We start from the raw sequence: 52,946 nt of genomic DNA, 5'->3' as shown, positions 1-52,946 counted from the left end.
GATCGCTGCCCCCTCTTGATCGGTGGTTGTCCGCCGACTCAGCTCATCTCTGAGAGCGGGAATCCAGCAGAGTCGCTGTTCGGACGGACTAGGGTGCGGGCTTGTTGGTTGAGTTGGTTCACGGTGTCGTTGTCGTAGGCGATGAGCAGCCCGGAGGTGGGGTCACCGGTGGCGGTGACGTGGCGATACCAGTCGGCCACAGCCCGTGCCGTGGTGTCGTTTGGGTCCTTTCCGATGATGAGCCGCTGATGCTGTTGGTAGGCGTCGATCGCCTGGTCGACGGACCCGTCTCGAAGGTAGGTGAGGGCGACACGTTCCCACGGCTCGTGTTGGCGGACGTTGTCGGTCAGTTCGGCCGTCGGGAGCCGGTTCTGTTCGACATCGACGAATCCTTCGGGTTCTTCGACCCGTCCGGTGTCGCGTCCGGGTAGGAGCGGTACGACGTCGGATGTGTTGAGGAACGCCTCTGCGAGGGATTCGATCTGGCTTCGGGTGCCTCCCTCCGGCAAGGCCGCCGCTACCTGCTTGACCACTTCGGCCCGCCCGAAGGTGGAAGCCCGCTTCGTGAGACCCTCCGCCGACGCCAACCGTTCGAACAGCACCTCCGCATCGGCCGGTGCGACCTCCCGGCCGGAACCCATGAGGTGGCCGATCCGGTGGGGGGTGAGACCCACCTGGGCGGCCCGCTGTTTCCATTCGGTTTCGAGGTCGGCGAGGGGATGGTCTGTCTTTGGGGTGCGGGTGGCCAACACGGCTACTTGCCTGGCCGCCGCGGTGTCCGGGAGGCCTTGGTTCTCCCGCCACTCCTCGAGTTGGTGACGTCTCCTGGAGAAGGCTTCGATCTGGGGGCGGGTAAACCCGGCGATGTCGGCCATCCCGTTGTGGACCGGCTGCCACCGCACCCCCAAGCGTTCGGTCAGTTCCTTGCGGAGGACGGCTTCGTGTAGGTAGCCGGCGGCCAGCTGACGCCGATATAGCAACCTGCCGTCGATGGTGCGCCATATCCCGTCGGTGCCTTTGACTTTGTTGGCGACCACCACGTGGGTGTGCAACTGTGGGTCGTCGGCGCGGGAGGTGAACTCGGTGAACGACGCCGCCACATACCCTGACGTGGCGATCGGCCAGGTCTGGACCCGAAACCTGGGTGTCCCGTTCCCGTTGAGGATCGGGTTGCCCTGGTCGTCGATGAGCGGAGTCTTGGTGGCGCCTCGGGTGGCCGACGCGACCGACTCCAAATACCCCAAGGCCGCCCCTGTGGCCTCCTCGAACGCCTCCAACACCTGCTGTCGGGTGTTCTCGTCGCCGAGAGCCCAGAGCAGTGACACGGACTTGTCCGCCGAGAACGTCACATCCCACGCCGCGACCCCATCCTTGCGCAGACTGCGTCCCAGCCGCTCGCCGGTTGCGGGATGTTGACCATCAAACAGGCGCACCAAACGCTCCGCCGACACCGCACCCTCCAGGCCCAACTCGGCGGCGCCGCTCCCTCGCCAGATGCCGGTGGCGGTGCCACCGCGCAGGTAGTAGTCCTCCCCGGGGGAGATCTCCCCCAGCTTGCGCAGGTAATAGTCCTTGGCGGCCTTGGCCAAACTCAACACAACACACCTCCGGGAGCAACTGGTTGCAAATGCGTGTGTCGCCAAGGACGATCGTTCTGGAGACGGTCTATCTTGGTGGGGGCGTCGCGGTCGATCAGGTCTTGGTGTCCACGGATGGTGGCTGTTTCGGATCGGGTGATCTCGCCTTCAACGGCCGCTGAGGATCCGTACCGGTCGTGAAGCTTTGGTCCAGTTGGTTCCTGGTTCGTATCCGGAATCGTCGCCGACTCTGCTTCGATGCGTGGGTTCCAGAGATCCGTCCAGACGAACGTCAGGCCTGCGGTGACGTTCCGACCTTTGCGGTGCTCGACGCTGCGGACAGGGTCCATGACGGCCAGTAGACGAGACAACCCTCTCACCAGAGTGTCAGAAACCCTTTCGGCAGAGTTTCAGAAACCCTCCAACCGCCCCGCCGACAGCCACAGAACGATCCGGTGTGCACCGATTTCGAACATCTCTAGAAAGTCCGCTGATCAGGGCAAACCACCGAAATGGCATCCGAATGACAGGCCTGTTGACACCCAAATGGCAACGAAATAACAGGGTCCCATCGCACACTCGGGCCATGAACAACCTCGATCCGCTGCTCGCAGAAGCCGAAAGGAGGAAGCGGTGGACAAGCTGCTCTTGACACCGGAGGAAGCGGCCACGGTGCTGTCGATCGGCCGCTCGAAAGTGTACGAGTTGATCGGCGACGGTCGGTTGGCATCCGTCCGGATCGACACGAGCAGGCGCGTCCCTGCTCGCGCGTTGGCTGAGTTCGTAGATCGACTGCAAGAGCAGCATGAAACCTCGCGGGCTGGGTAGGTTCGATCCGTGGACCTCCTTTTGTCTCGCCCGAGTAGCCAGCATCGACATCGTTGGGGGTCGTGCTGTCAGAGATGGGTTGTATGTTTCCTGACGGGACGTCACAAGGAGGCGCTATGAGTATCCATCAACGCAGCACCCGAAAAGGCAAGGTCTATGAGGTGCGCTTGCGCGGCCCTGACGGACGCGAGGTGTCACGAACGTTACGGACCAAGTGAGAGGCCGTTGAGTACGAGGCCGCTCAGCGTACGGCGAAGGCGAGGGGAGCTTGGGTCGATCCGCGAGGTGCGAACGTCACGTTGGCCGAGCTCTCCATGGAGTGGTTGCAGAGCAACCCGGCCAAGCGGCAATCCACCCTCGCACGCGACGAGAGTGCTCTTCGGGTGCATGTACTGCCCGCACTGGGGCAGCGAAAGATTGGATCGTTGACGCCCGGTGACATCCGCGCGTTGGTGACCGACTGGTCGCTCAGGATGGCACCCCGGACCGTTCGTCGCATGTACGGAACTGTACGGGCGGTCCTCAATTACGGGGTCGAAACCGATCTGATCTTGCGGTCACCGTGCAGGGGGATCCGGCTTCCAGCAGTCGAGCCTGCAACGGCGAGGATCGTGGAGCCCGGAGACCTCATTCGCCTGGCGGATTCGATGCCGGCGGAATTCGCGCCGATGGTGTGGCTGGGGGCGGTGTTAGGGCTTCGATGGGGTGAGGTCGCCGGGCTGCGGGTTGGGCGCATCGACCTGTTGCGCAGGACAGTGACTGTGGCCGAACAGGTGACGCGGGGCATGGGCGGCGTGGGCTTCGTGAGTCCGCCGAAGTCCGCTGCTGGGCACCGAACTCTGACCATCCCAGTGGCGTTGGCAAACCTTCTGAGCATCCATCTTGCGCATCGTGGACTGACGGGTGCCGAGCCTGACGCCTTCTTGTTTGCCAATGCGGACGGCGGACCGCTGGACTATTCCAATTGGAGGCGGCGGGTGTGGCTGCCAGCCGTGGAGAGTGCCGACTTGACGGGCCTCGGGTTCCACGACTTGAGGCGGACCAATGCGACGGCGATGGCCCTCGACGGAGTGGATGTCAAGACGGCGCAGGCCCGGCTCGGGCACTCCGATCCACGGTTGACCCTGGCCATCTACGCCCAGGCGACAGCGGAGGGAGACCGGTCGGCTGCGGAGAAGCTGGGGGCGAGGTTGATGCCGTCGACCACCGATTCTGGGAGCGCGGTGGCCGGGCCAGAAGGTTCATGACAGTTCGCCGGCATCTCTGACCGTGTGCCGATGCTGATCGAGAAAGCCGCTGGGGTCTCCGCTCATGAGCAATGAGTTGTCGTCGAGGAATGTCGAGGAATGTCAAGGAATGTCAAGGAACGGTCGCGGGATAAACGCGGGATGAAAAGAATCGGGTACTGGCCAGAACCCTGGTGACAGAGCCCTGACCAGCACCTTTCTGGTCGGGACGGCCGGATTCGAACCGGCGACCTCAGCGTCCCGAACGCTGCGCGCTGCCAAACTGCGCCACGTCCCGAAGGCCCGGGATGATACCAGCCCGTGGGAGGGCCGGATCAGACTCGTTGAACACGCAACCGATCGATGCGCCTGCCCTCCATGTGGAGCACGGTGAAGCGCAGGCCGGCGATGACGATCGAGTCGCCTTCGCGGGGGATGTCGCCTGAAACGAACAGATAGAGGCCTCCCACCGTTCCATAGGGCCCCTCGGGGAGGTCGGCTCCGGTCTGCTCTGCGAGGTCTTCGACGGTGACGCGCCCGTCGGTAATCCAGCCGTTGTCGCCAAGGCTCACGGTGACGGGCACTCCAGGGTCGAACTCGTCTTGGAGCTCACCCACGAGCTCTGAGACGAGGTCCTTGATCGTCAGGATCCCTTCGACGCTGCCGTGTTCGTCGAGGACCGCTGCAAATCCGGACCGTTTGTGGCGCAAGAGTTGAAGTGCTTCGAGGACCGACGCGCTCTCCGGTATGTAGAGGGGTTCGCGCAGGAGTTCGATGAGCTGTTCCGGTGTGGGATCTCCCGGCGCCCGCAAGAGATCCTTGACGTTGAGGACTCCCAGCATGTGATCGAGATCTCCCTCGCGCTCGACGACCGGGTAGCGGGAGTGGCCGGTCTCGATGACGGCCTGACGAATGGTCTCGGCCGTGAGTGAAGCTCCGAGTGTGACGATGTCGACTCGCGGGGTCATCACCTCTCGCACGGGCCGGTCGGTTACTTCAAAGAGTGAATCGATGATCTCTCGTTCTGCGGGTTCGATCTCGCCGGAGCGTTCTCCGAGCACGGCGAGCGCCCGAATGTCTTCTTCGGTGACCATCGCCGCACGATTGTCCTGGGTGACCTTGAAGACACGAAGGATCCCCCTGCTGATCGCAACGAACACGGCGGTGATCGGATCGAGGATTCGGGTGAGGCGAAAGAGAACTCCGGCAACGGCGAGCGCGTATTGGTCGGGTCGGCGGGTGGCGAGGGTTTTGGGCGTGATTTCACCAACGATGAGGATGATCGCTGTGACGACGACCGTGGCCAGCCATGGCCCCCATGTCGCTCCCACGAGGGCGATGGCGAGTGCCGTTGCCACCGACGCAGCGAGGATGTTCACAAAGTTGTTGGCGACGAGCAGCGTGCCGATCGTGCCTTCCAGGTCGGCAAGGAGTTCCTCGAGGTGTCTGCCCTTTCTTCCTTGCTCCGCGAACTGATGGGCACGTTCTCGCGGAACGCGCACGATCGCCGTTTCGGAGCCTGACAAGAAGCCGGAGGAAGCGATGCAGAGACCGAGAACCACGAGGAGGACTACCTGGAGGGGGGTCATCATGCACCGGTATTCGGGGAGATCACTCCCCTGCCGCAACCGGGGCGAGGAGTGCCCTCAGGTGTTGGGTGGTGAACGGTTTGACCAGCCAGGCGTCCGCGCCCGACCGGCCGGCCAGGAACGTGTCGGCCTCTCTGTCCAGCAGCAGCACTATGGTCGTGTCTTCGATTTCTCCGGAGAGGATGGCACTTCGCAGTGACCTCGTTATTGCCATGCCGCCCATGCTGCCCACTTGAAGGTCAACGATGACGATGTCGGGAGCGGATCTCGCGCAGGCGGCGACCGCCGACCGAGGATCGGATTCCTCGATCAGTTCGAGATCGGAACTGCTTACCGCTGCAGCAATCTCATTTCGAACCCATGGAGCGTCGGCGATGGCCAGCACTTTCATCGTCAGAACCTTAGTCGGTTGTCGCAAGGCCACCGTCCGTAGAAGCGGTCCTGGTCCCGAATCAAGAGCGCGAAAAACCTCCTTGATTTGGCAGATGCTTCCTGGCCGCACCCTTGCCGAGGTACTAGGTTCAGTACGCTCAACGACCATGGAGGGATTTCGTGCTCGCACCTTCTCGTGATGTTTGGCAGCCCCGCGCGCTGTGCTGTGGCAACCATTCGCATTTGTTCTTTCCGCCGAGTGCCTTCGAACGCAAGGATGAACGAGAACGTCGAGAAGCACGAGCGAGAGCGATCTGCAAGGTCTGTCCCGTGAGAGAAGAGTGTCTGCGTGCGGCATTGGACATCAAGGAGCCGTACGGGATATGGGGAGGCCTCACCGAGGGTGAGCGCCGCGAGTTCGTGCTCCGTTCGGTCTGACAGGTCCGACCGCCGAATCTCAATAGCTGCGAAGGTTCCCGCTGCGCCTGGTCGTCGCGGCGGCATCGAGCCATTCGAGGAGGGGCACCGCGTATTTGCGTGAAATCCCGAGATGGTCTCTGAAGTCGGCGACGGTGAAAGGATTGGGAAGATCGCTCAAGCTCGATCTGATCGTCTCGATGTGTGCCGGCAGGAAAACGAGATCTTCGGATACCTGGATGAGGTCTCCTCTTCGTAGGAGCGCATGAAGCAGTTCCTGATCGATCCCGAGGTCTTGAACTCGTGGCACGGTCAGGCCGGCTCTTTCCAGAGTGGCGATCACCGCTGTGCGAGCGGCGTTCTCCGCGGGTCCCAAGGCAGGTGAGAATGTGGTTGCAGCGACGACCGGGCCTTCATCTCGCACGTCGGGGGAACGAGTGATGAGCGCGTCGAGGATCGATACCGAGACCCCGATACGGCCGGCAAGGTCGGCTTTGGGCAACCCGGGCCGGAGCGGGTTCTCATCATGAAAGGTCTGTACCTCGTGTGAGATTCGGCCGATCAGGTCGCGTGCGGTGTCGTTGGAGATCGCCAGTCCGCCGGCCAGCAGGCCGGTGGGTGTGCCGCCTCCGGTGTGGCGTGCGATTTGCTCGATCTCGTCGGAGCCCCGCACCTGCAACAGGGCGGTGGCCATCTCTGCCGGGGAACGATCGAGGACGGTGGACAAAGCGGGCCCGGCCACTGACGCGCCTCGGCCTCGGCCGGCGGGTTCTGGATCGAGGACCCGCCCACCGGCGACGACCTGTCTGCGTCCGACCTCTCGGATGATGAATCGATCCCCCATCTTGACTGCAACGGGTTCATCTATCGACAGGAGTGCATACGACGAGCCCAGGATCCCGCTGCCGGCGAGGGGTCGGACGCGAACGGGTCTCGCTCCGCTGCCAAGATGCAGATGGAACGCTCCCTTGGCCGTGAGGGGTTCTTCGACATAGCGGGCAGTGTCGATCGAGGCGAGAAAGCGCCTTGTCGTCGACCATGCATCGGGGGCACCGAGCATGGCGCCGCGTGAGACGTCGTGATGATCGATGCCGGCGAGGTTGGCTGCAGTCCTGGTGTGAGGCTGGACGGTGGTGTGGCTGCGTTCGTGGCTCTGCAGTGAGCGAATGCGAGCGCCGATTCGGTCCGGCCAGAGCATGACTTTGTCGTCGACGGAGAGGGGGCCGTCGAGCAGGGTACCGGTGACCACGGTGCCGGAACCGGCAATGGTGAACGCACGATCGATCCACATGCGCGCTCGCCCTGCATCATGAAAGTCTTCCATTGCCGCCCCGACCACGTCGACCAAGGCGGCTTCGAGCGCGTCGATCCCAAATCCCGTGGGCGAGTCGACGGCGACGATCGTCGATCCCTCGAGAGTCGTCCCTTCGAGGCGATCTTCGACTTCCAGGCCGGCGAGTGTCACGAGATCCGGGTCGACACCTTCGGTCTTGGTGATCGCGATGACGCCGTAGCGGATGCCGAGGAGGTCCAGAACTGCCAGGTGTTCCTCGGACTGTGGCATCCAGCCTTCATCGGCGGCAACGACGAAAAGGGCGACGTCGATGGCCTCGATACCCGAAAGCATGTTCTTGATGAAACGCTGGTGGCCGGGAACATCCACGAAGGAGACTTCTGTCCCATTGGGAAGTGTGGTCCAGGCGAAGCCGAGATCGATCGTGAGGCCCCGCTGTTTCTCTTCTTTCCAGCGGTCCGGGTCTCGGCCCGTGAGCGCCTGGATGAGGGTCGACTTGCCGTGATCGACGTGTCCGGCGGTTCCTATGACCGGCATGCGGATTCCAGGGCCGCGGCGAGGCGTTCGTCGTCCTTGGGGGAGACTGCTCGGAGGTCGAGTATGAGTCTTCCCGCGTCTCGCCGCGTGATGATCGGTGGAGTGGCACGAAGGAGCCTTGGCCAGAGGACGGACGCACCTGGCTCGCCGATCTTGATGAGTGGAGAGGGAACTTCTGCACCGGGAACGGAGCCGGCGCCCGGCACCGATGCTCCGGGGACGACGTCTGCCTTGACGCGCGATGCGTCGAGCACGGCTTTGCTTCGACGCTCCAGAGACTCGTAGGAAGCCGATGCCATTGCCCAGAACGGGATCTCCGAACCTCTCCCATCGGCGTACATCTCGAGCGTCACCGTCAGCGCCGCGATCGTCGGACCGGGAATGCGCAGAGCGCGCGCCATCGGGTGGTGTGCCAGTTCGGAGATCAGGTGCGCCGTCCCGGTGATGATTCCGGCCTGGGGCCCTCCGAGGAGCTTGTCACCTGAGAACGTCACCAGATCCGCTCCCGCATCGAGGACCTGTCGAATGCCCGGTTCGTCACGGAGCCAGCGGGGTGGCGGACCATCGAGCCACGGGGCGCTCTCGTCGAGCAGGCCACTACCGACGTCATAGACCAGAGGGACGTTTCTCCGGTGCGCCAGAGCGACAAGATCGTCGAGGGGTGCCGAGTCGGCGAAACCGACGACCCGGTAGTTGGACGGATGAACCTTCAGGATCATCCCGGCGCCGTCATCGAGAGCCTGCTCATAATCTGCAAGACGAGTTCGATTCGTCGTTCCGATCTCGAACATGCGTGCTCCAGAAGCCATCATGAGTTCGGGGAGTCGATACGACCCACCGATCTCGATCAGCTCGCCTCGTGAGATGGCCACCGGATGGCGACGGCCCAAAGCACCAAGAGCCAGGAGCAGCGCGCCGGCATTGTTATTGACGACGAGAGCGGCTTGCGCTCCGACAAGTGCACAAACAAGGGCGTGCACGTATCCGGCTCTGCCTCCCCGTTTCGCCTTGTCCAGGTCGAATTCGAGGTTCCCGTAGGAGGTTGCCACCGCCCGGGCGGCGTCGGCGGCCGCGGGATGGAGCGGCGCCCTCCCAAGGTTCGTGTGCAGGAGGACTCCCGTTGCATTCAGTACGGGACGGTGGCGAAGGGAGCGGAGCGTCTGGAGTGCGGCACGGGCCTTCTGGCGCGGGTCGGCGGTCCCGCCTGCGGCCGTGATCTCCCGCGCCTCGTCGATGGCGGCTCGGACGGCGTCCACGACGAGAAGCCGGGGAAGTCCCTCGGCTTCGAGAGATCGAACGAGCGTGTCGACGGAGGGAAGATCGCGCAGCGCCATTGGGAAAGGGTACTCACGTTCTCGTGACGTTTGACCGGGTTTATCCCCGCGAGACGTCACGAGAACGGGTGCCTAATCTTGATACATGGACCTTCCCTATGCCGATCAACCGATTCGGGAAGCATCGACGGTCTGTGTGCTCCGTCCGGGCACCCGGGGGTTGGAAGTTCTGATGGTGCGGAGAGCAGCCTCCTCTGCGTTCGTCGGTGGTGCCTACGTGTTTCCGGGAGGTGCCGTCGATGCGGCGGACCGCAGCGAAACGGCGCGTCGGATCTTCGGCGATGGTGCGCTCTCGCCGTGGCTGTCGGCCGGCGTCAGGGAGACTGCAGAGGAGGCCGGCGTGGTCATCCCGGCGGGTCCCGGACAGCCCACCGTCCCGAAAGGTGCCAAAGGATCACGTCTTCTCGGAATGCTCGACGATGACGGCTATGTATTCGACGCGAGACGGTTCGCCTACCTGTCGAACTGGGTGACGCCGAAGGGAGAGCCCCGTCGGTTCGATACCCGGTTCTTCGTGACCGACGCGCCGGCCGGTCTCGAGGCCGTGCCGGACGCGGCGGAAGTGACCGAGGCGGTCTGGGTGACCCCCCGTGACGCCCTCACCTATTCCAGGGAGCGTGGGTGGACCCTCGTTCCCCCGACGGTGGCAACCCTGAGGCTGCTGAGCACTTTCGAGGATCCGGGGGCGGTGCTGGCCTTTGCCCAAGGTCAGGCTGTCGTGCCGCGGATCGAACCTCGCATCGTGGTGCGCGAGGGGTTCTTCCGGCTTCTCATGCCGGGCGACTCCGGATACGAGGAGGCAGGTGAATGAACGTCCGGCGTGTTCTCGCTCCGAATCCCGGCCCCTACACGGGCGAAGGCACCAACACCTACGTGGTCGGCTCTGGGGCCGATGTGCTCGTGATCGATCCCGGCCCTATCGATGGGCAGCATCGTTCGGCGATCCTCGAGGCGCTCGGAGACCGTACACCGGTGATGGTGTTGGTTACCCACACGCACTCCGACCACGCGCCGCTCGCCAACTCGCTTGCGAGGCACTTGGACGTACCGGCCGCGGGCTTCGGACCAGGTCCCGGATTCAAGCCGGACCGTACACTGTCCGATAACGACGTCGTTCCGTTCGGGAGTACCGAGTTGCGTGTCGTGGCCACACCCGGACACAGCGGGGACCATCTGTGTTACCTGGTCGGTGAGGAGCTCTTCACCGGGGATCACATCATGGGCGGATCTTCGGTGTTCGTCGAAGACGTAGGCGCCTACATGACATCGCTACGTAGGTTGCAGGAACTGTCACTGCGCACGTTGTATCCGGGACACGGCCCACCGATGCATGACCCCCAGGTGGTCATTGCAGACTATCTGTCGCATCGTCTGGAGCGAGAGGGCCAGATCCTCGCGGCGGTGCAATCGGGAGCAACATCTGTCGCGGCCATTGTGGAAGACATCTACGCGCAGGTCGACCCGCAGCTCCACGCTCTTGCGGCGGTTGCGGTGCGGGCTCATCTTGCCAAACTCGACGAGGATCGGAGGGTGCGGTTCGATGCCGAGGCGGATGCGGTGAGACCACGATGAGGCACCGACTCCGAATTGCAGCGGCTGTGATCCTCGTCGTGGCGCTCGCGGCACCGGCGCTCGCCGAAGTCAACCAGGAAGATCTCGATAGAGCCGCTCGCCAACTCGACCAATTGAGGCGAGAGGCCGATGTGCTCGCCGTCCAGTACGGGGACGCATGGGCAAAGTCCTCGGAGTTGGAGGATCAGGTCGCATCCTTGGAGCAGATGGTGGCGAGTTCACGAGTCGAAGTGAACCTCGCGACACGCAAGGTCCAGGATCGGGCAGTGCAGATGTACATGAATGCACGCGGATCGGACATGTTCGCGCTGATGGTGTTGGACGGCGGTGTGAGTCCCGAATACGGATACCTCGAGGAGGCTGCATCGGCAGATCAGCGTCTCGTCAATGATCTGGGCATCCTCAAGGGCGTGTACGAACGCCGGCTCTCCGATCTCGAGGTCGCTCGTCAAGACCAGGTCGCGATCACCCAGGACATGCAGGCGCTCGCTGCCGATCTCTCCGAGAAGATCGCCGATGCCCAGAGGACATACGAGGCATTGAAGGCCCGGCGCGCCGAAGAGGAAGCCCGGCGAGCGGCCGAGGAGGCCGCCCGGCAGGCTGAAGCGGCGAGGAGGGCCGCCGAGGAGGCTGCCCGCCGAGCTGCCACGACGACGACAGTTACCACAACGACCACGACGACCGGCGCCACGACGACGACCACGACATCCGGCGTTACGACGACGACCACGACGACCACCACAGTCCCGCCATCCGGTGTCACTCAGGCGTGTCCGATCGACGGTTTCACGGCGTTCAGCGATACGTGGGGTGCCGCCCGCTCGGGAGGCCGGACTCATAAGGGAGTGGACATGATGGCCGAACGATGGACACCCATCGTGGCGATCGAGTCCGGTTCGATCTATCAACTCAAGGAGGGAGGTCTTGGGGGAATCACGATCTGGCTGCACTCGGACTCGGGCGACTCCTATTACTACGCCCACCTTCAGGCCTGGGCGGATGGACTCCGCGTCGGGCAGATCGTCGCGACGGGCGAGCTCATCGGCTATGTCGGTTCCTCCGGAAACGCTCCCGACTGGTTGCCGCACCTCCACTTCGAGTTTCATCCTGATCACGGCGACGCAGTCGACCCGTACCCGTTGGTGAAGGGCCTGTGCGGATAAGAGAAGGTGGATAAGAAAAAGAGGGCCGGCATTGCCGGCCCTCATGCTCCCAGCGCTCGTGCGGTGCGCCTCCCAGCGGTTCAGGCACGTTCTGTCTCAAGTATCGACCATCGATCCTCGCGACCTGGGGTCTGTTGTGACTTCCCTCGCAGTGACTAGTCCTTTGTTTCGCCCCAGCAGGCGTCAGTCTGTGGGGTCTTGGAGTTCCTCGAGAATGCGGGCGATTCGACCGGTGCAGGTTTCATCCCCGGCCGGTGGCAAGGCCTCGGCGAGCCGCATTGCGGCATCGCGAAACGCTTCCGCCGTGGGCGACCCGGGGTGGGCGCGAACGGTCGGTGAACCGGCATCGCCATCGGCGACGACCAGCGGGTCGAGGGGTATCTGCCCGATGAGTGGCACACCGAGGTCATCTGCCAGGCTCTGGCCGCCACCTTGGCCGAACAGGTCATAGGTGGTTCCGTGTTCGCAGGTGAAGCCTGCCATGTTCTCGATCACGCCGAGCAGCGGGAGGAACGACCGCCGGGCCATGTTGGCTGCGCGCGCTGCAACCTTCTGGGCGGCGATCTGTGGGGTTGTGACGACGACGAGCTCCGCCTGGGGGAGCATGCGCGAGAGTGCCATCTGCACGTCCCCCGTGCCCGGTGGAAGGTCGATGATGAGGTAGTCGAGGTCGTCCGACCAGGCGACCTGGTTGAGGAACTGCTCGAGCGCCTTCGAGAGCATGAGCCCTCTCCACATGAGGGCCGTGTCTTCGGCCTCGACGATCAGTCCGGTGGAGACCACCTGAATGCCCGAGACGTCCACCGGAACGATGAGGCGGTCTTCTCCCGCCGAAAGCCGAGTTTGCGTTCCGACGAGTCTCGGAATCGAGAATCCCCAGATGTCGGCATCGAGAAGGCCGACACGGTGGCCGAGATCGGCGAGAGCGAAACTCAGATTGACGCTGATCGAGGACTTCCCGACGCCCCCTTTGCCGCTGCCGACCGCCACCACTCTGGTCAGCGGGCTCACGTGTGTTGGCTGAGCATTGTCGCGGGCTCGCTGCCGGGCAACGGCCATGAGTTGGGCACGCTGCTCGGCGTCCATCGTGCGGGTCTCCACCTTGACGTCCGTCACCCCTTCGAGCGCGGAGACCTTCCTGATCACGTCCTGTTCGATTCGATCGCGTAACGGGCATGTGGCGACGGTCAGGGCAACACCGATGGTGACGGACCCGTCGGGTGCGGTATCGACGGACCGCACCATCCCCAGGTCGACGATGTTACCGCCGAGCTCTGGGTCGAGCACGCCACGCAGCGCGGTCAGAATACGGTCCTCGGTCACGGGGACATCGTAGATACGAGTGTCCACTACATCGATGTTGCCATCTGCCGACATCAGCTAGGGTGTCGCCCATCGAAGGCGGAGGAGCGGTCGGATGCAGTCTCTCGAGAGCGAGTCCACGAGGCGGGCAGTGACCTTGACGGATGCGGCGATTGCGAAGGTGCACGAGCTCGTGCGGGCCGAGGACGATCCTTCCCTCCTGTTGCGTATCGGAGTTCGTCCAGGCGGCTGTTCCGGTTCCTCGTACGAGTTGTACTTCGACACGCAGGTTTCACCAGGAGACATCGTTGAGAACTTTCGCGAGGGTGTGAGGGTCGTGATAGATCCCGAATCGCTCGAGCACGTTCGCGGCTCAACCCTCGACTACGGCAGCGACCCGATGTACACGGGATTCGCGATCGACAACCCAAATGTGGCCGGCGCCTGCGGCTGCAGCAGCAGTACCGACTGAGCCGCCCGTCTCGATCGGCTCGTCGTCGGATCGGGATTCCTTTCGAGATGCATGACGGTGGGTACTCCGTGCCTCCTACCCGGTCTCCGCGCTTTGCCTCTGCGCGGTCGACAGAGATACGGACGTCGGACCGAAGAATCGCGAAATGCGGAGTGCGCCTCCGACGGTTGCCGACTGAACCATGCCTACCATCATCCCGATGAAACGAAAGCTCCTGGTGCCCCTGCTTGCCGGTGCAGGGCTCGTCTATCTGTTCCCTGCAGCGCTGAAGTTCGCGTTTCGGCCGCCGCAGCGTCCGATTCCGCAGACTCCGAAGGATCTCGACCTGCCCGAAGAGGAGGTGTGGCTCGACGGTCCCGGGGGCAAGCGGCTGCACGCATGGTTCATCCGGGCTCAGGGTGTCGCTCCGGCCGTTGTCGTGCTCCACGGATGGGGAGGCAATGCGGGATTGATGCTTCCGTTCGCTCCGCCGCTGCACCGGGCGGGCTTCCACACGCTGTTCATGGATGCACGGAATCACGGTCTGAGCGATCACGACGATCACACATCCATGCCGAGGTTTGCCGAAGACCTCGACGTTGCCGTCGATTGGCTCCTCGCCCGCGACGATGTCAGCTCGGTGGGCGTCGTCGGTCACTCGGTGGGCGCCGGCGCCTCGATCCTTGCTGCTTCTCGGAGGGACGATCTCGGTGCAGTGGTCTCGCTCTCCGCGTTCGCACATCCCGGAGAGCTCATGGGAGCTTCGAAGCCGTTCGATGTGCTACCCCGGCCTCTGGCCAACTTCGCCCTGCATACCACCGAGCGCATCATCGGCTACGACTTCGATGAGATCGCCCCTCGCAACCGCATCGGCCGTGTGCAGGCACCATTGCTTCTCGTGCACGGCGACGCCGACGAGATCGTCCCGATTGCCAACCTGTATGAACTTGCCGAGCGAATGCCGACACGGCGTGTGCTGATCGTCCCGGGTGCGGGTCACAGCGACCTCGCGTCGTTCGGATCTCAGATCGGCGAGGTCATCGGGTTCCTCTCGGAGCACCTTCACTGAGTCTCGTCGATGCCGGCGCGAAACGGTACGAGCGGCATTGACGAGACTGGGGGGAGGTAGCCTTGATCCCACAACGCAACGAGGAGCAGTCATGGCGAAACGAGTACTCGAAACACCCAGTGCACCGGCAGCAATGGGACCATATTCGGTGGCCGTGGAGGCAGGGGGCCTGGTGTTCATCTCCGGACAGGTTGCGATCGATCCGGCGACCGGGGAACGCGCTCCCGACGATGTTGCCGCCCAGACCGGACAGATCATGGCGAATGTCGGTGCGATCCTCGGCGATATCGGTCTCGGGTTCTCCGATGTTGTGAAGACGACGATCTTTCTGGCCAATATGGCCGACTTTCCGATCGTGAACGAGGTGTATGGCAAGCGGTTCGAGGGCGATCCGCCGGCGAGGGCGACCGTGGAAGTCGCTGCGTTGCCCGGCGGTTTTCTCGTCGAGATCGAAGTTGTGGCGAGTCGGTGAAGGAGACGGATGTGAACGAGATTCTCGACACGCTCGGGTTGTCCGAGGTCAACTCGGGTGTCTATGCGAGCGGCTGGAAACAGGCCCACGGCAAGACCATGGAGTCGGTCAACCCGGCAACCGGTGAGGTGATTGCGAAGGTGGTTCGTGCCTCGGCCGAAGACTATGAGGCCGTCATCCAGGATTCCCTTGAGACGTTCAAGCGTTGGCGGATGCTCCCTGCGCCGGAGCGGGGAAGGTATGTGCGCAGGGTCGGCGACGCGCTACGGGAGAAGAAGAGCGCTCTGGGTGCGCTGGTCACCATGGAAATGGGCAAGATCCTCTCCGAAGGCGAGGGAGAGATTCAGGAGATGATCGACATTGCCGACTTCGCGGTTGGCCTCTCCCGCCAGTTGTACGGCGTCACGATGGCGTCGGAGCGGCCGAGACACCGCATGTACGAACAGTGGCATCCGCTCGGACCGATCGGCATCATCTCTTCGTTCAACTTCCCGACCGCCGTGTGGTCGTGGAACGCGCTGATCGCTGCCGTCTGCGGTGACACGAATGTCTGGAAACCTTCCAGTTCGACGCCGCTGGCAGCGATTGCCGTAACGAACATCACCCATTCGGTGATGGAGGGAAGCGGGTTCGAGGGGGTTTTCAACTTGGCGTTCGGTAGTGGAGCCGACGTCGGTGACCTCATGGTCAAGGACGCCCGCGTGCCGCTCGTGTCGGCGACTGGTTCATGCGACATGGGGTACAAGGTGGGTGTCGGCGTCGCCCGGCGTCTGGGGAGGTCGCTGCTCGAGCTTGGTGGCAACAACGCCATGATCGTGATGGACGATGCAGATCTGGGCCTTGTGACGCGTGCCGCCCTGTTCGCTGCGGTCGGCACTGCCGGGCAGCGGTGCACTTCGCTTCGCAGGCTCATCGTGCACGAAACAGTCGTCGACGAAGTTGCCAGGCGCATGGTCGATGCGTACCGCCAGGTTTCGGTCGGTGATCCGCTCGATCCAGGGATCTTGATGGGTCCGCTCGTCAACGAGGCGGCGGTGTTCAACATGCTCACGGCGATCGATCTCGCCAAGCAGCAGGGCGGTGAATTGCTCTGCGGCGGTGATCGGCTCGAAGATCTCGGTGCGAACTTCATCGAGCCAACGATCATGAAGATGCCCAAAGATGCCCCGATCCTTCAAGAGGAGACATTCGCGCCGTTGCTGTACATCATCGCGGTGTCCTCTGTAGAGGAAGCGATCGAGATCCAGAATGGTGTTCGCCAAGGGCTGTCGTCGGCGATTTTCACCGACTCGGTGAGGAACGCGGAGAAGTTCCTCTCTCACGAGGGTTCCGACTGCGGAATCGCCAACGTCAACATCGGAACCTCGGGTGCCGAGATCGGCGGGGCATTCGGCGGTGAGAAGGAGACCGGCGGAGGCAGAGAGGCCGGATCGGACGCGTGGAAGGCCTACATGCGCCGCCAGACCACGACGATCAACTGGAGCGGTGAGATGCCCCTGGCCCAGGGCGTCGAGTTCGGATAAACCTCCCGTTCTCGTGACGGTTGACGGGGATTATTCCCTTGAAGCGTCACGAGAACGAGAGAGTGGGGATGCTTGTATGACTTTCTCGATCGTTGCTCATGACCCGGCAGCCCAGGAGTGGGGTGTGGCCGTCGCGTCGAAGTTCCTGGCCGTCGGATCGGTTGTGCCGTGGGCTCGCGCAGGAGCCGGGGCTGTCGCAACCCAGTCGTACGCGAACGTGACGTACGGGCCGGACGGGCTGCAGGCGATGGAAGCCGGCGAGTCGGCCGAGGCGACGATCCAGAGGTTGACGAACGCCGACGACAAGTGTGAACTTCGTCAGGTCGGCATGGTCGACGCCTTGGGGCAGCCGGCCTCGTTCACGGGCACAGACTGTTTCGACTGGGCGGGAGGCCGTACAGGTGACGGGTACGCCTGCCAGGGCAACATCCTCGCGGGACCCCACGTCGTCGATCGGATGGTGGAGGCGTTCGAGGCAGGAGCCGGCGAGCTCGCAACGCGTCTGCTCGCCGCCCTGGCCGCCGGTGACGCCGCCGGGGGAGATCGGCGGGGCCGCCAGTCGGCTGCGCTGCTCGTCGTGCGCCAAGGCGGCGGATACCTGGCCGGCAGCGACGTGGCCGTCGATCTGCGCGTCGACGACCACACCGATCCCGTGGCCGAGCTGCACCGGCTGATGGAGATCCACCGGCTACTCCTGCCGAGGCCCGAGGATCTCGAGTTCGTCCCGATCCATGCCGAGTTGGCACGTGTGCTGCGAGACGCGCTCTCGGAACGCGGATACGACTGCGGGAGTGGTTCGGGCTACGACATGGGTCTGCGTCAGGCCCTGTTCGCGTGGGTCGGAGCAGAGAACCTCGAGGCCCGATGGTCTGACGGGCCGGAGATCGAGCAGAAGGTGCTGGGGTTACTCTCGAGTCGCTGAGGGTTTCTTTCAGCACGAGGCGCGGGGTCGGCGTAGGGTGGAGCGATGGACGTGTTCTTCGGACGCAGAGAGCACTTCGAAGCGCTGAAGCAAGCCGAACACGTGGCTCGTGACGGTGGTGTTGCGCTGCTCTCGATCCTGGGGGAGGCGGGCAGCGGTCGCACCCGTCTCCTCGATGAATTCGAACGCCGCCTCGCGCAGGACGAGGTTCCTGTTCGGCGAGCGGCCGCTTTCAAGGCGACCGAGATCGAACCCGGCAGTATCGGTGAGGCACTCGGCCTCGGTGGGGAGTTCGAAGGCGCCCTTCTCATCGACGACGCCCAGTGGGCCGATGCGACGTCGCTTGCACTGCTCAGAGCAAGGATGGCGCGAGCCTCCTCGGGGCTGATCATCGTCCTCGCCCATTCGGAGATCTCCGGGTATCGACGGTTTGCCTATGCGAATCTCATGGAAGCCGCGAGCAGATTGGGGCAGTCCTGGGAACTCACCCTCGACCGGCTGGATCTGGGCGACGTGAAGGGATTGTTCGGTGGGAGCGACGCAGACCGGCTTGCCGCACACCTGATCAGCTCATCGAGCGGACTCGCAGGGAATGTAGTGGAGACACTCGAGGCATGGGAGGTGGCCGGCGCCGTCCGGTGGGGGGATGGCACGCTGGTAGCCACCGGGACCCCGATCCCCGCGCAGATCGGGGTCCTGGGACGAGCCGCCCATCTCGAAGGTCCGGAACGAAAGCTTGCAGAGCTGCTGGCTGTCGCTCGCCGGCCCGTTGCGGTCGCCGTCGCAGCGGCGGCCCTCTTCCTCCCCGAGGATGATGTTCTCGATATCGGTGAGCGCCTCGTCGCTGCAGGATTGGCCACGGAATCGGCGGAGGGTTTCCTCCCAGGCAGAGGTCGGCTCGGGGAGTATCTGGGCTCTGTGCGGACAGCCGCACTGTATGGCGCTCTTGCCGATGCCGGCGTTCGTACGGGAATCGCAGAGCGGGATCCCGGTCTCGTCGGCGGCTATTACCTCGATGCTGCCCGGTGGGGAGACGCACTTCCCCTGCTGGCCCGCGCAGGCCTGGAGCGAGCGGATCGGCAGCATCTCGCGGAGGCGTATCCGTTGCTCGATGGTGCGCTTCGTGCATACGAGGCATCCGGCACGGAAGACCCCGAACTGGAGGGAAAACTCCGCCTGGCGCGAGCTACCTGCTACCGGCTTGCCGGTTGGTCGGAACTGGCGGCGGAGGACCTCACGGTGGCCGCAGACCGGTTGTCTGGTGTCGACCGCGTCCACGCGCTCGGCCACGCAGGGCAGGTTGCGGACGACCGGCAGCTTCCCCAAGAGGCCGAGCGTCTGGTGGCGGAAGGGCTTCTGGAAGCCATCCTCGCCGGTGAGTTCGGAATGCTCGGATCTCTTTTGACGCTGCACGCGAGAACCCTCGCCCGACTCGGATTCGCTCAGGAGGCCGATGCAGAACTCGACAAAGGGTTGAAGATTCTCTCTTCCCACGGGACGGCACAGCAGCAGCAGCGAGGGCGCTACAACGAGGCGTGGGTGGCCTTCGACCAAGGGAGAGCGCGCGACGCAGAGATCGGTTTCGCGAGACTCGTCGACGAGGCCAGATGCACCGGTGGACCGGCTTTGATGGCGGACAGGGAAGCGTGGTGGTCTCGAGCACTGTTCATGGCCGGGCGCCCAGACCGGGCTCTCGCTGTGAGGCGCCGGTCGATCCGGCATGCCGACGTAAGTGCCGGCCCCGTCTTCCTGGCGCACATGGCGCTTGCCGAGGGCGCGATTCGTTTCGGTGCATGGGACACGGCACTCGAAGCTGCCGACAAAACGCTGGCATTGGTTCTCCAGCAGCTACCTGCCTGGGAGAACAGCGCCCGATACCTGCGGGCCAGAGCCCTGTTCGGTGTGGGCCGGACGGCAGAGGCGAAAGAAGAGGCGCAGGCGGCACTCGAAAGCTGTCCGAAGGGTGTCGATGGGCGCAGATGGCGTCTGCGGATTCGAGTTGTGCAGCTCGCCATCGGTGTGGCGAGTGGAGACGCATGGAATGCCGATGAAGCGTTCGATCTCACCGACGAATTGCTGCAGTCGGAGTGGTATCTCGCTGCGGCGCGGCTGCTCATCGTTCGATCGAAAGCCGAACGGGACCCGTCTCTGGCAGCCGAGGCGATGGCACTCGCGGATCAACTCGGAGTGGCGGGGGTCGCCGCAGAAGCCGCTGAAGCGGGGCGCTTGTGGAACAAGCCGGGAGCTGCAGCGGTGATCACATCGGTCAAGGCGATGGCAGCGCACATCCCCGAAGAGTGGCGGGAGGCATGGCAGGCGCTTCCGGAGATTGCAGCAGCGCTCGCAGCTCCCGAAGTCGGGGACGAGGCGTACCACGAGGCATCCGAGCGACTCTCGGTGGAGTTGGAGCAGGCACTCCAAGACGCAGGCCTCGGTGTCGAAGGCAGGCTGGTCAGCCCGGCACAACGGCGTGCGAGAGGTTTGAAGCGGCGCAAACGCCCCTTCCGATGGACTTCGATTCGCGTTGCCGCCGCCGTGGTCGCCGTGACGGCGATCGGTCTCGGTGGCGGGTTCCTCGCCAGGGTCGTCAATCCGCCGCCAACGACGACGACGGTCGCCCCTGTCGTGATCGCCCCAACGACCACGACGACGACTCGTCCACCGGAGATTTGGGAGACCGAACTCGGACCTCCGGCCAAGAACACAGTCGTCGGCCAGTGGACGTTCGCGGGCGATCTGGACGATCAGGAACGGCTCGCGCACAATACCGGCGCATCGAGACGGACAGGTGTGCGTTCGGCCGACGGCTACTACTGGAAATACACCGCCGGCGGCAGGATCGAATCGTCGCCCGCCGTGTTCGGCGAGAGCGTGATCTTCGGGAGCGAGGACGGCAGTCTCTACGGCATCGCGATGCCCTCCGGGGTTCCGCCGTTGTGGATCGAGGACTCCGCCGGAGATGGAATCATCGGTCCGCCCACTCTGGCATTCCTGACGAGTATGAGCGGACTCGATCCGACCAGTGGGATGCGGGTCTACTACGGGAGCAAGGACGGTGTGCTTCGGATTCGCAGCGATGCCCGCAAGCGGACTGCGCAGGTATGGCAGTTTCCGACGGAAGGTGTCGTAGACGGAGAGATTGTCAGCGCGCCGCTCGTGCTCGGTGACACCGTCTACTTCGGGACGAATCGGGGTGTCCTGTACGCAGCCGATACGGCAGATCCATTCGACGAGCGCTGGCATGTCGACCTCGCCAGTCCGATCAGGGCGGCGTCTGCCGCGGCCGATGGCATCCTGTACGTTCCCACGGAGGGAGGGATCTTGTGGGCTGTCGATGCGTTGACGGGCGAGGCCAGAAAGTGCTTCGATACCGGAGACACGATCGTTTCTCCGCCGGTGATCGCAGGTGACACGGTGTTCATTCCCGCGCGGGATGCCCAGAATCTGTATGCGGTCCAGGTCGGATCGTGCAACCCGGAAGCCGGCATCCTGCTCAGCATCACGGTTACGTCGCCACCCGCGTACGCGGACGGTGTCCTGTACATCGCCAACGACAATTTCATCCAGGCGTGGGATGCGGTGTCGCGCCGGCAGCTCTGGCAGTTCCCGAGCACAAGCACGGTCTCACCTCTCGAAGGAAGAGTCGGATGGCCGATCGTCGGCGATGGTGTGCTCTACTTCACGACCGACGAGCCGTATCTCTACGCGGTCGATCTCGAGACGCACGAAGAGCTCTGGAGGTACTTGTTGGATGGGCGGGTTGTCAGCCGGCCTGCGATCCTGGACGGTGCAATCATCGTTGGCGATCTGAGCGGCACGATCGTGGCGATCGGCTGTTCGAACCCGCCGGAGTGTCGTTGACCGTTCTTGTGACGCTTGGTGGGGATTATTCCCCTGAAGCGTCACGAGAACGGTCAACCGAACCGGTAGCCGACCGACCGCACCGTGGAGATCCAGCGGGCACGCTGCTCGCCCAGTTTCGCCCGGAGCCGTCGCACGTGGACATCGACGGTGCGTGCCCCGCCAAAGTAGTCATACCCCCACACTCGCGAGAGAAGCTGTTCACGACTCCACACCCTCCCCGGATGCTGGACGAAGAAGCGGAGCAGCTCGTACTCCATGTAGGCCATGTCGAGGGGGACTCCGTCGAGGCGCGCCTGATACGTGGCCGTGTTCATCTCGAGATCCTTGAAGCGCAGCACCTCGGTCTCGTCGGCCCCGTCGGCCAGTCTTCGCAGCCGTAGTCGCAGCTCCACGGGATCCGGCGGGTTGAACATGAAGTCCATGAGGAACCCTGCGGTCTCCAACGTCGCGGCGGCGGCACGATCGGCCACGGCGACCGCCGGCAGTCCCGACCGCTCGTAGATTCGTCGTGCCGAGGCGAGGTGGCCCTCCGGGTCATCACCCAATTCGACGAGGAGCACGCCGGCCTCGTCCCAGTCGTCGCTTGGGTCGTGCGCCGGGCGCCACGTGACGCCCGCGACGAGGAGAGCCTCGGTGAGGCCCTTGGACGGCTTGGGGGGGATGACGGCAATCAGCATCAGAGAATCGGGAGGTACTCCTCGAGCTCGAACTGTGAGACGTGACGTTGGTAGCGGTCCCACTCTTTGCGCTTGTTCTTGAGGAACCAACCGAACATGTGCTCGCCGAGCGCCTCGGCCACCAGCTCGGAGTCCTCCATCAGGTCAAGGGCTTCCGACAGGTTCGACGGGAGTGTCCCTATGTCCGCGGCCGCACGCTCGGCCTTGGTCAGGTCGTATACGTTCCGGGGCATCTCTGGGGAGAGCTCGTATGCGTTCTCGATTCCTGTCAGACCGGCTGCCAGCAACACCGAGAAGGCCATGTACGGGTTGCATGCGGCGTCCGGTGCCCGGTATTCGACACGCGTCGACGCCTGTTTGCCCGCCTTGACCGACGGCACCCTCACCAACGCGGACTGGTTGTTGCGGGCCCACGTCAGGTAGAGGGGGGCGTCGAATCCGGATACGAGGCGCTTGTACGAGTTGACCCATTGGTTGGTCACCCCGGTGATCTCCGGGCCGTGCTTGATGAGCCCGGCGATGAAGCTCTGGGCAACCTTCGAAAGGCCCAGGTCGGATCCGGCCTCGTAGAACGCGTTGCGGTCTCCCTCGAAGAGCGACAGGTGCACGTGCATTCCGTTGCCGTCGTGGTTGGCCAAGGGCTTGGGCATGAACGTCGCGTAGATGCCGTGCTCGATGGCGACCTCCTTGACGGCGAGCCGATACGTCATCACGTTGTCCGCCATCGTGAGCGCGTCGGTGTAGCGCAGGTCGATCTCGTGCTGACTGGGAGCGACCTCGTGGTGCGACGATTCGACGGGGATGCCGAGTTGCTCGAGCGCGTTGATCGTCGTGCGCCGGTACTCCTGGGCCACATCGAGCGGCGTCAGGTCGAAATAGCCGCCCCGGTCGAGCACTTGCGGGTTCGGACCCGAGTCTTTGAAATAGAACCACTCCAATTCGGGTCCGACGAAGAACGTGAATCCCAGGTCGGCCGCCCGACGAAGGTTACGTTTCAAGACCCAGCGTGGGTCGCCATCGAAGGGCTCACCGCTCGGAGTGAGGATATCGCAGAACATCCGTGCGACCTGCTGTTCGGGCCGCCACGGGATGATTTGAAACGTGGAAGGATCGGGCTTGGCAATCATGTCGGCTTCTTGAACGCGCGCGTATCCGTCGATGGCCGACCCGTCGAAGGTCATTCCCTCGGAGAAGGCGACCTCCAGTTCGGCGGGATTGATCGCGACCGACTTCAGGAATCCCTGTACATCCGTGAACCACAGGCGGATGAAACGGATCCCTCGTTCCTCGACGGTTCGGAGCACGTATTCGGCTTGTCTCTCCATTGGGGCTCCTTTCTCTACAGAAGGTAGCGGAGCCGGGGCCGGGCATCGACTCGAAACGAGAGATGAAACACGGCGTTCACATTCCGGCAACTGACGCGAAACGCTCCTCGGGTATAAACCACATGTCTTCCAGGAGGAGCATTCTTGTCGTACGCGCCCAGCGAGTTGATCCGATACATCGAAGAAGAAGGATTCGAGTTCGTCGACCTTCGTTTCTGTGACCTGCCAGGCCAGGTGCAGCACTTCACGATTCCGGCCGGGACGTTGACCGAAGCCGGCTTCGAAGAGGGATTCGGGTTCGACGGGTCCTCGATCCGCGGTTTTCGGGAGATCCAGGAATCGGACATGTTGCTGCTTCCCGATGCTTCGACGGCGACGCCCGATCCGTTCATGGCGCACAAGACGCTGTTGATCTACTGCTTCGTGCATGATCCGACCACCGGTGAGCCGTACGATCGCGACCCTCGCTATATCGCCAAGAAGGCCGAGGCCTATCTGCAGGGTACGGGGATCGCCGAGACGTCTTACTGGGGTCCGGAAGCCGAGTTCTACATCTTCGACTCCGTCCGGTTCGATCAGAATCAGCATTCCGCGTTCTACGAGGTCAACTCGGTGGAGGGGGCCTGGAACAGCGGGGCAGATGAAGCAGGTGGCAACCTCGGCTACAAACCCGGCTACAAGGAGGGTTACTTCCCGGTGCCGCCGACGGATCATTTCCAGGATCTCCGTTCGGAGATGACCGCCCTGCTCGAAGACGCCGGCATCGAGGTCGAGGTCCATCACCACGAGGTCGGCACCGCCGGCCAGGCCGAGATCGATATCCGCTACGAGACGCTTCTGAAGCAGGCGGACCACGTGACGCTGTTCAAGTACCTCGTCAAGAACACTGCATGGAGAGCAGGCAAGACGGTGACGTTCATGCCGAAACCGATCTTCGAGGACAACGGTTCCGGGATGCACACCCACCAGTCGCTGTGGACCGACGGCAAGCCGCTGTTCTACGACGAAAGCGGTTACGCAGGCCTGTCCGACATGGCTCGCTGGTACATCGGAGGCCTCTTGAAGCATGCGGACGCCGTGCTCGCGTTTGCCGCACCGACAACGAACTCCTACCGGCGACTCGTGCCCGGTTTTGAAGCACCGGTGAACCTGGTGTACAGCCAGAGGAACCGGTCGGCGGCCGTGCGCATCCCGTTGTATTCACAGAAGCCGGCTGCGAAGCGCCTGGAGTTTCGCTGTCCAGATCCGTCGGCGAACCCGTACCTGGCCTTCTCGGCGATGCTCATGGCCGGTCTCGACGGGATTCAGAATCGGATCGAACCGCCACCGCCCGTCGACAAGGACATCTACGACCTGCCGCCGGAGGAACTGTCGAACCTGCCGTCGGTGCCGGGGAGCCTCGAGGAGGCGCTCGACGCGCTGGAAGCCGACCACGACTTCCTGCTCAAAGGTGAGGTGTTCACCCAGGATCTCATCGATACGTGGATCGCCTACAAGCGCTCCAGCGAGGTCGATGTGATGCGTTTGCGGCCGCACCCGTACGAGTTCCACCTCTACTACGACATCTGAGAGTCTCGGGAGTTTCCCCCTCGGTGGGCGGAGCGACCATATCTCTCCCCAGGGAGCGCAGCGACCACTTCTTTCCCCAACGGTCGCTCCGCTTCCCGGGGGGGAGTACCACGAAGCCGGAACGGGTACCACTGTGAGCCGGCAGGAGGGTGTTGCTTGCTCAACGTCCCGTCAGGAGGGAACCTGTCCCCTTCTTTCTTGGCTGCCACGGCGCTTTCGCTCTCATGACACGGAGCCGGTGCCGGGACCGCTCTAACCCGTTGGGGTCGCCGCCGCAGCGAGGCTGTCATAGACGGCATTGAACTCGGCGACCGCCGTGTTGAACTCCTCGATCGCAGCTGCGCGTTTTTGACCCGTGTCCGAGGACTGGAGTCCGTCGAGGGCCGCGATGGTGGCCTTCAGGATCTTGGCAGCGGCAGTCGAGAGGTCGGCGTGCAAGCTCGCGAGATCCGAATAGCCGGCAGGAAGGGTCGTCGCCGCGATGCTGTCGGAGAAGACGGTGGCTTCATCGACAGCTTTCTGGAAGGCGGCCTTGGTCTCCGAATACGTGGCACCGGTATCGGCCTTGTGGTCCCAGCGATCGTTTGCTGCCAGGAGGTCGGTCGAGAGCGCGTCCAGATCGGCTTTCTTCTCCGCCATCTTGTCGAGGTAGGCCTGCACGTCGTCGGGGATCGTCGTGCTCGTGGTGGAGCTGCCGGGTCCTGCCTCCGTTGTCGAGGTCGTCGTCCGCGCGGAGGTCGTCGTCGTCGTGCCCACAGGCTGGGGTGAGGGAAGGCTGCTGACGAAGAAGTATGTGAAACCAACCATGCCGATGATGATCAGAGGAAGGATCCAGCGTCCAGGCTTCGGGTCGGGGTTGCTCATCGCGGTCCAACGTTAGCGGACCGGAAGCAAGTTCTGGAAGCAAACCCCTTGTTTGAGTCTCCGCGGCGGCGTACGTTCGCCTTACCCCCGGACGAAGGAGACGCTGTGGATCTACATATCGACGAGGACGACACACTCGACGAGCAACTCGAGAGTATCCCGTGGTCTGAACTCGTGACCCAACAACGTCCGTTCCCGCGATGGGTCGCCTATGTGGCCGCCGGCGTGCTTGCCATGGCCGCGCTGGGCGTGGTCGTGGCCCGGGCACTTCCCGGTGGACCACCGGCATCTTCCGAAGCTGTCCCGAGCGTGATATCGACGACATCACCTGTTGTGTCGACCGTCGTTCCGACCGTCGTGTCGACCACGGCACCGCTGTATTCGGAGGCCGACCTGATGGCACTGGTACCCGGATCTCAGGAGCAGCTCGCGGCAGTTCGGGCGGAGTGGTTCGTGCGGGACTACTTCGGGAGTGGTGGCCGTCCGGGTGAGGCACTCGGTGTTGTGGCGGCGCTTCCCGACGGAGCCGAGATACCCACGGGCGGGGGAACCGGGGTGTCGTATGTCGAGTGGGCGCGCAGTGCCGAGATCAGGACCGTTGGTCCGGATCTCTTCAGGGCAACGGTGGTGTTTGGGATGCTTGCCGGGCCTGACACGCAGTCGCTGACCAGACTGCCGGTGCGTGCGGTCGGTGTGGTGATCGAAGTGACGGACGGTAAGGCATCGGTAGTGGATCTGCCATCTCCCGCCGTTGTGCCGGCCGATGCCGGGGTTGCTCTGTGGCCAGAGGGGGAGGAAGATCCCCCAAGATCTTTGCTGGCGGTGGTCGAGGATGAGGCCGACGGCTGGGGGAGTGATCCGAAGGTGATCTCCGCGGTCCGAGCGGCGGGCGGCTGGCGCATCGTCGTGACGGTTGCCGACGCGGCAGGGAACCGCTGGCCGCTCTCACTGTGGGTGGACGGCTCGACCGTGCTCGATGCTCCGCCGTGGGACGTGGACGGGTGATGCATCTGATGCGATGACGTGCAACATCATGTGTGTCATGCCCTGAACGACGATCGATCTCGACAGCTCCCTGCCGGCAGAAATGAAGAAGCGGCGGGCCGCGGAAGGCAAGACCCTCAGCAGGCTCGTGTCCGAACTGTCGGTGCGAGCGATCTTCGGACCCGAGGCCGATCCATCCGAATTGTCGTGGACGAGTCAAGACATGGGCGCCCGGTTCGATCTCGAGGACAAGGACCGGCTCTATCAGGCGTTCGAAGAGACGTGAGCCTGACCGTCGACACCAACCTGCTTGTCTGCGCATCGGACACGGGGAGTGCATTGCATGGTCGTGCCAGAGAGCTGCCGGCGGATCTCGCCAAAGGCACCGATCTGGTCTATCTGTTCTGGCCGGTGACGACGGAGTACCTTCGGATCACCACACATCCGGCCGTGTTCGTCAATCCGCTCGCACCCGCAGCCGCCAGGGAGAACATCGGTAGCCTCATCGACCGACCGCATGTCCGCATGCCGGGTGAAGGACGAAGATTCTGGGGTGTGTACCGCGACGTGACAGACCGCATACCCGTGCGGGGCAACCTGGTGTCCGACGCCCACCTCGTGACTCTGATGCGAGAACATGGTGTGAGGACGATCTGGACCCGCGATCGGGACTTCCGCACGTTCGACGGCATCGAGGCAGTCGACCCGTTCGAATGACGGCCCCCGGCTGCGTGTCCTACGATGCTGCCATGGATCTTCCTACCGCGTCGCTGCGTCTTGTTCACTGGGCTGCCGGGGAGGGGCTCGATGTCGATGTTCGCGTGTTTCCCGAAGGTACCAAGACGGCCGGCGACGCTGCGAGAGCGGTCGGTTGTGACGTCGCCGCGATCGTGAAGTCACTCGTGTTCATGGTAGATGATGAGCCCGTGGTGGCGTTGGTTCCCGGCGATCGGCGGCTCGATCTCGAGAAGTTGGCGGAAGCGGCCGGCGGGAGCGGAAGCCGCCGGGCATCGCTCGACGAGGTCCGTGCCGCCACCGGCTACGCGGCCGGCGGTACCCCGCCGTTCGGCCACGGTTGTCGGGTCTTTGCCGACCCGGAACTGAACCGGCATGACCCCGTGTGGGCGGCCGCAGGGACGCCAACGACGGTGTTCCCGATCTCGATCGCCGAGTTGGCCAGGGTGGCGCATGCCACGTGGGCACCCATCAGCGGTTGATTGGCAGCCGCCGAGGCAACCATGTCGATCTGACCTGCGGCCCTACGCCCCGAAATGCCCCTCTAGGATTTGCCGTGCCTGTTCGGCGAGAGCGGCCCAGTCCGCATCAGGAGCCTTTGTCAGTGTCACGAAATCGGCGGTCATGAACACACTCGTCACGCCCGGAAGTGAGAGGAGCCTCTCCGCCATCGGGTCGTCGACCGTGCGTCCGGCGACAAACGTCTTCGGTCCTCCGACATCGCATCCGACGCCGAACTTGAGAGCGTTGGGATTCGGCGTTCCTTCGATAGTGATAGCCATGTACCGATGGTAGCCAACGCGCTGGGAGTCGATGTCGGGGGCACGTTCACCGACTTCGCCGCATGGGATGGGACCCGTCTGGTCGCGGGCAAGACTTCCACGACCGCCGATCAGAGCGACGGGGTCATCGACGGTTCCCGTCGAATCATTCACGGCCCCGCCGACATCCTGCTCCATGGAACCACGATCGCCACGAACGCCCTCCTGGAACGCAAGGGAGCCAGGACGGCGCTCGTCACGTCCGCCGGCTTCACCGATGTGATCGAGATCGGGCGACAGGACCGTCCCTCGCTGTACGACGCGTTCAAGGACCGGCCGGAGCCGCTCGTGCCCCGGTCGTTGCGCCTGCCGGACGGCGGCGACCTGGCCGCGCTCGCCGACGTCGAGGCGATCGCGGTGGCGCTGCTGTGGTCGTTCCGGCATCCCGGTGAGGAAGAGCAGATCCTCGAGAAGATACGGTCGATCGCTCCAGACGTCCCCGTGTCGCTGTCGAGCAGAGTCGCTCCCGAGTTTCGAGAATTCGAGCGGACCTCGACGACCGTCCTGAACGCGTACCTCTCGCCGGTCGTCGGACGTTACCTGCAGCACCTCGAAACCAAGGCACGCCAGGCTGGGCTCCCCGACGACATCCTCGTCATGCGCTCCTCCGGCGGCCTGATGGACCTGGCCGCCGCCATCGAGCTTCCCGCGGCCGTGCTGCTGTCCGGTCCCGCGGGCGGCGTGGTCGCGTCGGCGGAACTCGGCAAGGCGCTCGGCCACGATACGTTGATCTCCTTCGACATGGGCGGTACCTCGACCGACGTGTGCCGTGTCGAGCATGGACGCCCGGAATCCGCCTACCGGCGCAGCATCGAAGGCTATCCGTGCCTGCTGCCGTCCGTCGCCGTGCACACCGTGGGGGCGGGTGGCGGATCGGTCGCCTGGGTCGACTCCGGCGGTGCGCTGCGGGTCGGACCTCGTTCGGCAGGCGCCGTGCCCGGCCCCGCCTCGTACGGGCGTGGTGGTACCGAGGCGACCGTCAGCGACGCGGACCTGATGATCGGCCGTCTCGCGAAGCACCTGGCCGGTGGCATGGCCCTCCGGCACGACCTTGCAGAGGGCGCCGTGCAGCGGACGGCAAGACTTCTGGATCTGAGCAGTGAGGCGACGGCACTCGGGATCGTCGAAGTCGTCGAGGCACACATGGAACGCGCCGTACGCGCCGTCAGCGTCGAAGAAGGGGCCGATCCGAGAAGCTCGGTGCTCGTCGCCTTCGGTGGCGCCGGCGGCATGCATGCCACCGCGTTGGCCCGGCGTCTCGACATGGCGGGCGTCGTCGTGCCCCCTCATGCGGGGGTGTTCAGCGCGCTCGGCCTACTGCTCAGCCCTCCGCGGGTCGATCTTTCGCTGAGCCTCGGACCCGAGGCGGTGGTCGACGAGGCCGTCGGACATCTTCGTGCAGACGCGGCACATCATCTTGTCTCCGAGACGGGCGCTTTCCTGGTGGAGGTTCGCACCTCCGTCGACGTTCGCTACCGGGGCCAATCCCATGAGACGACGGTCCCGTACCGGCCCGGTGAGGGAACGGAGGTGCTGGAGGCCCGCTTTCACGATGCCCACCGGGCTCGGAACGGATTCGCCAGGGTCGGAGACCCCGTCGAAGTGGTCACCGTCCGGGCCGCCGCGTTGGGGACACCGGCCCTGCGGTGGAGCGATCTCGACGATGCCGTCCCCGAAGGTGAGGCGGCGCGAGGGACACGTGAGGTGCTCACCTCGGACGGCGCGGTCGACGCCGACGTGTGGTGGCGACCCGGACTCGCGCCAGGGACGACCGTCGAAGGCCCCGCCGTGATCGAAGAGCCGGACGCGACCGTGTTCCTCGGCATCGGCGAGCGGGCCACGGTGCATCCCTGCGGGGCACTGGAGGTGGAGTGGTGACCGTCGATCCGATCACGCTCGAAGTCGCCCGGAACCAGCTCGCCGCGATCGCCGACGAGATGGGATTGGTGCTTCGGCGCACGGCGTACTCGCCGAACATCAAGGAACGAGCAGACTGCTCGGCGGCCGTATTCGTCCCGTCCGGAGAGATGCTCGCCCAGGCGGAACACATTCCCGTTCACCTCGGTTCCATGCCCGCCTCCGTCGCTGCGGTCCTGGACCGTCTCGGTGCCGAACCGGGCGTGCAGTACGCGGTGAACGACCCGTATCACGGTGGTACCCATCTCAACGATCTCACTCTCGTCCGGCCCGTGTTCGCGTCCGGGATCCTCATCGGCTGGGTCGCCAACCGCGCACATCACGCCGACGTCGGTGGGGAGGCCCCCGGTTCGATGCCGGCGCATGCGACGACGATCGATCAGGAGGGCCATGTCGTCGTCCCCACCCCGGCGGTTCGAGATGGCGTGTGGATCGACGAGTTCCTCGATCCGTTCCTGGCCGCGACCCGCACACGGTCCGAACGCCTCGGTGACCTGTCCGCACAGCTCGGCGCCAACGAGGTCGGGGCGGCACGCGTCGCCTCACTCGCCGAAGCCGAAGGCCTGGAGTGGTTCACGGCCGTCACCGGAGCGCTGCTCGCGTACGGGGAACGCAGGATGCGCGCCGCACTCGGTGCGCTGCCCGACGGCGAATACCGGTTCACCGACGTGATGGAGTGGGGCGACGAGGACTTGCCGATCTCGGTTGCCGTGCGTATCGAAGGGGAAGACCTCGTCGCCGATTTCGGCGGCACGACCGGCCAGGTCGCAGGCAACATCAACGCCGTCGAGGCGGTCACCCGTTCGTGTCTCTACTACGCGGTGCGAGTGGCGACCGATCCTTCGATCCCTGCCAACGGCGGCTGCTACCGGCCTCTCGAGCTGCTGGCTCCGCCGGGAACGCTCGTGAACGCCGAACCACCCGCCGCGGTGGCCGCCGGCAACGTCGAGACCAGCCAGCGGATCGCCGACGTGCTCCTTGGTGCTCTCGCCCAGGCGGCCCCCGACCGTGTGCCTGCCGCATCACAGGGAACGATGAACAACATCCTCGCCGGCAACGACGACTTCGCCTACTACGAGACGGTCGGTGGTGGACAGGGCGGCCGTCCAGGCAGGCCGGGCATGTCCGGGGTCCACACCGGGATGACCAACACGAAGAACACTCCGATCGAAGCGCTGCAGGTTGCCTATCCGCTGCGGGTCATCACCACCCGGCTGCGTCACGGCAGCGGAGGAGCAGGCCGCTTCTCCGGCGGGGAGGGTATCGAACGAGAGATCGAGTTCCTCGCCGACGCGACCGTGTCGTTGATGGGGGAGCGGCGAAGGGTGCCGCCGTGGGGACTCGCCGGCGGCGGGCCTGGCGCGGTCGGTGAGGACTGGCTGATCCGGCCGGGATCGGCGCCCGAACGGCTCCCAGGAAAGGTCACGTTCGAAGTGCGGGCAGGGGACCGGCTTCGAGTGTTGACGCCCGGTGGTGGCGGCTGGGGGAAAGCGTAGAGCTACACCTCGGCGGGGAGGCCCCATCTTCAGCGCGTCCTGTGGAAATCGGTCGTTGCAGGCCTGCACGGTGAGCATCCCTCCGGCGGACGCGGGCAGCGGGTTTCCGATCACATCCACCTGGCGGCCGAAACGCTCGGCAAGGTCGTGATCCCATACTCCTTCGCGACAGCCGCGTGGGGCAGCCTCCATCCGAGCTGCGGCGGGTGTCAGGATGCCCGTGCTGTCGATCCCTGTCGACATGAGTTCGAGCGCGGCCTCCGCACCGATGGGAACCGTCAAAGGAGGAGAACCTGCACGGGAAGCCGGAACGGCCGCCATCGCCGGTAGAACCGGCCTCCGGGACGTCGAGATCCAGGCTGCGCCTGAGACCGTCAGGTCAAGGCGTCGAGCGCCTGGATCAGGCGCAAGGCATGTTCGCGGCGCGCCCCAAGGCCCATGAGCCCGACGCGCCAGACCTTGCCGGCCAAGTCGCCAAGACCGGCGCCGATCTCGATATCGAACTCGTTGAGAAGGTCGTGGCGCACGGCGTCGTCGACACCCTTGGGGAGACGGACCGAGGTGAGCTGAGGAAGCCGGTACCCATCGGCGGCGAACGGTTCGTAGCCGCGCTCGACGAGGGCGTTGCGCAGGAAGCGGCCTGCGTCGTGATGGCGGGCCCAGCGGGCATCCAAACCTTCGTCGAGAACGAGTCGGAGACCTTCGTGGAGGCCGTAGACCATCGAGATCGGTGCGGTGTGGTGGTAGGCCCGACGTTTCTCTCCATCTTCCCAGTAGGAACGCAGGAGCCGCGCGTCCAGGTACCACGACTGCACCGGAGCGGACCGGGTCTCGAGCTTCCACTCCGCACGTGCCGAGAACGTGATCGGTGCCAGGCCCGGTGGCACACTGAGGCATTTCTGCGTGCCCGAAAAACATACGTCGATCCCCCACGAGTCGACGTCCACCTCGATGCCACCGAGGGACGTGACCGCGTCGACGATGAGAATCGGGTCATCACCGATCGCTGCACGCAGCTCGTCCACCGGCTGGCGCATGCCCGTGGAGGTTTCCGCATGGACGATCGCCACGACCTTGGCTCCCCGCTGCGTGACCGCGTCCGCAATCTGGTCCGCGGGTACCGCCGTTCCCCAAGGGGCATGGATCTCGCTGACGATTCCACCTGCGCGTCTCGCCATCTCGGCGAGACGGGCCCCGAACACGCCCGCGACGCCGACGACCACCCGGTCGCCTGGCTCGACCATGTTGACGATCGCCGCTTCCGCTCCCGCAGATCCGGTACCCGAGACCGGGAACGTGAGACGGTTGGCGGTCTGGAATACCTCGCGCAACGCGATCGTGACCTCATCCATGATCTGGATGAAGACCGGGTCGAGATGTCCGAGAACCGGTTTGGCCATGGCTGCGAGGACAGACGGCTCGACCGGCGAGGGGCCTGGGCCCATGAGATAGCGGCGTGGCGGCTGGATGCGGTCCATGATGCCCACGATACCCCAGTTGTCGCCGACGCCGGATTCCCATTCTGGGAGCCAGGTTTGAGAGTCCCTGGTTCTTGGCGCTCGGGCACCGTCCACCGGGTACGATTCTGTCCATGACGCTCGTAGCGGATCTTCAGTCGGCGCTCGACCCGGAGCGCGTTCTCTCCGACCCGCTGCGGCTGCACATCTACGGCAAGGACTCGGGGATGAGGCGCGGTGACCCGACCGTCGTGGTGTTGCCGGAGACGACCGAGGAAGTCGTCGACGTCATGCGCATCGCGGCATCCCACGGCTTTCCCGTCGTTCCACGGGGCGCAGGTACCGGTCTTGCGTCGGGGGCGATCGCCATCGGCCCGGCGATCATGGTTGCCGTCGCCAAGATGAACCGGATCTTGAAAGTCGATCCGATCGGAGCGACGGCATGGGTCGAGCCAGGCATCGTCAACCTCGACCTGTCCAGGCAGACGGAGTCGCTCGGTCTGCACTTCGCTCCCGACCCGTCGTCGCAGTCGGTGTCGACGGTCGGCGGCAATGTCTCCACGGGCGCGGGTGGTCCGCACTGTCTGGCCGAAGGGACGACGGTCGGGCACATCCTCGCCGTGGAACTGGTCACCGCCGACGGCGAGGTGGTCACGATCGGATCGGAGGCTCCCGACCCGATCGGTCTGGACCTCAGGGCGGTCGTGGTCGGCTCCGAGGGCACCCTCGGAATCGTCACGAAGGTGCTCGTCAAGCTCACGCCGAACCCGCAAGAGACCCGGACGGTGCTCGCGGCATTCGAACGCATCGAGCAGGCCGCGGCGGCCGTCTCGGCGGTAATCGGAAGCGGGATCGTTCCCGCAGCGCTCGAGATGATCGACCGCGAGATGACGATCGCTCTCGAGAACTTTCTCCACGCAGGTCTGCCCGTCGACGCGGGCGGGCTGCTCCTCATCGACGTTTCCGGTCACGCCGCCTCGGTAGACGTGGAGCTTGCAGCCGTCGAAGAGATCATGACCGCCGAAGGCGCATTCGACGTCACCACCGCATCGGACGAGCGGCAACGAGCCGAACTGTGGAAGGGGAGGAAGTCGGCGTTCGGGGCCGTGACCCAGATGGCTCCGAACTACTACCTGCAGGACACATCGGTTCCCCGCACGAAGCTCGTCGACGTCGTCCATCAGATCTATGAGATCGCTCAGCGGCACAACCTCGTCATGATGAACGTCTTCCATGCAGGTGATGGGAATCTCCATCCGATGATCACATTCGACGCAGCGGAGCCCGGTGTGCTCGATCGTGTCCACGAGGCGTCGAAAGAGATCCTCGCGGTGTGTGTCGAAGCCGGAGGAACGCTCAGTGGTGAGCATGGCATCGGACTCGAGAAGCGAGACTTGATGCCCCTGATCTTCAGCGACGTCGACCTCGACGCGCAGGCGTGTATCAAAGAAGCCTTCGATCCGGACGAGCGCTGTAATCCCGGCAAGGTGCTGCCCCCCGGCTCGCGCAAGACGGACCAGCGGGTCGGCGAACGATGACTTCGATCGCCGTGGTCCGAAAACGTCTCGGGAGTCTCGTCGGAGCCCCGATTCCCGGAGCACCGGAGGGCGCACTGAGCGCCGCTCCCGCATCGGAGCAGGAGGCCGCCCGCATCATGCAGGTGGCGAGCGAGTACCGGTTGCCCGTGCTCGTTCGTGGTGGTGGAACCCATCAAGGCTATGGAGCGGCCGTGGACCCGCTGATCGTGGTCTCGACCCGTAACCTTCAGACCCTGGACTGGCGTCCCGACGATCTGACTGCCACCGTCGGAGCGGGTGTTCGCGTGGCCGATCTGGAGCAACGACTCGTCGAGGGTGGACAGACGGCGGTCCTGCCGGAGGATCCGGGCGACGCGACCATCGGCGGGGTTGTCGCTGCGGGTATTTCGGGACACCGACGCCTGCGGTACGGGCCGACACGCGACCGGGTGTTGGGTATGACGCTGGTCACCGGAGACGGACGGATCGTTCACGCCGGAGGCACGGTGGTCAAGAACGTCTCCGGCTACGACCTGTCCCGGCTGGCAGTGGGGTCCTTCGGACGTCTGGGCATCGTCACCGTGGTCAGTCTCAAGCTGTGGCCGCGACCGCAGTCGATCGTCACGATCGTCGGTGTGTGTCCCGAGAACGCCTTGAAGGTCGCGTATCGGCCTCTTGCGGTCTTCGAGGTCGATGGCCAGGGCTCCGTGGTCGTCGGCGGCCTCCCTGCAACGGTGAAGGCCGAGGTCGATGCCCTCGGCGGAGAGTCTCTGCCGGGAGCGATCTGGCCCGCACCACTCCAGTCGCCGTTCCGCTGTGTTCTGAGAGTGCCGGCGCGTCTAACCCGTCAAGGCGTCGAGCACGTGCCGTCGGGATGGACCTACCGGGCGGCCTTCGGCGTGGGTGAGGTGCGGATGGGCGCGGAGAATCCGGACGAGGCCGTTCTTGTGAAGATGCGAGAGTGGGCGGAGTCCGTCGGTGGAAGGTTGGTCGTGGAAGCCGCTCCCGACGATCTGGCTTTCGATCCGTGGGGGACCGCACCGTCGACGGTCGGCATCCAGCGGCGGCTCGTCGCCATGTTCGACCCGGCAGGAATCATGAACTCCGGCCGTCTCCCCGGAGGGATCTGATGGTCTGGATCACCCCGGAGGCGCCGACCGCGTTGGATCTGGCCCAGTGTGTGGGATGTGGTCTCTGTCTCGCAGTGTGCCCCACGTATCGTCTCACCGCAGACGAGACGGCATCGCCTCGAGGACGGCTGGCGGCCATGGTGGCGGCAGCCGATGGAATCGTTGCGATAGACGGCACCTTCGACGACGTCATCGGATTCTGTCTCCAGTGCCGTGCATGCCAGGTGGTATGTCCCGCACTCGTTCCGTTCGGGAAGATGATCGAAGGAGTCCGGGCAGAGATCAACGTGCAGCAACCGTCGCTTGCCCGCCAGGTACGCAACAGGGTCTTGGGACGATGGGTCGCGAAGCCCGGGCTGGTCAGGTTGGGCATCGGTGCGGCAGCTTTGGTCCGTCGTGCGGGCCTGAGCCGATGGATGCCGAAGCTTCTTGCGGGCCTCCGGCCATCCGCCCGCATCGAGTTGCGCGGGCGGGAGTTCGCTGCGATCGGACCCGAACGAGGAACCGCCGCCCTGCTGCTCGGATGTGTGATGGAGTCGGGATTCCCTCAGATCCATGTTGCGACCATCGAGACACTTCAGCGAGCCGGATACAGAGTCGTCACGTCTCCAAACCAGACCTGCTGTGGTGCCCTGGCCGCCCACGAAGGTGCCGCGCTCGAAGCCCGGCGGCTCGCCCGGCGCAACGTAGCCGCTTTCTCCGGAGCCGACGTCGTCATTGCCGACGCAGCCGGGTGCAGTTCCCACCTGAAGGAGTACGGACATTGGGCCGGAGAGGACGGGGCGGACCTGGCTTCGCGAGCCAGGGACGTGACCGAGGTCGTTGCAGAGGCCATCGAGGCAGGGTGGCTTCCCACTTCGAACGTCGACCGGGGACCCGTTGCCGTTCAGGATCCATGCCATCTCCGGCATGCCCAGCGCATTGTCGACCAACCGCGCATCATCCTGCAGGCCGCCGGCTATCGGATCGTGGAGATCGACCAGGAGGGGCTGTGCTGTGGTGCGGCCGGCGCATGGGGGCTGCTCCATCCGGAGGCATCCGAGGCGCTCGCAGACAGGAAGGTCTCCCAGGTCCACCAGGCAGGCTCGACGATCGTCGCATCGGCCAACGTCGGCTGTGAAATGCAGCTTCGTTCCCACCTCGAAGGGTGGTACAGGGTCGTTCATCCCGTCGAGCTGTATTGGGAAGCGGTAGTCGATGACGCGGTGGGGACGGTAGGCTGAGCGCTCCGGAGGGTTGCGTGCAAGAGTACGACACGACCACGATCTATGTGAGTCCGCTGAGGCGGAGGTTACGCCTGTTCTGGCGTGTGCTCGGCACGACGTTCGACGTCGGCCTGATGGTGGTGGGGAGTGCGCTCGTTGCGGTGGCGGCGGTTGTTCTCCTCGACGGGTTCGGCGTCGTCGAACTCGGTCTCACGACGAGCACCGGTGCCATGCTCGGTTCCAGCCTCGTCATCGCGGTGTTTGGCGCTTTCGCTATCGGCGTCGCCGTGGAAGGCCCCGTTCGTCAACTCCGCGAGCACTCGACTCGCGAGCTCGAACTGGCCGTTGCCAGAGGCATTTCTTTACTCGTGACGGGGATCATCCTGCTTGTGATCGGGCGGATCGGACTCGGCTACATCGGAGACCTCCCTCACGTGTTCGACCAGTCCCTCGAGGTCGTCGTCGCGACCGGCATTGCAGGGTTCACGTGGACGCTGGTCGTCGGCCTCGTGGCGTTGTGGGGTGTCCGGCGCGTGTTCGCCGATCGCCCGTGGCTCGACCAGGTTGAACTGCCGATGCTCTACGTCGTGTGGGCGGTCGGTGTGGCCGTCGTCTACGGCATGCTCATTTGAGCGAAGCCATCCTCTGGAGCGCCTTCTCGATCGTGGCTTCGTCCTTGCAGAAGGCGAAACGCACGAGTGAGGAACCATCCTCGCTCCGGTGGTAGAAGGCACTCGGTGGAATCACCGCGACGCCAACCTTGGTGACCAGATGCCGGGCGAACGCCACGTCGTCCGAGAACCCGAAGCGCGTGTGGTCGGCCAGCACGAAATAGGTGCCCTCTGGTATGAACACCTCGAATCCGAGGCGGACGAGGCCGTCGGTGAGAAGGTCACGGCGGCGTCGGTAGTCGGTGATGAGTTCGGTGTAGAAGGCATCCGGCGCCCTGAGGGCTGTGGCTGCCGCGTGTTGCAGCGGTGTCCCGGTCGCAAACGTCACGAACTGGTGGGCAGCCCTCAAGCCGGCGGTCAGCTCGTCCGGACCGACGGCCCAGCCGACCTTCCATCCGGTCAGGGAGAACGTCTTGCCGAGAGACGAGAGTGTGATCGTTCGTTCCCACATGCCCTCGAGCTGAGCGAGCGAGATGTGGGCGCCGTCGAACACGAGATCTTCGTAGACCTCGTCGGTGATGGCGATCGCATCGAACTCCTTACAGAGCGAAGCGACGGTTTCGAGTTCCGGCCGCGAGAACACCCTTCCGGTCGGATTGTGCGGCGTGTTGAGCAGGATGGCGCGCGTCTTGGGGCCGAAGGCAGCACGCAAGTCTGCCTCCTCCAGAGCGAAATCCGGTGGCCGCAGGGTTACGAACCGAGGAGTGGCGCCTGCGAGTGCCAGGTCTGCCGGATAGGAGTCATAGAACGGTTCGATCAGCACGACTTCGTCGCCGGGGTCCACCAGACCCAGGAACGCGGACGTGAGCGCCTCGGTACAGCCGGAAGTCACCGTGACGTGTCGGTCGGGGTCCGTGTGGATCCCGGTTCTGCGTGAGAAACGGTCGGCGATGGCGTTGCGGAGCCGGGACACTCCGGACAGTGGAGCGTACTGGTTCCGGCCGTCGCGAATCGCCGCGACAGCGGCCTCCTTGACGAAGTCCGGACCGTCGAAGTTGGGGAAACCCTGACCCAGATTCACGGCCTCGTGTTCGAGCGCCAACTGGCTCACCTCGGTGAAGATGGTCTGGCCGAAGGCCTGAAGACGTCGTGCGGTCTGCATTCGCGCAGACTAGTGCCTCGTCCGGTGACGTCCGGGCGGTCGATGCCCGATATGAAGCGCGCGGTCCGATCGGCGGCAAGATCACTCCGGTACGTTCAGCCTTTCCGGCTGCAACGGTCGGTCCCCCTCCCGGCATCACCGTGCTCCTCAACGCTCCCTTCGCCTTCCGGAGGCGCGTTCGGAGCGGAAGCGGGCAGCTCCTTCGGCGGCGGTGCCCAGCACGTCGATGCCGAGTCGGCGCTCGAGATCGAGGCCATCTGCAAGAGGCATTCCGAACCCTCCGAGGAGCGCGGAGCGATCCGAGCGAACCGTCGCCTGGGGGAAGGAGGCGATCTCGTTGGCGAGCCGGATTGCTGCATCGAGATGGGTCCCTGCCGGCACGACGCGATCGACCAGGCCTATCCGATGCGCTTCGTCTGCGTCAACCGGTCGCCCCGTGAGGATCATGTCGAGGGCGCGCCCAGTACCGATGAGCCGCGGGAGGCGCTGCGTGCCACCATCGACGAGCGGCACGCCCCACCGGCGCTCGAAGCAACCGAACACGGCGTCTTCGTCGGCCACTCGAAGATCACACCACAAGGCCATCTCCAATCCTCCGGCCACACAGAATCCTCCGACGGCGGCGACCGTCGGTTTCGTGACTTCGAGTCTGGTGAATCCGAGGAATCCCTCGGGGCGGTCGGAGAGGTCGAAGTCCTTGAGGTCGGCTCCGGCGGAGAAGTGGCCACCGGCGCCCGTGAGGATCCCGACCGTGGCGGTGTCGTCGGCGTCGAAGCGCCGCCACGCGTCGAGGAGAGCGTCGGCAGTTTCGCGATTGATGGCGTTGCGTCGATGCGGACGGTCGATCGTGATGACCGCGATCGGTCCTATCCCTTCGTAGTTGACCGGCATGGTTTCCTCCTTCGCCGAAGTGATGAAAGCACAGGCCTCCTAACATCGCTTGTTATGAACGACGCCCGCGAGCACTGGAACCGGCGATATGGTGAAGGCTGGCCGATGGAACCCTCTCCATTCTTGGAGTCGATTGTGGACCTTCTTCCTCGATCGGGTCGTGCGCTCGATGTCGCAGGGGGGAATGGTCGCAACGCCCTGTGGTTGGCCGATCGCGGGCTGAGTGTGACGGTTGTGGATGTTTCCGACGCGGCATTGGCGATTGCCGCGGAAGCTGCTCGAGATCGCGGGCTCACCATTGATCTGGTCAACGCCGATCTGGAGAACGATGCTCTTCCTGTCGGCCCATGGGACCTGATCCTCTGCTTCCACTACCTGCAGAGAGACCTCTTCCCGAAGATGGTCGAGGCACTCGCTCCCGGAGGTGTGCTCGTGTGCGCGATAGCGACGGTCCGAAATCTGGAGCGGCATGCGCGGCCCCCTCGCGAGCATGTCCTCGACGAAGGCGAGTTGCCGGGCCTGGTGAAGGGCCTGACCGTGGTCCGCTTCGAGGAAGCCTGGTTCGACGACCGCCACGAGGCACGCCTGGTGGCCACGCGTAGCACTTGACCTGCGAACCCAGGGCCCGTAGGGGTCGCCACGACCCCTACGAGCCCTGGGTTCAGAGGGAGGGTCACGCTTCGTGAGGGCTTGGCACCGAATCAGGTGATGGGACGTTCGTAGACGAGGAGGTGGTGGCCGACATCGAGCCCCGCCCTTCTCGCCGCCTGATCCGTCCACGTGGCCTTCGGCAGGAGGAACACGATTCGCTCGGCGGCCTCCGATGACGCCCTGTCGATTGCCGCGCGGAGAAGTCGATACACATCATCGGGAGCGGCCATCACCCACGAAACCCAGAACGTGTCCGGTCCGTCGTCGTCGGCCTCACCGACGAGCCAGCCTGCCGGGCAGACCCACAGCGCCCGCCGCCGGGCCGCGGCGGCCAGGTCGTACGCGTGCAAGCGGCGCCAGGTCCAGCGTTCGGTGATGAAACCGTGGCTCACGACTGCCATCGATCCGGCAGACCATGCGAGGTAGGCGGGTCCGGCCTCCGACTCGCCTGCAAGGGTGAGGTGCTCGTCGGATGGAACGTGACTGCCTCCGTTGCCGGCGACTCTCGGTGCGGCATTACCGATGGGGCGTTTCCACATCGTCCACCTGGAAACGTTCCGGAATCCCGATCGTGTCACCTGGGCCTGGGCGGCGGTGTTCCAATCCTCGATGGCAAGTCGCAGAACCTGGGCGCCCTGTTCTCTCGCCCACTGCTCACCGGCCTCGATGAGCTGAGACGAGATCCCCTTTCTGCGATGATCGGGGTGGACTCTTGCTCCCTGGCTCCACACCTCGGTAGGAGAAAGCAGGCTCCACCGTGCCATGGCGACCGGTGTGTCGTCCGGGCCGACGGCGACGGCCGTCTGGCCTCGTGGGTCGTTCAGCCACCGATCGAACTCGTCGGTGATGTAGTCGCCCCAGGCGAATGTGGTCTGTGTGAACGCTGCAATGGCCTCTTTGTCGGAGGCGACGGCGGGTCGAATCCTGATCTCCACAGCCCGAGCGTACCGACCTACATCCGCTCCGGCACAGAGATGCCGAGAAGATCGAGTGTGAGGATGAGTTCCCGAAGGGTCACGGCGACCAGACTCAGCCAGGAACCGCGGCGTTCGGGGTCCTGCTCACTGAGGATGTGGCACTGCTCGTAGAAGCGGTTGAAACGGGTCGTGAGATCGTAGGCGAACTCGGCGATATGGTTCGGAGCCCGCAACTCTGCTGCCCTCGCGATCGAGTCGGGCAGGCGAGCCAGGAAGAGCATCAGATCACGCTCGACATCGGTGGACGGGTCCGTGATCGGTCCGGGAACAAACCCGTGTTCGGCGGCCTTGCGCAGGATCGACCGGATTCGCACCGCGCCGTAGAGCAGATATGGTCCGGTCTTCCCCTCGAACGAGCTGAACCGGTCCAGATCGAAGACGTAATTGGACGTGCGGTGGTTGCTCAGGTCGCCGAACTTCAGCGCAGCGAGGCCGACGGCCTTCGCTATCTCTGCTCGTTCCTCGTCCGGATAGCTCTCTGCGATGCGAGCTTCGGCGAGGCGTGTGAGGGCGGCGTCAGTCACCATCGCGATGAGATCCTTGAGTTTGAGGACGCCACCTTCGCGTGTCTTGAACGGCTTGCCGTCGGTGCCGTTCATCGTGCCGAAGGCAATGTGTTCGAGGACGACGTCGTCGGGAACGACTCCGGTGAGCCTGGCCGCCCTGAACACCTGGATGAAATGCAGGGCCTGCCTTGCGTCGACGACATAGAGGATGTCTTCTGCCTTCAGCTCGGTGATCCGCTGGTCGAGGGTGGCGAGGTCGGTTGTCGTGTACAGGTAGGAACCGTCGGATTTCGTCAGGAGCATAGGAGGAATGTCCATCTGGTCGTCCTCCTGCGCGACCGGCACCACGAGAGCACCGTCACTCATCACGGCGCGACCGGAAGACTTGATGCGTTCGAGGAGCGGTGCGATTCGGTCGTGGACCGTGCTCTCGCCGTACCACAGGTCGAACTTCACTCCCAGGGCCTCGAAGTCGGCACGTTGTGCGCTGATGGAGACATTCGCGAAATGTTGCCAAAGTGCCCGGTAACCGGGTCGTCCATTCTGCAGTTCGGTGGTTGCCCGGCGAGCACGCTCCGCTTCGGCTTCGTCTCCTGCGACGCGCGCCGCTACTGCTGGATACATCTCGTGGAGGTCGTCGAGGGTGACGGGCGACTCGGCCGGGTAGGGGCCACTGAAGGATGCGTCGAAGTAGGGAAGGTCCGGGTATCGGCGTTCCACCTCGATGATCAGCATTCCCATCTGTGTTCCCCAGTCACCCAAGTGGATATCGCTGGTGACATCGTGACCGAGGAATCGAAGGAGGCGTTGGAGAGAGTCGCCGATGATCGTGGACCGGAGATGACCGACGTGCATCGCCTTTGCAACGGTGGGACCACCAAAGTCGACGATGTAACGGACGGGATGCTCCACCAGGTCGCATCCGCATCGCTCATCGTCCACGACCGCCTGGGTCATCGCAGCAATTGCGGCATCGGTCAGCGTCAGGTTGATGAATCCGGGCCCGGCGATCGACACTGCGGCGAACATCTCCGTGGCTCTGAGGGCATCGATGACGGTCTGGGCGATCTCGCGCGGGTTCCTACCTACGCTCTTGGCGGCCGCCAGGGCGCCGGTGCACTGGAACTGGCCCAGGTCGGGGCGTTTGGAGATGGCCACGGATCCGTAGGAGCGGTCCACTCCGGCGACTTCGAAAGCATCACCGACGGTTTCTGAGAGACGCGCGAGGAGAGACATAGGGTAGAAGGGTACCCGCTGACGGTCCCCTGGTCACCGGCGATCGGCCGGGTCAGTACTTGGACAGTTCCAAGGCGTGCTCGACGATGCCGGCCGTGTTGGGCATGACCATTGCCTCGAGCTTGGCGTTGAACGGGAACGCCGGCACATCGGGGCTGGCGTAGCGACGGACCGGCGCATCCAGGTGCTCGAACGCCTTGTCCGCGATCTGTGCCGCGAGTTCTGCTCCGTATCCACCGAATTCATTGTCCTCATACACGATGAGTACCCGAGTCGTCTTTTCGACAGAGGCCTCGATGGTCGGCCAATCGAGGGGCTTCAGCGTCCTCAAGTCGATGATTTCGGCGGAGAGGCCAAACTCCGCAAGCTGAGCAGCGGCTTCGAGAGCGAACCGTGCCATGGTCCCGTAGGCGAGAATCGTGAGATCGGTGCCCGCCCTGCGGATGGCGGCCTTGCCGAGTGGGACACGATACTCCCCGGCAGGGAACGGACCCGTCGCCAGTCGATACAGCTTCTTCGGTTCGAGGAACATCACCGGATCCGGATCCTCTACCGCGGACCAGAGCAGACCTTTGGCGTCGGCCGGTGTCGACGGGATGACGACTTTCAGCCCGGGTATGTGCGTGTAGAACGCCTCGACCGATTGCGAGTGGTAGAGGGCGCCACGGATGCCGCCGCCGTACGGTGCGCGGATCACCAGTGGGCACTGCCACCTGCCCTTCGTGCGGTAATGGATGCGGGCGACCTCCGAGACGATCTGGTCGAAGGCGGGGTGGATGAAGTCCGCGAACTCGATCTCGACGAGTGGTTTCTTGCCGGCCGCCGCCATGCCGACGCCGACACCGACGATCAGGGACTCGGCGAGTGGCATGTTGAAACTGCGGTCGTTTCCGAAGGCGACCTCGAGTCCCTGTGTGGCTTTGAACACGCCCCCTTTGGGGTCGGCGACATCTTCACCGAAGACCACCGTGTCCGGATAGCGCGCCATGATCTCATGCAGCGTGCGGTTGATGGCTGTGATGAGATTGGTTTCCTCGCCTTCGACTGGCGGTTCGGGTTCCACGGCAGGCTGTGCCGGAGTGATCGGGTTGAGGTACACGATCGAGAACGGATCGTCGGGATCCGGAGCGGCCTCGACTGCGGCGACGGCCTGCTTGATCTCTTGGGCGATCTCGGCCTCCATGCGTTCGTCGTCCTCGTCGCTCAGCAGGCGTGCCTCGATGAGGTACTGGCGGAGTTGGCCGAGAGGGTCGCGCCGTTTCCACATCTCGACCTCCTCACGGCTGCGGTAGAGGGTGTCGTCATCGTCCGACGTGTGCGCGTAGTAACGATATGTTCGCGCTTCGATCAAGGTCGGCCCGTCACCTCGCCGAGCGCGATCGGCAGCGTCCCTGGTGACTTTGTACATCGCGAGCGGATCATTGCCGTCGACAACCACTCCGTATACCCCGTATCCGGCCGCTCTGGCGGCGATGTGTCCACCGACTTCCTCTCGTTCGGGCACGGAGATGGCGTACTGGTTGTTCTCGATGAGGACGATCAGCGGCAAACCATGGATCCCGGCAAAGTTCATCATTTCGTGCCAGTCGCCTTCGGACGTGGAGCCTTCGCCACCCGATACGAACACGATCGCTCCGGTACCGTCTCGCTGGACCACCTTGGCGATGCCTGCCGCATGCGGGTACTGCGTTGCGATGGGTGAGGAGTGGGAGAAGATACGACGTTCCCGCAGCGACCAATGAGATGGCATTTGGCGTCCCCCGCTCGAGGGATCGTCGGCCTTGGCCATGACACCAAGAAGCACCTGTTCGGGCGTCAAGCCCCAGGTGAGCACGGTGCCGAGGTCCCGATAGTACGGGAGGGCCCAGTCGATGTCGGGGTTCATCGCCATCACTGGAGGAACCTGTGATCCTTCCTGCCCGGAGGCAGAAACGACGAATGCAGCCCGCCCTTGGCGGTTCAGCGCCCAGATTCGCTCATCGAGTCTTCGTGTGAGCAGGATCCCCCGATACATGTTGACGACCTGCTCGTCGGTTAAGCCCAAGGTCTTGTGGTTGTCCTGTAGCTCGGCAACGACTTCCACCGTTTCTCCCTTCAGTCGCCGTCGATCCCGCAACATCCGGCGGGGACGGGCGTGTGCTGATGTCCAAGAAAAGACTTGGTCCCGCCTGCGGCGGGACCTGATGCTGTGGAACGGGTTGTGCGAACAATACGAAGTCGTAGGGCGACCTCGACGCCGAGAGGGGTTATGCCGTAGACCGCTACTCGCATTCGCGACTGCTCCTTCCCATTGTCCGGTGCTATCAGTGTAGTGGGCCGAGAGCATGATTCTCCCGGAGAATGCCCGATCTTGTGTCTGTCAATGATCGTGGCTGAGTAGCATGCCGCCTGTGATTCGGACAGCTTTCCTGCGTGTGTACCTTCCCGAGCAAACGTTGCCCGGGCAGGTCGTTGTCGACCATCCGCCGATGCCTCACATGGCTGCAGGAACCTTCGGCCTCCTTGCAGAGCCGATGCAGGACGATGCGCTGCTCGCGGAGTGGCGGGGAAACCGGTTCCTCTGCCCGCGTTTTCCTCGGCTCCGTGTGTTGGAAGGTCTGCTCGCTTTCCACAACGCGTACTCGGACATCGGCGGTGACGCGATCGTGCCGGAGCAGGTGGCTGCCAGGGCGGCCGATGAGCTCTCCCGTCTCTACGACCGTCAGCCGTCGCTCCGGTCGCACATCCTCACGTCGGCATGGCACGTGCCGTTGCGCTGGTTTGTGGCCTTTGATTCGACAGAACGTGAACTGGTATCGCGAATCGATGGCACGTCGATTCGGTATCGGACTTCGTTGGTGCAGGCGACCGACCGGGTGACTTCCGCCCTCGACACGTTGCGGGGGGCAGGGTTCGAGGATGTGGTCACGGAGGAACTCGACGAGTTTCGAACCTGGCTCGACGACTTTCCTGCAGTGTCGATGGTGGAGCTGGACTACGGGTCCGTCGCGGGGTTCTTCAACGATACCGAGTTGGTATTCGATGAGACGGCCGGTGATGTGCATGCATCCTTGGAAGCTCTGGATATGGGCGACTTCAAGACGGCGGGGGACCGTTATGGGGAAGCGGTGGCCCATTGGGCACCGTTGATGGCGGTCATCCACAGCAATTAGGAAGCCGTCGAGCAACACCGGCCCAAGAAAGTACGTGGATTCCTTCCGCCACCGAGGCCGCCTGCCATGGACCCCCTTCGGCCCTGGCGGACCACCTTCACAACGCTCGTCAAGACTCCCTCCGTCCTCGGCCGGATCTCCGAGGACACCTCCCCCAAGGAGCGAAGCGACTTGTTTCTCCCCCAGCGAGCGAAGCAAGCGTTGGGGGGAGTACGGCGAAGCCGGAAGGGGTCGGCGGAACGGCGTAACGGTTGGGGATCGAGGCACTGGGGAAACGTCGATGGTGGACGCGACAGCGGCGACCTGCCAGGGAGAAGGTCGCCGCCGTCACAAACAGCCCATCCAGGAACGGACTGACGGGGCGAGCCTACTCAGAGGTTACTCGACGTCGAGTCGGCGAGTGGAATGTGTGAGGAGAAGCCTCTTCTCACCCTATGTGAAGTCGGCACGAGCCTGTCCCCCAGGTCGGGTGACCTGGGGTTTTGCTGGTGGCCAGGGGCAGAATCGAACTGCCGACCCCAGGTTTTTCAGACCTGGGATACCCCAGGTACATAGTCATGTCTGTGCTCAAAGATGCTTGCTTGTGCAATCGGACCGTGATTCACACGCACAAGTACAAGAGGGATCCAAAGAAGAGCACCGACCGCAACGACATCTCCTGGCGAGCGGTCTGGAAGGACCCGGCTGGGCAGTGGCAGACGAAGGCCGGCTTTCGACCAAGGCCGCGGCAGAAAGGTTCCTCGAGAACGTCACCGCCGATCTGATCACCGGTTCCCATACCGACCCGCGACGACCGTTGACGACGTTCGAAAGGCTCGCGGAGCAATGGTCCGTACCCTTCGGCGACATTGACAACCCCGGGCTCCCGCTCTGCCACCTCCACGCGCCTCAACCGGAGAAGGGGGAATCGCAATACCGATCCGTGGAGATCAGGCTCAGATATCGGCTAGACCTTCCAAAAGGCGCACTTATGTCTGTGTCGGTGTGGGAAATCGAGTGCATCGAGGAGTTCGAGGAATGGTGGCGAGGACTCGCCGAGGAGCAGCAGGAGGCGCTCGACGAACGAGCGATGTTGTTCGCCGAGCACGGCCCCATTCTGAAGCGCCCTGCGGTAGGCGAAGTCACGCCATTTCGCCATCCCCGAATGAAGGAACTGCGGGTGTCCGAGGGCGGGGCGTTGCAGGTGCTGTTCGTGTTCAGCCCACGGCGACACGCATCCTTTCTCTGGGCGGGGACAGGTCAGGGCGATGGGAGGAGTGGTACAAGTGGGCGATCCCGGTCGCGGAAGACCTCTACGACACCCATCTCCGAGAGCTGCGAGATGAAGGGCTACTTGACGAGGACCCGACCGACTGAACAGGAGAACTGCTGATGCCTTCCACCAAGAGCTACCGCCGGCTTCACGAAGAAGCGGTGGCGCGTCCGGGCGCTTCCGAGCGGCTCGATGCGCTACGGGAAGACACACCGCCTGAGATCGGCCTCTATGAGCTTCGTCGTGCCCTCGACCGTTCCCAGACCGAGTTGGCGGCCGAGCTGGGAATCAGCCAGTCCGCCATCTCACATCTCGAGCGGGCCGGTGACGTGAAGCTCTCCACTCTGCGCAACTACCTCAGATATCTGGGAGCCCGTCTCGAACTGCTGGCTGTGTTCGAGGACGACGACGAGGAGCACGTCGTCCCGATCCTCATCGGCGGCAAGGTTGCGTCTCGAGTAGATTGCCATGGGGGATCGTGGTCAAACGGCCCATGGCTATCCGGTAGACCGACGGCGACTCCAGCAGCAGGAGAGGGCGGCCGGAAGCTCGGTGGGCGGCTTTGGGTAAAGGGTGTGTAGTCGTCCGGCTTGGCGGCGAGAAGGTCATCCTGCAGGACGATGGCTCTTCGTCGCCCATGTGTGATGTCAGGGTCGAATACCGAGATGGTTCAGCAGGATGCGGTGAGGCCGTCTTGGACCTCGACCCTTCCGACGGCGCGATGACAAGTGAGGTCCGGAAGCGCTGCTTTCGAATCGGGCTGTCCTCATATCCCACACTCCTTGGCACGGACCCTTCGGTCCAAGGTCATCGCGCAGCAGGGCGGTTGGGTCGGTTCAGTCCGGGCGCTCGGATTCAGTCGGCGGCCGGGATCGATCGGCGGCGCTCTCGTTGCGGAACGATCCGGGATTGCCTTCCGCCCAAAAGGATGAATGCCCTGGGAGTGAGTTCGTTCAACATGACTGGGAATCCGATTGAGACATTGACGTGAATCAGGTCGCCCGACGTGGTGGCGTGACTGGCGACGACCGGGTCACCAGAGCTGTGAGGAGTCCAACGATCAGCGGGAGAACCAGGACCAGGAACCCGACGCCCAACCAGGGAATCACCACCTTTGAGCTCCGCATCACACCGAACGGCCCCGAGTAGTAGCCGTCTTGGGACAGCCCGAAGATCTTCACGGTCCCAACCGCCAGGGGCACCGCCAGCAATGCGGCCAGTGCCGTATAGAGCCAGCTCTGGATCCCGAGGAACCGCCGGCGGATCGAACCGGGAGCCCCGACTGCCACGATCACCTCCATCTCCTCCTTGATCTCTGCCGCGGCGACCGCGGTCACCAGAGCGATCACGATCAGGACCGCGATCAGTGTGGCGCCGATGACGATCAGGAAGACCTGATTCCGGGTCAGGTCGGACCAACCGCCCCGAGTGTTTAGGCCGGTGAAGGCCAGCTCCTTCTGCTCATCACTCGTCAGCGGACGAGTGAGAGTGAACAAAACCAGCGGCTTGGTCTCAACCTCCCCCAGGCCGGCCACCATCGACTCCGATAGCAGAACCCGTGGCACCCCGGATCGAAGGAGCGGAACGGCGAGCTCGCGGGCTTGATACCTCTCACCGTTCATGAGAAACCAACTATCCCGATCTTCAACACCAAGAACGACCGCGCCGTCGGCTGCCAAGACTTCGCCGACCTCTGGCCTGCCGAGCGCGTCGACCAGATCATCATTGGCAATGGCGGCTCCCCATTCTTGAGACTGACCGCCGCCGACCAGCACAGTGATGTCCGAGCCGGCCTCAGACTGCCGCTGCTCCACCTCGCTCTTCAACTGAACGCTCACATTGACCATCGAGAAGACTGCGGTCTTGTCCGCCGGGACGATCGAAGCCAACTCGGCGATGTCGGAGTCGGTTATCGGCTCGTCAGTCGATCCGAAGTAGCCAAAGCCGTCGTATCTTCCAATGAGCAGAACTTGGTTGCCCGCGTCTGGGAGTCCATAGAGAAGATCGCGCGCCTGGTGAGTCTTCTGAATCGTCAGCGACAACGCCGGCGCGAGCAGGATCACCATTGTGGCGGCGACCGCAACCGACGCCCGGGTGCGGTGCCGACCCGAGTCGCGCAGTACCAGCCGAGGCGTCGACCTGACCCGGTTGGCGACGCAGCTCACCCAGGCCACGACCGGGCCGGCCAGAAGAGCGACACCGGTAACCATCAGAAGGGACCCGATGACAGCGACCACATTGCCCAGCGTCTTGCCGGCGGCGAGAGCCACCACTAGGAGGAGTCCTCCGAAACCGGCCATACCGACACCAAGCGGGGCCACCCACGGCCGGGGTGACCGCGCCGGCATTCGACCCTGCAACGCGATAGCCGTGGGGATTTTCGACGCCGTCCGAGCGGGGACCCATGCCGCGATTACGGATGCAGCGACGGCAACCAGGGCAGGGCCGAGTACATCCGCCAGGTTTAGATCGACCCCGCCGGCAAAGGTGGACGCGAACCGTCGCAGGATGGGTGATCCGAAGAGCAGGAGCAAGTAGCCCAAGGCGACTCCGGTCATCGCTCCCAGAAGGCCGACGGTGAACCCCTCGCCGATCACTGTGAGCCGGATATGCCGAGTGTCGGCACCGTTGGCCCCGAGAAGACCGATCTCCCGGAGCCGCCGCCGCGTCCCGGCAGCGAATGCCGCGGCCGCGATGAAGGCGACTTCGACCAGGATGAGAGCGGCGATCCCGGTGCTGATCACTGGAGGTGACGAAAGAAGGTCCGAATTCGCGGACTCGATGAAGACAGCCCTGCTCCCCACGTTGAGGTCAGGCAGTACCGCGAAGGCCACGTTCGACTCATCGACCATCTTGTATGCCGCCTGGATCACATCATTCTGGTTCGCACCTGTCTCCATCCCCAACAGCGCATGAACCTGTGCCTGGTCAAGAAAGGCATAGAGTTGGTTTGGCATGAAATCCAACGCCGGAGGCTTCGGAACCACCGCGGTGCTCGGCCAGAACCGATACTCATCTTCGTTCCATCTCTGCTGGAGCATTGCCGCGGATGTCGTTGGGTCATCGCCGGCAACCAGCCAGGTGCTCATGACGTTGTATGCGTACGGGGACGATGGCTCGCCGATCAAGGCATCGAACCGCTCCAGGCTGACCAGGACCATCGGTGAGTGCTCGACGATCGGCGGCCTCACCAGGCCGACCAGCTCGTAGCCCTCCTGCTTGGTGGCACCGAGTTCCAGCTGAATCGTGTCACCTATTCTGGCGTCAAGCAGTTCGGCAAGATCTGGAGTGACCGCCACCTGTGCATCGCCTGTAGGTGCCGCTCCTGCGATCAGCATGAGAAACGACTTCCCCATGGGAGCTGTCGTGTCCACATCCAACACGCTTCCGTAAGCCCGTTTCGCCAACCGGCCATACATCCGGTGATAGGAGACAACCTCGGCATTCGGATCGATGTCTGCCAGATTGGACGATATCCATTCGTCAGCTTCTGGGGAGTACGGGATCTGGATCCGGTAGTCGGCGTCACCAAATGTCGCCTGTGCCGACTCTTCGGGGGTCAGTTCCGAAGCGCGCATCACCCCGGCCACGATCACGGCCAGGGCCACGGGAACCCCAATCAGGGCAGTGAGAAAGAAGGTCCGCTTCCGGTTGCGCCAGGCGGTGCGACGAGCGACCCGGAGGGCAGCCCTGCGACCACTCATCAAAGGTCGGCCGATGTGAGGGGGACGCCGGATCGGACCGAGATACCCTCGATGCGACCGTCCCGGAGACGCACGACTCGGTCGGCCCAGGCCGCGAACACCGGTTCATGGGTGACCAGCAAGGCAGCCGCCCCGTTATCGCAGCGCCGCCGCAAGAGTCTGAGGATGCTCTCTCCGGTGGCCTCGTCGAGCGCGCCGGTGGGCTCGTCGGCGAGGAGGATCGACCGGGGACCGACCAGACCCCGGGCGATGGCTACTCGCTGCTGCTCGCCCCCGGAGAGCTGATCGGGGAACCGATCCTCCATCCCGCCCATCTCCACCTCGATGAGCGATTCCTCGGCGAACCTGCGCGCCACTTCGATAGCCACGCCGTCGAGTTCCAGGGGCAATGCGATGTTTTCCGCGGCGGTGAGCGAGGGAAGGAGGTTGAACTGCTGGAACACATACCCCACCGACACGCGCCGCAGGCGAGCCAGTTCCTTGGCGGTCATCGTCGCCAGGTTCTTTCCGTCGACCACGATCTTCCCGGTTGTGGGCTCATCGAGGGCGCCCGCCATGTTGAGCAGCGTGGTCTTGCCCGACCCGCTCCGGCCAGTGATAGCCACCAGTTCGCCGGGGCTGAGATCGAGGTCGATGTTGACCAGGGCGTCTACCCGCTGCGCCCCGGACCCGTGGGTCTTCCCGACCCTGACCATCGACAGGATCGGCTCGCTCATCTCACCACGTCCTCGATCTCAGGAAGATCGACCACTGCGGCCCTCCTCAAAGGTTTCTCTTCCTCCAAACGGGATTCCACGCGCTCCAACCATCGCAACTCGGCCTCGGCACTGAGAATGAGTCGATCGAGATAGAGCAGCCAAGCGAGATCAGCAGAATCGTCCGCCGCCTTCAACGCGGTGTAGTCCTGGAGCAAGCCCATGACGGCCCCACGCTGGATCTCGATGACCCGACGCGCATCGCCGGTCCCTGACGAGATGGCGAGGAGGATCTTGAGGGTGATCTCGTCCCGCCCGGCGGCGGCAAGTTCCACTGGCGTTGTCATCCACTCGGCGAGCGCCTCACGACCCAAAGTCGTGATCGTGTATTGGATCCGACCATGGATCTCCCCGTTGATCGGTTCCACCAGACCATCACGCACGAGTCTCTGCAGGGTCGTGTACACCTGACCAATGTTGATCCGCCAGGAATCTCCGGTGGCCGCCTCCAGCTCCAGCTTTATCTGGTAACCGTGAGCCTCGCCCCGGGACAGAACCGCCAGCAAGCCTTCCTTGATTCCCACCGTCTCCCCAATGCATACCGGGTATGTAGCGGACCATACATACCCGGTATGTAGATGTCAACCACGGTTGGGCCTAGACCGGTGGTGTCCCCGGCAGTCGAAAAGCTGTCGCGGTCCCCGTCGTCAACCATCACCCGAGGTCACACATCTGGCAGGTTTTGTCTGGTGAGCAATCGGTGAGCAATCACCCATCCGGGCCGGCGCTCGGGAGAGCACCCCAGGTTTGTGACCTGGGGTTTTGCTGGTGGCCAGGGGCAGAATCGAACTGCCGACCCCAGGTTTTTCAGACCTGGGATACCCCAGGTACATAGTCATG

45 protein-coding genes, 1 tRNA gene and 1 pseudogene are annotated in these 52,946 nt (G+C 64.1%); 27 read left to right on the top strand and 20 right to left on the bottom strand.

From position 1 onward, the window contains the following. Nucleotides 1-38: 38 nt before the first annotated feature. Nucleotides 39-1,595, bottom strand: a complete 1,557-nt coding sequence (locus tag GXP34_15135) for a relaxase domain-containing protein (protein ID NOY57297.1) — start codon at nt 1,593-1,595, stop codon at nt 39-41. A gap of 615 nt (nt 1,596-2,210) precedes the next feature. Here GXP34_15135 and GXP34_15130 point away from each other — a divergent pair. After that, complete coding sequence (locus tag GXP34_15130; GenBank protein ID NOY57296.1) at nt 2,211-2,405, top strand: helix-turn-helix domain-containing protein; 195 nt, start codon at nt 2,211-2,213, stop codon at nt 2,403-2,405. A gap of 299 nt (nt 2,406-2,704) precedes the next feature. Beyond that, on the top strand, nt 2,705-3,652 hold the full coding sequence (locus GXP34_15125; protein NOY57295.1) for a site-specific integrase: 948 nt from the start codon (nt 2,705-2,707) through the stop codon (nt 3,650-3,652). Between the two features lie 200 nt (nt 3,653-3,852). Here GXP34_15125 and GXP34_15120 read toward each other — a convergent pair. The 3 genes from GXP34_15120 to GXP34_15110 form a co-directional block, all read right to left on the bottom strand. Continuing rightward, a tRNA-Pro gene (locus GXP34_15120) sits at nt 3,853-3,929 on the bottom strand. Between the two features lie 37 nt (nt 3,930-3,966). Then, the gene (locus tag GXP34_15115) at nt 3,967-5,223 is read right to left on the bottom strand and encodes an HlyC/CorC family transporter (protein NOY57294.1); all 1,257 of its coding nucleotides are present in this window, start codon (nt 5,221-5,223) and stop codon (nt 3,967-3,969) included. Nucleotides 5,224-5,242: 19 nt separating this feature from the next. Then, nucleotides 5,243-5,611: a response regulator gene (locus GXP34_15110; protein ID NOY57293.1), complete on the bottom strand. Its 369-nt coding sequence runs from the start codon at nt 5,609-5,611 to the stop codon at nt 5,243-5,245. A gap of 161 nt (nt 5,612-5,772) precedes the next feature. Between GXP34_15110 and GXP34_15105 the strand changes: the two genes are divergently transcribed. After that, entirely contained in the window at nt 5,773-6,030 is a 258-nt protein-coding gene (locus GXP34_15105) for a WhiB family transcriptional regulator (GenBank protein NOY57292.1), read from the top strand. A gap of 19 nt (nt 6,031-6,049) precedes the next feature. Here the strand turns inward: GXP34_15105 and selB are convergent, their stop codons facing one another. Further along, nucleotides 6,050-7,840, bottom strand: coding sequence for a selenocysteine-specific translation elongation factor (gene selB, locus GXP34_15100; protein NOY57291.1), 1,791 nt, complete (start codon nt 7,838-7,840; stop codon nt 6,050-6,052). Then, nucleotides 7,828-9,174: an L-seryl-tRNA(Sec) selenium transferase gene (gene selA / locus GXP34_15095; protein NOY57290.1), complete on the bottom strand. Its 1,347-nt coding sequence runs from the start codon at nt 9,172-9,174 to the stop codon at nt 7,828-7,830. The genes selB and selA overlap by 13 nt, the downstream gene beginning before the upstream one ends. Before the next feature lie 85 nt (nt 9,175-9,259). Here selA and GXP34_15090 point away from each other — a divergent pair, with 85 nt between their 5' ends. The 3 genes from GXP34_15090 to GXP34_15080 are packed head-to-tail and all read left to right on the top strand — an operon-like array spanning nt 9,260 to nt 11,909. Continuing rightward, nucleotides 9,260-9,985: an NUDIX hydrolase gene (locus GXP34_15090; GenBank protein NOY57289.1), complete on the top strand. Its 726-nt coding sequence runs from the start codon at nt 9,260-9,262 to the stop codon at nt 9,983-9,985. Beyond that, on the top strand, nt 9,982-10,746 hold the full coding sequence (locus GXP34_15085; protein ID NOY57288.1) for an MBL fold metallo-hydrolase: 765 nt from the start codon (nt 9,982-9,984) through the stop codon (nt 10,744-10,746). The genes GXP34_15090 and GXP34_15085 overlap by 4 nt, the downstream gene beginning before the upstream one ends. Beyond that, complete coding sequence (locus tag GXP34_15080; protein ID NOY57287.1) at nt 10,743-11,909, top strand: M23 family metallopeptidase; 1,167 nt, start codon at nt 10,743-10,745, stop codon at nt 11,907-11,909. Before GXP34_15085 ends, GXP34_15080 begins: the two co-directional genes overlap by 4 nt. A 183-nt stretch (nt 11,910-12,092) precedes the next feature. Here GXP34_15080 and GXP34_15075 read toward each other — a convergent pair whose 3' ends face one another. Further along, a complete protein-coding gene (locus tag GXP34_15075; protein ID NOY57286.1) occupies nt 12,093-13,286 on the bottom strand; it encodes an Mrp/NBP35 family ATP-binding protein in 1,194 nt (397 codons plus the stop codon). A gap of 40 nt (nt 13,287-13,326) precedes the next feature. Here GXP34_15075 and GXP34_15070 point away from each other — a divergent pair, with 40 nt between their 5' ends. From GXP34_15070 to GXP34_15045, 6 genes are all read left to right on the top strand, one after another. Beyond that, nucleotides 13,327-13,683, top strand: coding sequence for an iron-sulfur cluster assembly accessory protein (locus GXP34_15070; GenBank protein ID NOY57285.1), 357 nt, complete (start codon nt 13,327-13,329; stop codon nt 13,681-13,683). Between the two features lie 199 nt (nt 13,684-13,882). Beyond that, nucleotides 13,883-14,731 (top strand): alpha/beta fold hydrolase, encoded by an 849-nt coding sequence (locus GXP34_15065; GenBank protein NOY57284.1) that lies wholly within the window; start codon nt 13,883-13,885, stop codon nt 14,729-14,731. A gap of 91 nt (nt 14,732-14,822) precedes the next feature. After that, nucleotides 14,823-15,203 carry a reactive intermediate/imine deaminase gene (locus GXP34_15060; GenBank protein NOY57283.1) on the top strand — a complete coding sequence of 127 codons (381 nt, stop codon included), beginning with the start codon at nt 14,823-14,825 and terminating at the stop codon, nt 15,201-15,203. Nucleotides 15,204-15,214: 11 nt separating this feature from the next. Then, nucleotides 15,215-16,726, top strand: coding sequence for an aldehyde dehydrogenase family protein (locus tag GXP34_15055; protein NOY57282.1), 1,512 nt, complete (start codon nt 15,215-15,217; stop codon nt 16,724-16,726). 76 nt (nt 16,727-16,802) lie between these two features. Next, nucleotides 16,803-17,648, top strand: coding sequence for a DUF1028 domain-containing protein (locus GXP34_15050; protein ID NOY57281.1), 846 nt, complete (start codon nt 16,803-16,805; stop codon nt 17,646-17,648). Nucleotides 17,649-17,693: 45 nt separating this feature from the next. Then, a complete protein-coding gene (locus tag GXP34_15045; protein ID NOY57280.1) occupies nt 17,694-21,509 on the top strand; it encodes a PQQ-binding-like beta-propeller repeat protein in 3,816 nt (1,271 codons plus the stop codon). Between the two features lie 53 nt (nt 21,510-21,562). Here GXP34_15045 and GXP34_15040 read toward each other — a convergent pair whose 3' ends face one another. Then, complete coding sequence (locus tag GXP34_15040; protein ID NOY57279.1) at nt 21,563-22,189, bottom strand: response regulator transcription factor; 627 nt, start codon at nt 22,187-22,189, stop codon at nt 21,563-21,565. After that, nucleotides 22,189-23,514, bottom strand: coding sequence for a glutamine synthetase (locus GXP34_15035; protein NOY57278.1), 1,326 nt, complete (start codon nt 23,512-23,514; stop codon nt 22,189-22,191). The genes GXP34_15040 and GXP34_15035 overlap by 1 nt, the downstream gene beginning before the upstream one ends. A 144-nt stretch (nt 23,515-23,658) precedes the next feature. Between GXP34_15035 and glnA the strand changes: the two genes are divergently transcribed. After that, nucleotides 23,659-25,083, top strand: coding sequence for a type I glutamate--ammonia ligase (gene glnA, locus GXP34_15030; GenBank protein ID NOY57277.1), 1,425 nt, complete (start codon nt 23,659-23,661; stop codon nt 25,081-25,083). A 252-nt stretch (nt 25,084-25,335) separates the two neighbouring features. On the opposite strand, the gene GXP34_15025 is transcribed toward glnA, so the two are convergent. Next, nucleotides 25,336-25,947 carry a hypothetical protein gene (locus GXP34_15025; GenBank protein ID NOY57276.1) on the bottom strand — a complete coding sequence of 204 codons (612 nt, stop codon included), beginning with the start codon at nt 25,945-25,947 and terminating at the stop codon, nt 25,336-25,338. Nucleotides 25,948-26,052: 105 nt separating this feature from the next. Between GXP34_15025 and GXP34_15020 the strand changes: the two genes are divergently transcribed. The 4 genes from GXP34_15020 to GXP34_15005 all read left to right on the top strand — a co-directional run bounded on the left by GXP34_15020 (nt 26,053) and on the right by GXP34_15005 (nt 28,148). Further along, entirely contained in the window at nt 26,053-26,952 is a 900-nt protein-coding gene (locus tag GXP34_15020) for a hypothetical protein (GenBank protein NOY57275.1), read from the top strand. 82 nt (nt 26,953-27,034) lie between these two features. Further along, nucleotides 27,035-27,217: a hypothetical protein gene (locus tag GXP34_15015; protein NOY57274.1), complete on the top strand. Its 183-nt coding sequence runs from the start codon at nt 27,035-27,037 to the stop codon at nt 27,215-27,217. Further along, on the top strand, nt 27,214-27,648 hold the full coding sequence (locus GXP34_15010; GenBank protein ID NOY57273.1) for a type II toxin-antitoxin system VapC family toxin: 435 nt from the start codon (nt 27,214-27,216) through the stop codon (nt 27,646-27,648). The genes GXP34_15015 and GXP34_15010 overlap by 4 nt, the downstream gene beginning before the upstream one ends. Nucleotides 27,649-27,680: 32 nt before the next feature. Next, a complete protein-coding gene (locus GXP34_15005) occupies nt 27,681-28,148 on the top strand; it encodes a YbaK/EbsC family protein (protein ID NOY57272.1) in 468 nt (155 codons plus the stop codon). A 42-nt stretch (nt 28,149-28,190) separates the two neighbouring features. Here GXP34_15005 and GXP34_15000 read toward each other — a convergent pair whose 3' ends face one another. Beyond that, the gene (locus GXP34_15000; protein ID NOY57271.1) at nt 28,191-28,448 is read right to left on the bottom strand and encodes a hypothetical protein; all 258 of its coding nucleotides are present in this window, start codon (nt 28,446-28,448) and stop codon (nt 28,191-28,193) included. A 6-nt stretch (nt 28,449-28,454) separates the two neighbouring features. Between GXP34_15000 and GXP34_14995 the strand changes: the two genes are divergently transcribed. Further along, entirely contained in the window at nt 28,455-30,365 is a 1,911-nt protein-coding gene (locus GXP34_14995; protein ID NOY57270.1) for a hydantoinase/oxoprolinase family protein, read from the top strand. After that, nucleotides 30,359-31,900 carry a hydantoinase B/oxoprolinase family protein gene (locus tag GXP34_14990; protein ID NOY57269.1) on the top strand — a complete coding sequence of 514 codons (1,542 nt, stop codon included), beginning with the start codon at nt 30,359-30,361 and terminating at the stop codon, nt 31,898-31,900. The genes GXP34_14995 and GXP34_14990 overlap by 7 nt, the downstream gene beginning before the upstream one ends. A 374-nt stretch (nt 31,901-32,274) precedes the next feature. On the opposite strand, the gene GXP34_14985 is transcribed toward GXP34_14990, so the two are convergent. After that, the gene (locus GXP34_14985) at nt 32,275-33,378 is read right to left on the bottom strand and encodes an alanine--glyoxylate aminotransferase family protein (GenBank protein ID NOY57268.1); all 1,104 of its coding nucleotides are present in this window, start codon (nt 33,376-33,378) and stop codon (nt 32,275-32,277) included. A 113-nt stretch (nt 33,379-33,491) separates the two neighbouring features. Here GXP34_14985 and GXP34_14980 point away from each other — a divergent pair, with 113 nt between their 5' ends. Genes GXP34_14980 through GXP34_14965 form a run of 4 tightly spaced genes read left to right on the top strand, consistent with a single transcriptional unit; the run spans nt 33,492 to nt 37,841 of the window. Further along, nucleotides 33,492-34,895 (top strand): FAD-binding protein, encoded by a 1,404-nt coding sequence (locus GXP34_14980; protein ID NOY57267.1) that lies wholly within the window; start codon nt 33,492-33,494, stop codon nt 34,893-34,895. After that, entirely contained in the window at nt 34,892-36,004 is a 1,113-nt protein-coding gene (locus GXP34_14975) for an FAD-binding oxidoreductase (protein NOY57266.1), read from the top strand. Before GXP34_14980 ends, GXP34_14975 begins: the two co-directional genes overlap by 4 nt. Beyond that, entirely contained in the window at nt 36,004-37,227 is a 1,224-nt protein-coding gene (locus GXP34_14970; protein NOY57265.1) for a (Fe-S)-binding protein, read from the top strand. Before GXP34_14975 ends, GXP34_14970 begins: the two co-directional genes overlap by 1 nt. A 17-nt stretch (nt 37,228-37,244) precedes the next feature. Then, nucleotides 37,245-37,841, top strand: a complete 597-nt coding sequence (locus tag GXP34_14965) for a hypothetical protein (protein ID NOY57264.1) — start codon at nt 37,245-37,247, stop codon at nt 37,839-37,841. Here the strand turns inward: GXP34_14965 and GXP34_14960 are convergent. Beyond that, nucleotides 37,834-38,982 (bottom strand): aminotransferase class I/II-fold pyridoxal phosphate-dependent enzyme, encoded by a 1,149-nt coding sequence (locus GXP34_14960; protein NOY57263.1) that lies wholly within the window; start codon nt 38,980-38,982, stop codon nt 37,834-37,836. The two genes, GXP34_14965 and GXP34_14960, sit on opposite strands and share 8 nt — an antisense overlap. 147 nt (nt 38,983-39,129) lie before the next feature. Then, entirely contained in the window at nt 39,130-39,873 is a 744-nt protein-coding gene (locus tag GXP34_14955) for a crotonase/enoyl-CoA hydratase family protein (GenBank protein NOY57262.1), read from the bottom strand. A gap of 54 nt (nt 39,874-39,927) precedes the next feature. Here GXP34_14955 and GXP34_14950 point away from each other — a divergent pair, with 54 nt between their 5' ends. Then, nucleotides 39,928-40,482, top strand: coding sequence for a class I SAM-dependent methyltransferase (locus GXP34_14950; GenBank protein NOY57261.1), 555 nt, complete (start codon nt 39,928-39,930; stop codon nt 40,480-40,482). Between the two features lie 92 nt (nt 40,483-40,574). Here GXP34_14950 and GXP34_14945 read toward each other — a convergent pair whose 3' ends face one another. From GXP34_14945 to GXP34_14935, 3 genes are read right to left on the bottom strand one after another with little or no spacing between them, the layout of a single operon-like run. Then, a complete protein-coding gene (locus tag GXP34_14945) occupies nt 40,575-41,459 on the bottom strand; it encodes a GNAT family N-acetyltransferase (protein NOY57260.1) in 885 nt (294 codons plus the stop codon). Nucleotides 41,460-41,476: 17 nt separating this feature from the next. After that, nucleotides 41,477-43,243 (bottom strand): arginine--tRNA ligase, encoded by a 1,767-nt coding sequence (gene argS / locus GXP34_14940; protein NOY57259.1) that lies wholly within the window; start codon nt 43,241-43,243, stop codon nt 41,477-41,479. A 52-nt stretch (nt 43,244-43,295) separates the two neighbouring features. After that, complete coding sequence (locus GXP34_14935; GenBank protein NOY57258.1) at nt 43,296-45,326, bottom strand: tungsten formylmethanofuran dehydrogenase; 2,031 nt, start codon at nt 45,324-45,326, stop codon at nt 43,296-43,298. A 307-nt stretch (nt 45,327-45,633) separates the two neighbouring features. Here GXP34_14935 and GXP34_14930 point away from each other — a divergent pair, with 307 nt between their 5' ends. The 3 genes and pseudogenes from GXP34_14930 (at nt 45,634) to GXP34_14920 (ending at nt 48,228) form a co-directional block, all read left to right on the top strand. Further along, entirely contained in the window at nt 45,634-46,395 is a 762-nt protein-coding gene (locus GXP34_14930; protein NOY57257.1) for a hypothetical protein, read from the top strand. Between the two features lie 970 nt (nt 46,396-47,365). Continuing rightward, a pseudogene (locus GXP34_14925) lies at nt 47,366-47,751 on the top strand (diaminopimelate decarboxylase). Nucleotides 47,752-47,766: 15 nt separating this feature from the next. Beyond that, nucleotides 47,767-48,228 (top strand): helix-turn-helix transcriptional regulator, encoded by a 462-nt coding sequence (locus tag GXP34_14920; GenBank protein ID NOY57256.1) that lies wholly within the window; start codon nt 47,767-47,769, stop codon nt 48,226-48,228. 411 nt (nt 48,229-48,639) lie between these two features. Here the strand turns inward: GXP34_14920 and GXP34_14915 are convergent, their stop codons facing one another. From GXP34_14915 to GXP34_14905, 3 genes are read right to left on the bottom strand one after another with little or no spacing between them, the layout of a single operon-like run. Further along, nucleotides 48,640-51,351: an ABC transporter permease gene (locus tag GXP34_14915; protein ID NOY57255.1), complete on the bottom strand. Its 2,712-nt coding sequence runs from the start codon at nt 51,349-51,351 to the stop codon at nt 48,640-48,642. Beyond that, entirely contained in the window at nt 51,351-52,067 is a 717-nt protein-coding gene (locus tag GXP34_14910; GenBank protein NOY57254.1) for an ABC transporter ATP-binding protein, read from the bottom strand. The genes GXP34_14915 and GXP34_14910 overlap by 1 nt, the downstream gene beginning before the upstream one ends. After that, on the bottom strand, nt 52,064-52,630 hold the full coding sequence (locus tag GXP34_14905) for a PadR family transcriptional regulator (protein NOY57253.1): 567 nt from the start codon (nt 52,628-52,630) through the stop codon (nt 52,064-52,066). The genes GXP34_14910 and GXP34_14905 overlap by 4 nt, the downstream gene beginning before the upstream one ends. Between the last annotated feature and the right edge of the window lie 316 nt (nt 52,631-52,946).

Source organism: Actinomycetota bacterium (genome assembly GCA_013152275.1).
Classification (GTDB): domain Bacteria; phylum Actinomycetota; class Acidimicrobiia; order Spongiisociales; family UBA4744; genus BMS3Bbin01.
Note: the sequence above shows the minus strand (reverse complement) of the source record. Positions and strands in the feature narration are given on the sequence as shown.

Excerpts from the sequence above, each read along its gene's own strand:
- GXP34_15115 (NOY57294.1), bottom strand. The coding sequence starts at position 5,223 with ATGATGACCCCCCTCCAGGTAGTCCTCCTCGTGGTTCTCGGTCTCTGC.
- GXP34_15110 (NOY57293.1), bottom strand. The coding sequence starts at position 5,611 with ATGAAAGTGCTGGCCATCGCCGACGCTCCATGGGTTCGAAATGAGATT.
- selB (NOY57291.1), bottom strand. The coding sequence starts at position 7,840 with ATGCCGGTCATAGGAACCGCCGGACACGTCGATCACGGCAAGTCGACC.
- selA (NOY57290.1), bottom strand. The coding sequence starts at position 9,174 with ATGGCGCTGCGCGATCTTCCCTCCGTCGACACGCTCGTTCGATCTCTC.
- GXP34_15090 (NOY57289.1), top strand. The coding sequence starts at position 9,260 with ATGGACCTTCCCTATGCCGATCAACCGATTCGGGAAGCATCGACGGTC.
- GXP34_15085 (NOY57288.1), top strand. The coding sequence starts at position 9,982 with ATGAACGTCCGGCGTGTTCTCGCTCCGAATCCCGGCCCCTACACGGGC.
- GXP34_15080 (NOY57287.1), top strand. The coding sequence starts at position 10,743 with ATGAGGCACCGACTCCGAATTGCAGCGGCTGTGATCCTCGTCGTGGCG.
- GXP34_15075 (NOY57286.1), bottom strand. The coding sequence starts at position 13,286 with ATGTCGGCAGATGGCAACATCGATGTAGTGGACACTCGTATCTACGAT.
- GXP34_15070 (NOY57285.1), top strand. The coding sequence starts at position 13,327 with ATGCAGTCTCTCGAGAGCGAGTCCACGAGGCGGGCAGTGACCTTGACG.
- GXP34_15065 (NOY57284.1), top strand. The coding sequence starts at position 13,883 with ATGAAACGAAAGCTCCTGGTGCCCCTGCTTGCCGGTGCAGGGCTCGTC.
- GXP34_15060 (NOY57283.1), top strand. The coding sequence starts at position 14,823 with ATGGCGAAACGAGTACTCGAAACACCCAGTGCACCGGCAGCAATGGGA.
- GXP34_15050 (NOY57281.1), top strand. The coding sequence starts at position 16,803 with ATGACTTTCTCGATCGTTGCTCATGACCCGGCAGCCCAGGAGTGGGGT.
- GXP34_15045 (NOY57280.1), top strand. The coding sequence starts at position 17,694 with ATGGACGTGTTCTTCGGACGCAGAGAGCACTTCGAAGCGCTGAAGCAA.
- GXP34_15040 (NOY57279.1), bottom strand. The coding sequence starts at position 22,189 with ATGCTGATTGCCGTCATCCCCCCCAAGCCGTCCAAGGGCCTCACCGAG.
- GXP34_15035 (NOY57278.1), bottom strand. The coding sequence starts at position 23,514 with ATGGAGAGACAAGCCGAATACGTGCTCCGAACCGTCGAGGAACGAGGG.
- GXP34_15025 (NOY57276.1), bottom strand. The coding sequence starts at position 25,947 with ATGAGCAACCCCGACCCGAAGCCTGGACGCTGGATCCTTCCTCTGATC.
- GXP34_15015 (NOY57274.1), top strand. The coding sequence starts at position 27,035 with ATGAAGAAGCGGCGGGCCGCGGAAGGCAAGACCCTCAGCAGGCTCGTG.
- GXP34_15005 (NOY57272.1), top strand. The coding sequence starts at position 27,681 with ATGGATCTTCCTACCGCGTCGCTGCGTCTTGTTCACTGGGCTGCCGGG.
- GXP34_15000 (NOY57271.1), bottom strand. The coding sequence starts at position 28,448 with ATGGCTATCACTATCGAAGGAACGCCGAATCCCAACGCTCTCAAGTTC.
- GXP34_14995 (NOY57270.1), top strand. The coding sequence starts at position 28,455 with ATGGTAGCCAACGCGCTGGGAGTCGATGTCGGGGGCACGTTCACCGAC.
- GXP34_14985 (NOY57268.1), bottom strand. The coding sequence starts at position 33,378 with ATGGACCGCATCCAGCCGCCACGCCGCTATCTCATGGGCCCAGGCCCC.
- GXP34_14980 (NOY57267.1), top strand. The coding sequence starts at position 33,492 with ATGACGCTCGTAGCGGATCTTCAGTCGGCGCTCGACCCGGAGCGCGTT.
- GXP34_14975 (NOY57266.1), top strand. The coding sequence starts at position 34,892 with ATGACTTCGATCGCCGTGGTCCGAAAACGTCTCGGGAGTCTCGTCGGA.
- GXP34_14970 (NOY57265.1), top strand. The coding sequence starts at position 36,004 with ATGGTCTGGATCACCCCGGAGGCGCCGACCGCGTTGGATCTGGCCCAG.
- GXP34_14960 (NOY57263.1), bottom strand. The coding sequence starts at position 38,982 with ATGCAGACCGCACGACGTCTTCAGGCCTTCGGCCAGACCATCTTCACC.
- GXP34_14955 (NOY57262.1), bottom strand. The coding sequence starts at position 39,873 with ATGCCGGTCAACTACGAAGGGATAGGACCGATCGCGGTCATCACGATC.
- GXP34_14950 (NOY57261.1), top strand. The coding sequence starts at position 39,928 with ATGAACGACGCCCGCGAGCACTGGAACCGGCGATATGGTGAAGGCTGG.
- argS (NOY57259.1), bottom strand. The coding sequence starts at position 43,243 with ATGTCTCTCCTCGCGCGTCTCTCAGAAACCGTCGGTGATGCTTTCGAA.
- GXP34_14920 (NOY57256.1), top strand. The coding sequence starts at position 47,767 with ATGCCTTCCACCAAGAGCTACCGCCGGCTTCACGAAGAAGCGGTGGCG.
- GXP34_14915 (NOY57255.1), bottom strand. The coding sequence starts at position 51,351 with ATGAGTGGTCGCAGGGCTGCCCTCCGGGTCGCTCGTCGCACCGCCTGG.
- GXP34_14910 (NOY57254.1), bottom strand. The coding sequence starts at position 52,067 with ATGAGCGAGCCGATCCTGTCGATGGTCAGGGTCGGGAAGACCCACGGG.